This is a genomic window from Bathymodiolus japonicus methanotrophic gill symbiont (assembly GCF_019721995.1).
GTDB lineage: Bacteria > Pseudomonadota > Gammaproteobacteria > Methylococcales > Methylomonadaceae > Methyloprofundus.
Window position 1 is genome coordinate 1 of the sequence record NZ_BLYC01000020.1, and the last position, 55,842, is coordinate 55,842.

62 protein-coding genes, 1 tRNA gene and 10 pseudogenes (2 of these 73 cut by a window edge) are annotated in these 55,842 nt (G+C 43.0%); 34 read left to right on the forward strand and 39 right to left on the reverse strand.

The features are described from left to right. Positions 1–33: 33 nt before the first annotated feature. Entirely contained in the window at positions 34–1,356 is a 1,323-nt protein-coding gene (locus K6984_RS20035; protein WP_221897178.1) for an NAD(P)/FAD-dependent oxidoreductase, read from the forward strand. Positions 1,357–1,480: 124 nt separating this feature from the next. Here the strand turns inward: K6984_RS20035 and K6984_RS20040 are convergent, their stop codons facing one another. From K6984_RS20040 to K6984_RS20050, 3 genes are all read right to left on the reverse strand, one after another. After that, a complete protein-coding gene (locus tag K6984_RS20040) occupies positions 1,481–1,810 on the reverse strand; it encodes a DUF5615 family PIN-like protein (protein ID WP_230988210.1) in 330 nt (109 codons plus the stop codon). A gap of 12 nt (positions 1,811–1,822) precedes the next feature. After that, positions 1,823–2,071 carry a DUF433 domain-containing protein gene (locus K6984_RS20045; RefSeq protein ID WP_221897129.1) on the reverse strand — a complete coding sequence of 83 codons (249 nt, stop codon included), beginning with the start codon at positions 2,069–2,071 and terminating at the stop codon, positions 1,823–1,825. 65 nt (positions 2,072–2,136) lie between these two features. Continuing rightward, entirely contained in the window at positions 2,137–2,289 is a 153-nt protein-coding gene (locus tag K6984_RS20050; protein WP_221897130.1) for a hypothetical protein, read from the reverse strand. Positions 2,290–2,301: 12 nt separating this feature from the next. Here K6984_RS20050 and K6984_RS20055 point away from each other — a divergent pair, with 12 nt between their 5' ends. Beyond that, complete coding sequence (locus K6984_RS20055) at positions 2,302–2,499, forward strand: hypothetical protein (RefSeq protein ID WP_221897131.1); 198 nt, start codon at positions 2,302–2,304, stop codon at positions 2,497–2,499. A 438-nt stretch (positions 2,500–2,937) separates the two neighbouring features. Here the strand turns inward: K6984_RS20055 and K6984_RS34285 are convergent, their stop codons facing one another. Beyond that, complete coding sequence (locus K6984_RS34285) at positions 2,938–3,066, reverse strand: hypothetical protein (RefSeq protein ID WP_263458596.1); 129 nt, start codon at positions 3,064–3,066, stop codon at positions 2,938–2,940. A 470-nt stretch (positions 3,067–3,536) separates the two neighbouring features. Here K6984_RS34285 and K6984_RS20060 point away from each other — a divergent pair, with 470 nt between their 5' ends. Both K6984_RS20060 and K6984_RS20065 read left to right on the forward strand, forming a co-directional pair. Beyond that, positions 3,537–4,106: a DUF6444 domain-containing protein gene (locus tag K6984_RS20060; RefSeq protein ID WP_221897132.1), complete on the forward strand. Its 570-nt coding sequence runs from the start codon at positions 3,537–3,539 to the stop codon at positions 4,104–4,106. A gap of 183 nt (positions 4,107–4,289) precedes the next feature. Beyond that, on the forward strand, positions 4,290–5,588 hold the full coding sequence (locus K6984_RS20065) for a transposase (protein WP_221893851.1): 1,299 nt from the start codon (positions 4,290–4,292) through the stop codon (positions 5,586–5,588). Here the strand turns inward: K6984_RS20065 and K6984_RS20070 are convergent. Both K6984_RS20070 and K6984_RS34290 read right to left on the reverse strand, forming a co-directional pair. Beyond that, positions 5,559–5,708: a hypothetical protein gene (locus K6984_RS20070; protein WP_221897133.1), complete on the reverse strand. Its 150-nt coding sequence runs from the start codon at positions 5,706–5,708 to the stop codon at positions 5,559–5,561. The two genes, K6984_RS20065 and K6984_RS20070, sit on opposite strands and share 30 nt — an antisense overlap. 27 nt (positions 5,709–5,735) lie before the next feature. Further along, positions 5,736–5,864 (reverse strand): hypothetical protein, encoded by a 129-nt coding sequence (locus tag K6984_RS34290; RefSeq protein ID WP_263458596.1) that lies wholly within the window; start codon positions 5,862–5,864, stop codon positions 5,736–5,738. A 912-nt stretch (positions 5,865–6,776) separates the two neighbouring features. Here K6984_RS34290 and K6984_RS20075 point away from each other — a divergent pair. From K6984_RS20075 to K6984_RS20085, 4 genes and pseudogenes are all read left to right on the forward strand, one after another. Next, positions 6,777–8,075: a transposase gene (locus K6984_RS20075; protein ID WP_221893851.1), complete on the forward strand. Its 1,299-nt coding sequence runs from the start codon at positions 6,777–6,779 to the stop codon at positions 8,073–8,075. A gap of 8 nt (positions 8,076–8,083) precedes the next feature. Then, a pseudogene (locus K6984_RS20080) lies at positions 8,084–8,653 on the forward strand (IS66 family transposase); the annotation flags it as partial. Between the two features lie 19 nt (positions 8,654–8,672). Continuing rightward, the gene (locus tag K6984_RS34295; RefSeq protein ID WP_263458596.1) at positions 8,673–8,801 is read left to right on the forward strand and encodes a hypothetical protein; all 129 of its coding nucleotides are present in this window, start codon (positions 8,673–8,675) and stop codon (positions 8,799–8,801) included. A 144-nt stretch (positions 8,802–8,945) separates the two neighbouring features. Continuing rightward, positions 8,946–9,329 (forward strand): annotated as a pseudogene (locus K6984_RS20085) (IS66 family transposase); the annotation flags it as partial. A 14-nt stretch (positions 9,330–9,343) separates the two neighbouring features. Here K6984_RS20085 and K6984_RS34300 read toward each other — a convergent pair. The 5 genes and pseudogenes from K6984_RS34300 to K6984_RS20105 all read right to left on the reverse strand — a co-directional run. Further along, positions 9,344–9,472, reverse strand: a complete 129-nt coding sequence (locus tag K6984_RS34300) for a hypothetical protein (RefSeq protein ID WP_263458814.1) — start codon at positions 9,470–9,472, stop codon at positions 9,344–9,346. A 1-nt stretch (position 9,473) separates the two neighbouring features. Further along, positions 9,474–9,920, reverse strand: a pseudogene (locus K6984_RS20090) (SDR family NAD(P)-dependent oxidoreductase); the annotation flags it as partial. 34 nt (positions 9,921–9,954) lie between these two features. Continuing rightward, positions 9,955–11,298 carry an IS4 family transposase gene (locus tag K6984_RS20095; protein ID WP_420831625.1) on the reverse strand — a complete coding sequence of 448 codons (1,344 nt, stop codon included), beginning with the start codon at positions 11,296–11,298 and terminating at the stop codon, positions 9,955–9,957. A 34-nt stretch (positions 11,299–11,332) separates the two neighbouring features. After that, complete coding sequence (locus K6984_RS20100; protein ID WP_221897136.1) at positions 11,333–11,674, reverse strand: SDR family NAD(P)-dependent oxidoreductase; 342 nt, start codon at positions 11,672–11,674, stop codon at positions 11,333–11,335. Position 11,675: 1 nt separating this feature from the next. Next, a pseudogene (locus tag K6984_RS20105) lies at positions 11,676–12,371 on the reverse strand (3-oxoacyl-[acyl-carrier-protein] synthase III C-terminal domain-containing protein); the annotation flags it as partial. A 64-nt stretch (positions 12,372–12,435) separates the two neighbouring features. On the opposite strand from K6984_RS20105, the gene K6984_RS34305 reads away from it, so the two are divergent. After that, positions 12,436–12,561, forward strand: coding sequence for a hypothetical protein (locus K6984_RS34305; protein ID WP_263458815.1), 126 nt, complete (start codon positions 12,436–12,438; stop codon positions 12,559–12,561). A 163-nt stretch (positions 12,562–12,724) separates the two neighbouring features. Here K6984_RS34305 and K6984_RS20110 read toward each other — a convergent pair whose 3' ends face one another. Further along, positions 12,725–13,033, reverse strand: coding sequence for a hypothetical protein (locus K6984_RS20110; protein WP_221894087.1), 309 nt, complete (start codon positions 13,031–13,033; stop codon positions 12,725–12,727). A gap of 145 nt (positions 13,034–13,178) precedes the next feature. Between K6984_RS20110 and K6984_RS20115 the strand changes: the two genes are divergently transcribed. The 3 genes from K6984_RS20115 (at position 13,179) to K6984_RS20125 (ending at position 14,448) form a co-directional block, all read left to right on the forward strand. Then, positions 13,179–13,583, forward strand: coding sequence for a hypothetical protein (locus K6984_RS20115; RefSeq protein WP_221897138.1), 405 nt, complete (start codon positions 13,179–13,181; stop codon positions 13,581–13,583). Positions 13,584–13,588: 5 nt separating this feature from the next. Further along, positions 13,589–13,792 carry a hypothetical protein gene (locus tag K6984_RS20120; protein ID WP_221897139.1) on the forward strand — a complete coding sequence of 68 codons (204 nt, stop codon included), beginning with the start codon at positions 13,589–13,591 and terminating at the stop codon, positions 13,790–13,792. 68 nt (positions 13,793–13,860) lie between these two features. Next, a complete protein-coding gene (locus K6984_RS20125) occupies positions 13,861–14,448 on the forward strand; it encodes a hypothetical protein (RefSeq protein ID WP_221897180.1) in 588 nt (195 codons plus the stop codon). A gap of 361 nt (positions 14,449–14,809) precedes the next feature. Here the strand turns inward: K6984_RS20125 and K6984_RS20130 are convergent, their stop codons facing one another. Beyond that, on the reverse strand, positions 14,810–15,370 hold the full coding sequence (locus tag K6984_RS20130) for a hypothetical protein (protein ID WP_221897140.1): 561 nt from the start codon (positions 15,368–15,370) through the stop codon (positions 14,810–14,812). A 168-nt stretch (positions 15,371–15,538) separates the two neighbouring features. Between K6984_RS20130 and K6984_RS20135 the strand changes: the two genes are divergently transcribed. Continuing rightward, positions 15,539–16,027, forward strand: coding sequence for a hypothetical protein (locus tag K6984_RS20135; RefSeq protein WP_221897141.1), 489 nt, complete (start codon positions 15,539–15,541; stop codon positions 16,025–16,027). A 92-nt stretch (positions 16,028–16,119) separates the two neighbouring features. On the opposite strand, the pseudogene K6984_RS20140 reads toward K6984_RS20135, so the two are convergent. After that, positions 16,120–16,825 (reverse strand): annotated as a pseudogene (locus K6984_RS20140) (SIMPL domain-containing protein). Continuing rightward, a complete protein-coding gene (locus K6984_RS20145) occupies positions 16,825–17,751 on the reverse strand; it encodes a transposase (protein ID WP_338024554.1) in 927 nt (308 codons plus the stop codon). The pseudogene K6984_RS20140 and the gene K6984_RS20145 overlap by 1 nt, the downstream one beginning before the upstream one ends. Before the next feature lie 263 nt (positions 17,752–18,014). Between K6984_RS20145 and K6984_RS20150 the strand changes: the two genes are divergently transcribed. Next, positions 18,015–18,218 carry a hypothetical protein gene (locus K6984_RS20150; protein ID WP_221896876.1) on the forward strand — a complete coding sequence of 68 codons (204 nt, stop codon included), beginning with the start codon at positions 18,015–18,017 and terminating at the stop codon, positions 18,216–18,218. Positions 18,219–18,334: 116 nt separating this feature from the next. Here the strand turns inward: K6984_RS20150 and K6984_RS20155 are convergent, their stop codons facing one another. Further along, complete coding sequence (locus tag K6984_RS20155) at positions 18,335–18,706, reverse strand: hypothetical protein (protein ID WP_221896877.1); 372 nt, start codon at positions 18,704–18,706, stop codon at positions 18,335–18,337. Between the two features lie 655 nt (positions 18,707–19,361). Here K6984_RS20155 and K6984_RS20160 point away from each other — a divergent pair. Together K6984_RS20160 and K6984_RS20165 are read left to right on the forward strand one after the other, a co-directional pair. Further along, positions 19,362–20,444 carry a transposase gene (locus tag K6984_RS20160; RefSeq protein ID WP_221897142.1) on the forward strand — a complete coding sequence of 361 codons (1,083 nt, stop codon included), beginning with the start codon at positions 19,362–19,364 and terminating at the stop codon, positions 20,442–20,444. Further along, a complete protein-coding gene (locus K6984_RS20165) occupies positions 20,392–20,661 on the forward strand; it encodes a hypothetical protein (RefSeq protein WP_221897143.1) in 270 nt (89 codons plus the stop codon). Before K6984_RS20160 ends, K6984_RS20165 begins: the two co-directional genes overlap by 53 nt. A 90-nt stretch (positions 20,662–20,751) precedes the next feature. On the opposite strand, the gene tadA is transcribed toward K6984_RS20165, so the two are convergent. The 3 genes from tadA to guaB all read right to left on the reverse strand — a co-directional run bounded on the left by tadA (position 20,752) and on the right by guaB (position 24,471). After that, positions 20,752–21,222: a tRNA adenosine(34) deaminase TadA gene (gene tadA, locus K6984_RS20170; protein WP_221897144.1), complete on the reverse strand. Its 471-nt coding sequence runs from the start codon at positions 21,220–21,222 to the stop codon at positions 20,752–20,754. After that, complete coding sequence (gene guaA, locus K6984_RS20175; RefSeq protein ID WP_221897145.1) at positions 21,213–22,799, reverse strand: glutamine-hydrolyzing GMP synthase; 1,587 nt, start codon at positions 22,797–22,799, stop codon at positions 21,213–21,215. The genes tadA and guaA overlap by 10 nt, the downstream gene beginning before the upstream one ends. A gap of 205 nt (positions 22,800–23,004) precedes the next feature. Then, positions 23,005–24,471: an IMP dehydrogenase gene (gene guaB, locus K6984_RS20180; RefSeq protein WP_221897146.1), complete on the reverse strand. Its 1,467-nt coding sequence runs from the start codon at positions 24,469–24,471 to the stop codon at positions 23,005–23,007. 798 nt (positions 24,472–25,269) lie between these two features. Between guaB and K6984_RS34310 the strand changes: the two genes are divergently transcribed. Both K6984_RS34310 and K6984_RS20185 read left to right on the forward strand, forming a co-directional pair. Then, positions 25,270–25,398, forward strand: a complete 129-nt coding sequence (locus K6984_RS34310) for a hypothetical protein (protein ID WP_263458596.1) — start codon at positions 25,270–25,272, stop codon at positions 25,396–25,398. A gap of 27 nt (positions 25,399–25,425) precedes the next feature. After that, the gene (locus K6984_RS20185; protein ID WP_221897147.1) at positions 25,426–25,572 is read left to right on the forward strand and encodes a hypothetical protein; all 147 of its coding nucleotides are present in this window, start codon (positions 25,426–25,428) and stop codon (positions 25,570–25,572) included. On the opposite strand, the gene K6984_RS20190 is transcribed toward K6984_RS20185, so the two are convergent. From K6984_RS20190 to K6984_RS20200, 3 genes are all read right to left on the reverse strand, one after another. Further along, positions 25,556–25,726: a rubredoxin gene (locus tag K6984_RS20190; RefSeq protein ID WP_221897148.1), complete on the reverse strand. Its 171-nt coding sequence runs from the start codon at positions 25,724–25,726 to the stop codon at positions 25,556–25,558. The two genes, K6984_RS20185 and K6984_RS20190, sit on opposite strands and share 17 nt — an antisense overlap. A 10-nt stretch (positions 25,727–25,736) precedes the next feature. Continuing rightward, positions 25,737–26,537: a sulfite exporter TauE/SafE family protein gene (locus K6984_RS20195; RefSeq protein WP_221897149.1), complete on the reverse strand. Its 801-nt coding sequence runs from the start codon at positions 26,535–26,537 to the stop codon at positions 25,737–25,739. 111 nt (positions 26,538–26,648) lie between these two features. Further along, positions 26,649–28,931: a Tex family protein gene (locus K6984_RS20200; protein ID WP_221897150.1), complete on the reverse strand. Its 2,283-nt coding sequence runs from the start codon at positions 28,929–28,931 to the stop codon at positions 26,649–26,651. Positions 28,932–29,114: 183 nt separating this feature from the next. Between K6984_RS20200 and K6984_RS20205 the strand changes: the two genes are divergently transcribed. The 9 genes from K6984_RS20205 (at position 29,115) to K6984_RS31460 (ending at position 36,238) form a co-directional block, all read left to right on the forward strand. Then, positions 29,115–29,528: a tellurite resistance TerB family protein gene (locus tag K6984_RS20205; RefSeq protein ID WP_221897151.1), complete on the forward strand. Its 414-nt coding sequence runs from the start codon at positions 29,115–29,117 to the stop codon at positions 29,526–29,528. Positions 29,529–29,822: 294 nt separating this feature from the next. After that, positions 29,823–30,383, forward strand: a complete 561-nt coding sequence (locus K6984_RS20210; protein WP_221897152.1) for a cyclic nucleotide-binding domain-containing protein — start codon at positions 29,823–29,825, stop codon at positions 30,381–30,383. 435 nt (positions 30,384–30,818) lie between these two features. Beyond that, complete coding sequence (locus tag K6984_RS20215; RefSeq protein WP_221897153.1) at positions 30,819–31,751, forward strand: NfeD family protein; 933 nt, start codon at positions 30,819–30,821, stop codon at positions 31,749–31,751. Beyond that, positions 31,700–31,828, forward strand: coding sequence for a hypothetical protein (locus K6984_RS34315; RefSeq protein ID WP_263458596.1), 129 nt, complete (start codon positions 31,700–31,702; stop codon positions 31,826–31,828). The genes K6984_RS20215 and K6984_RS34315 overlap by 52 nt, the downstream gene beginning before the upstream one ends. 347 nt (positions 31,829–32,175) lie before the next feature. After that, the gene (locus K6984_RS20220; RefSeq protein ID WP_221897154.1) at positions 32,176–32,910 is read left to right on the forward strand and encodes a slipin family protein; all 735 of its coding nucleotides are present in this window, start codon (positions 32,176–32,178) and stop codon (positions 32,908–32,910) included. Between the two features lie 81 nt (positions 32,911–32,991). Beyond that, positions 32,992–34,221 (forward strand): multifunctional CCA addition/repair protein, encoded by a 1,230-nt coding sequence (locus K6984_RS20225; RefSeq protein WP_221897155.1) that lies wholly within the window; start codon positions 32,992–32,994, stop codon positions 34,219–34,221. A gap of 24 nt (positions 34,222–34,245) precedes the next feature. Beyond that, positions 34,246–34,728 (forward strand): YajQ family cyclic di-GMP-binding protein, encoded by a 483-nt coding sequence (locus tag K6984_RS20230; protein WP_221897156.1) that lies wholly within the window; start codon positions 34,246–34,248, stop codon positions 34,726–34,728. Between the two features lie 102 nt (positions 34,729–34,830). After that, positions 34,831–35,883 (forward strand): transposase, encoded by a 1,053-nt coding sequence (locus K6984_RS20235; RefSeq protein WP_230988213.1) that lies wholly within the window; start codon positions 34,831–34,833, stop codon positions 35,881–35,883. Continuing rightward, on the forward strand, positions 35,864–36,238 hold the full coding sequence (locus K6984_RS31460) for a hypothetical protein (RefSeq protein WP_230988214.1): 375 nt from the start codon (positions 35,864–35,866) through the stop codon (positions 36,236–36,238). The genes K6984_RS20235 and K6984_RS31460 overlap by 20 nt, the downstream gene beginning before the upstream one ends. Before the next feature lie 145 nt (positions 36,239–36,383). On the opposite strand, the gene K6984_RS20240 is transcribed toward K6984_RS31460, so the two are convergent. The 10 genes from K6984_RS20240 to rpsU all read right to left on the reverse strand — a co-directional run bounded on the left by K6984_RS20240 (position 36,384) and on the right by rpsU (position 46,192). Then, entirely contained in the window at positions 36,384–37,268 is an 885-nt protein-coding gene (locus K6984_RS20240; protein ID WP_221897157.1) for a CPBP family glutamic-type intramembrane protease, read from the reverse strand. Further along, positions 37,258–38,001 carry a 16S rRNA (uracil(1498)-N(3))-methyltransferase gene (locus K6984_RS20245; protein WP_221897158.1) on the reverse strand — a complete coding sequence of 248 codons (744 nt, stop codon included), beginning with the start codon at positions 37,999–38,001 and terminating at the stop codon, positions 37,258–37,260. Before K6984_RS20245 ends, K6984_RS20240 begins: the two co-directional genes overlap by 11 nt. Before the next feature lie 119 nt (positions 38,002–38,120). Then, positions 38,121–38,966, reverse strand: a complete 846-nt coding sequence (gene metF / locus K6984_RS20250; RefSeq protein WP_221897159.1) for a methylenetetrahydrofolate reductase [NAD(P)H] — start codon at positions 38,964–38,966, stop codon at positions 38,121–38,123. Between the two features lie 110 nt (positions 38,967–39,076). Continuing rightward, positions 39,077–40,369, reverse strand: coding sequence for an adenosylhomocysteinase (ahcY, locus tag K6984_RS20255; protein WP_221897160.1), 1,293 nt, complete (start codon positions 40,367–40,369; stop codon positions 39,077–39,079). A 20-nt stretch (positions 40,370–40,389) separates the two neighbouring features. Then, positions 40,390–41,550, reverse strand: a complete 1,161-nt coding sequence (metK, locus tag K6984_RS20260; protein WP_221897181.1) for a methionine adenosyltransferase — start codon at positions 41,548–41,550, stop codon at positions 40,390–40,392. A gap of 97 nt (positions 41,551–41,647) precedes the next feature. Then, positions 41,648–41,724: transfer RNA gene (locus tag K6984_RS20265), tRNA-Ile, on the reverse strand. Between the two features lie 23 nt (positions 41,725–41,747). After that, positions 41,748–43,562 (reverse strand): RNA polymerase sigma factor RpoD, encoded by a 1,815-nt coding sequence (rpoD, locus tag K6984_RS20270; protein WP_221897161.1) that lies wholly within the window; start codon positions 43,560–43,562, stop codon positions 41,748–41,750. A gap of 207 nt (positions 43,563–43,769) precedes the next feature. Continuing rightward, positions 43,770–45,491: a DNA primase gene (gene dnaG, locus K6984_RS20275; protein WP_221897162.1), complete on the reverse strand. Its 1,722-nt coding sequence runs from the start codon at positions 45,489–45,491 to the stop codon at positions 43,770–43,772. Between the two features lie 11 nt (positions 45,492–45,502). Beyond that, positions 45,503–45,952 carry a GatB/YqeY domain-containing protein gene (locus K6984_RS20280; protein WP_221897163.1) on the reverse strand — a complete coding sequence of 150 codons (450 nt, stop codon included), beginning with the start codon at positions 45,950–45,952 and terminating at the stop codon, positions 45,503–45,505. 6 nt (positions 45,953–45,958) lie between these two features. Further along, positions 45,959–46,192, reverse strand: a complete 234-nt coding sequence (gene rpsU, locus K6984_RS20285) for a 30S ribosomal protein S21 (RefSeq protein WP_087868295.1) — start codon at positions 46,190–46,192, stop codon at positions 45,959–45,961. A 110-nt stretch (positions 46,193–46,302) separates the two neighbouring features. Here rpsU and tsaD point away from each other — a divergent pair, with 110 nt between their 5' ends. Next, positions 46,303–47,313, forward strand: a complete 1,011-nt coding sequence (tsaD, locus tag K6984_RS20290; protein WP_221897164.1) for a tRNA (adenosine(37)-N6)-threonylcarbamoyltransferase complex transferase subunit TsaD — start codon at positions 46,303–46,305, stop codon at positions 47,311–47,313. A gap of 237 nt (positions 47,314–47,550) precedes the next feature. On the opposite strand, the gene plsY is transcribed toward tsaD, so the two are convergent. The 3 genes and pseudogenes from plsY to K6984_RS20305 all read right to left on the reverse strand — a co-directional run. After that, entirely contained in the window at positions 47,551–48,123 is a 573-nt protein-coding gene (plsY, locus tag K6984_RS20295; protein WP_221897165.1) for a glycerol-3-phosphate 1-O-acyltransferase PlsY, read from the reverse strand. Between the two features lie 311 nt (positions 48,124–48,434). Beyond that, positions 48,435–49,568: pseudogene (locus K6984_RS36950) on the reverse strand (transposase). 280 nt (positions 49,569–49,848) lie between these two features. Further along, positions 49,849–50,082 (reverse strand): annotated as a pseudogene (locus K6984_RS20305) (IS66 family transposase); the annotation flags it as partial. An 18-nt stretch (positions 50,083–50,100) separates the two neighbouring features. Between K6984_RS20305 and K6984_RS36410 the strand changes: the two are divergent. The 3 genes and pseudogenes from K6984_RS36410 to K6984_RS20315 all read left to right on the forward strand — a co-directional run. After that, a pseudogene (locus K6984_RS36410) lies at positions 50,101–50,259 on the forward strand (addiction module toxin RelE); the annotation flags it as partial. A gap of 127 nt (positions 50,260–50,386) precedes the next feature. Then, positions 50,387–51,676: an IS630 family transposase gene (locus tag K6984_RS20310; protein WP_221894715.1), complete on the forward strand. Its 1,290-nt coding sequence runs from the start codon at positions 50,387–50,389 to the stop codon at positions 51,674–51,676. Between the two features lie 71 nt (positions 51,677–51,747). After that, a complete protein-coding gene (locus tag K6984_RS20315) occupies positions 51,748–52,560 on the forward strand; it encodes a ZIP family metal transporter (protein ID WP_221897182.1) in 813 nt (270 codons plus the stop codon). 180 nt (positions 52,561–52,740) lie between these two features. On the opposite strand, the gene K6984_RS20320 is transcribed toward K6984_RS20315, so the two are convergent. Genes K6984_RS20320 through K6984_RS34320 form a run of 3 tightly spaced genes read right to left on the reverse strand, consistent with a single transcriptional unit; the run spans position 52,741 to position 54,146 of the window. Beyond that, positions 52,741–53,832, reverse strand: coding sequence for a transposase (locus K6984_RS20320; RefSeq protein ID WP_221895641.1), 1,092 nt, complete (start codon positions 53,830–53,832; stop codon positions 52,741–52,743). A 17-nt stretch (positions 53,833–53,849) separates the two neighbouring features. Then, positions 53,850–53,990, reverse strand: a complete 141-nt coding sequence (locus K6984_RS20325) for a hypothetical protein (protein WP_221897166.1) — start codon at positions 53,988–53,990, stop codon at positions 53,850–53,852. A 27-nt stretch (positions 53,991–54,017) separates the two neighbouring features. Continuing rightward, a complete protein-coding gene (locus K6984_RS34320) occupies positions 54,018–54,146 on the reverse strand; it encodes a hypothetical protein (protein WP_263458596.1) in 129 nt (42 codons plus the stop codon). A 17-nt stretch (positions 54,147–54,163) separates the two neighbouring features. Between K6984_RS34320 and K6984_RS20335 the strand changes: the two are divergent. The 3 genes and pseudogenes from K6984_RS20335 to K6984_RS20345 all read left to right on the forward strand — a co-directional run. Further along, positions 54,164–54,879 (forward strand): annotated as a pseudogene (locus K6984_RS20335) (IS701 family transposase); the annotation flags it as partial. A gap of 372 nt (positions 54,880–55,251) precedes the next feature. Then, positions 55,252–55,402, forward strand: a pseudogene (locus K6984_RS31470) (IS1595 family transposase); the annotation flags it as partial. Between the two features lie 61 nt (positions 55,403–55,463). Beyond that, positions 55,464–55,842: the 5' portion of a hypothetical protein gene (locus K6984_RS20345; protein WP_221897170.1), read on the forward strand. Its footprint extends 14 nt past the window's final position; only the first 379 of its 393 coding nucleotides appear in the window; its start codon is at positions 55,464–55,466; its stop codon lies beyond the right edge, outside the window. Next, positions 55,837–55,842, reverse strand: partial view of a peptidoglycan editing factor PgeF gene (pgeF, locus tag K6984_RS20350; protein WP_221897171.1) — the 3' end only. The gene runs 720 nt beyond the window's last position; 6 of the gene's 726 nt are visible here — the last part of the coding sequence; its start codon lies beyond the right edge, outside the window — the gene reads right to left on this strand; the stop codon is at positions 55,837–55,839. The genes K6984_RS20345 and pgeF overlap by 20 nt on opposite strands.

The window sequence follows — 55,842 nt, forward strand, 5'->3', positions numbered from 1 at the left end:
GCTAAATATCCGCAAATCGCAGGCAAAGAATATATGAGCCTTAATATCCAGCCTACAGTCGCCATTATTGGTGGCGGCTTTACCGGTCTTGCTGCCGCCTACGAACTCACGAAACAAGGCATTGTGGTAACTGTACACGAAGGTGAAGCTGAAATCGGGGGGCTAGCCTCCGCATTTGATGTGCAAGGGGAAAAACTAGACCGCTTCTACCATCACTGGTTTACCAATGATCAGCATGTGATGCAACTTATTGATGAACTAGATCTAAACGACAAAGTCAGCATCAACCCTACAAATACCGGCGTTTATTATGCCAATAATTTTTTTCAATTATCCACCCCGTGGGATTTACTGAATTTTACCCCACTGCCTTTTCTGGATCGTATTCGGCTGGGCTTGCTTGCACTGCGTGCCAGGCGAGTAAAAAACTGGCAAGAACTGGAAGATAAAACAGCGGCTGAGTGGCTGAAAGAGCTCGGCGGCGAAACAGTATATCGAATAGTCTGGGAGCCACTACTTACAGGCAAATTTGGCCCTGTTGCCGAGCAGATTTCAGCCGTCTGGTTCTGGAATAAATTAAAATTAAGAGGTGGCAGTCGCGGTAAAGGCGGAGAAGAACGCCTGGCCTATTTCAGAGGCGGCTTTGTCGCGCTTGCCGAAGCATTGGTCAAGCGCATACAGGTTCAAGGGGGGGAGATAATTACAAGCTCCAAAGTTTCTGCGCTACGACCTATCGAAAATCGCTGGCAAATCAGTGCATCTACGGGCGAATCTACTGTAAATCATGTTATCGTTACCACCGCGCTACCCATAGTCGCCGATATGATTCAGGGCTGGGCAAGCACGGATTACCTGGCTAGTTTACGACGCATCACCTACCTGGCAAATGTCTGCCTGGTTCTGCAACTCAAGCAATCGCTATCAGACACCTATTGGCTTAATATTAATGATCCGGGATTTCCCTTTGTCGGCGTGATTGAGCATACTAATTTTGCAGGATCTGAAAACTATGCTGGACGGCATATCGTCTACCTATCAAAATACCTGCCACATACCGACGCACTATATCAAATGAATGCCGATGAAATGCTGGATTATGCATTACCTTATTTGCAAGAAATGTTTCCTGCGCTGCAGCGCGACTGGATATTAGCTCATCATCTCTGGAAAGCCCGCTGGTCACAGCCTGTAGTGGAAAAACATTACAGCCGCTTAATTCCTGCTGAGCAGGGACCAAAACCCGGCCTGCATTTATGTACCATGGCACAGATATATCCTGAAGATCGCGGCACTAATTATGCGATACGTGAAGGACGGAGTATAGGTAAGCGCCTGACTGAAAAAGCCATCTTATAGTTCCCACGGTCTCCGTGGGAATTTATGCAGGAACGCTCTGCGTTCCGTGACGCAGAGCGTCACAACAGGCATTCCCACGCAGAGCATGGGAACGATATATTTGTTATTCGATACGAAATAATATTTAATCAATACCTTCGATTTTAGTTGCATAAACTCTAATTAACTTAAATTCTTCACTCACTTTACAAGCATCATTCCAAATATTGGTTAATAGCTGGTGAAATTCTTTCATTTTCATATTACCAACCTTTATATGTATCACTCTTGGCGGAGGGTTATTCATCAAAATCAAATCAGAAAAATCGGTGTCTTTAGTAACTATCGTAAGGTCATGTTCTTTTGCATACGCCCAAATTTCACTATCTTTTAATTCATCATTAATATGAACCACATGCTCATATTCATCACCAGCCCACAAAGAGAACCGACTTGGAAGATTTACATCTATCAAGTATTTCTTCATTTATGCTATTTCTTGAAGAGTATATCTGTGCCCCATCATTTTACTAGCAAAAACTAAACAGGCATGAATATCATTGCTCTCCAGAGTAGGGTACTGCTTCAAGATTTCTTCTTCTGTCTCACCCATACTAAGAAACTCAACCACTGTTTGCACTGTTATTCTTTTTCCTCGAATTGTTGGTTTGCCATTACAGAGATCAGGATCTATTGTAATTATGCCATCTAAATAACTGATTTTTTTGGGTTTCATAATTTATTCTCGTTATATATCTGTTTATGCTTACATTCATCATAGCTGAGTTGCCCTATTTTTGCTCATTTGATTTCATCTATACCGCATTGACAACAAAAACAGGCGCGCCATGCTACCTCACGAAATTCCGGGACTCCTGTCGCCGTAATTCGTTCACCTACGCAGCGAATAGGAGATGCTCCAGCCGCCCTGCGTCCGCCACAGACTGAGCACAAAGCAGCTCAGTCATGGCTACCACAAATGGCTCTACGGCTATTCGGGATAAAATTTTAGCCTCCCTCGCGCGCTATCGCGCACTTCGGATTGGCAAATTTCCCTGCGCCTTCTGGAGACTATCAGCCCGTCCGGGGCTGACAGCGAAGGTAACTACTCAGCGTACGCTTAAAATCAGGGAAACGGAGCCTAAGCGGAGTGATGATTTTTAGTCTCTGGTAGGCGACAGGGCAATTCGCTGATCCGAAGTGCGCTAGTAGCGCGCGAGGGAGGCAAGAATTGCATTCCGAATAGCCGTCCAGCCATTTGAGGTAGACTTAACCCATCTTCGTCACTTTCATCTTTCTAAGCCATTGATTCATCGGTTTAAGCGATTTTTTGTCGATAAATTCATTGACTTTTGTCAAAAAAATCATCATTATTTGAGTGTAATTTACATGCGACAAAAATACTCTAAAAAATCCAACGTTTTATACAAAAACACAAAATCTGTAGTGCCAACGCTGAAAATCAGGGAAACGGAGCCTAAGCGAAGTGATGATTTTTAGTCCGCGATAGCCGTAGGGCCGTTATTTTGTCGGAGTCTGAGCGTTAGCGAAGGTGGAGACAAAATAAAAGGCCATCCGACACGGCGTCAAGTCATTTGGAGCCTATGTTCCGACCCCTTGTTGGGTCGGGACGAGGTGACGAGGACGAATCGGGGCCGCCGGAGGCATAAGTGGTCGCGTTAAGTTTTTGCTGCTTGCTTGGGCTGGGATGCCCAAAACAAGCTTTCGCAAAAATAGCGACTCCCCAACTGGCTACCTTTTAAAATTTCAACCAATTGATTTATAACAACTACATCATCAATAGTGACGAAGATGGGTTAACTGAGCAGGGTTTTGTGCGTAGTTGAGTAGTTGAGACGGACGCAGGGCGACCAGGGCATCTCCCATTCGCTGCGTAGGCGAATGAATGTTGGTGACAGGAGTCCCAGAATGTTGTGAGGTAGCATGGAGCGCCTGAATAATTAAAAAAGTTCTTGACAGGGTTTTAGTCTGGTTTTTGTGATTTTTAGTAAACTGCCCAACAGTCGATTAATCCACGCTTTATTGCTTCTATCGCTATAGTCATCACAAAATGTCCCCTTAAACATCTACGACCTCGAAGAACTTTTTTACTCGCCTTACAATCGCTTAAAACAAGGAAAATTCGGGATTTAAAACCCATGAGATAATAAGCCTGTCCTTAAAGCAATACAGGTTACCCTTTGAAAATAGACTTCATCGATGTTGATTCCGCAATCAGTCATGCCAAACAGTTACTTGAAACTGAGCGTGATATATCGCCTGCGCTAAAATCAGCACTGGAAGTGATTCTATTATTAGTCACGGTATTACTCAATCGAGTGACACTGAACAGCAAAAATAGCAGTAAACCACCTGCAAGTGATCCCAACCGTAAAAAAGGGAATCGAAAAAAATCAGATAAGCCTTCTGGCGGACAAAAATCGCATGTCGGCACGACACTTCAAAAAATAGATGACCCGGATGAAATCGAGATCATTACCATTGATCGCCGTACCTTGCCAAAAGGGCGATACACGGCAGATGGCTTTGAAACACGCCAGGTATTCGATATTGATATCTCAAGGGTAGTGACAGAATACCAGGCGCAACGGTTGATAAATGAAAAAGGGCAGTGTTTTATCGCTCCTTTTCCAGATGAGGTTACTAAGGCTGCGCAATATGGTAATGGGATAAAAGCCCACGTGGTTTATCTTTCGCAATCATCAGTGTTCCCATTGAAAGAAGAAGTACCTAAACAAAGCAGCCTATAACCTACCTGAAGGTAGCACCACTCGAATATTTCCATCTTTTTGATTTTAATCACTTATAACAGAAAATAGACACTCTGTAGGCACCGTAAAAAAACAACAAATAATTTCAAATAAAGCTTGCAATTGCCGAAAAAATTTTTCTAAAAATTTCCGTTTTAATCACCTCATAAACGGATATCACCCATGCTTAAAGACCTACCACTCTCTGAACATATTCACCAACACTGCAATGAAAGTATGGAACGTTCCCTGTTAGCAGAGCGTCATCCTTTGTGGGCTCGTTCATGCCCAGAGTTGAAGGATATCGACTTTATTCGCCTTGGGTTATTACGCTGTATCAGTGTAGTCGATAGTGGTCGCCATTTCCTCCAAACCAATGAACAGATTTATGGCCAGCTGCTTCCCCACTCAACGTATTTTAAATCACTGAAGTCGCATAGACGAACAAGTATGCTTGAGGCATTTGAACAGCAGAGCTATCATCTTCACGCTGAAACACTGCTGTCGCAAGGCATTGATTATCTTAAAGCATTCCCGGAACTTGACGAATACACCATAGAAGCAGCGGATGGACATTTTATTGATCATGCCTGCCATACTGAAAAAAACAGCAAGGGGAAAGTTTATGCGGCTGGGGGGATTTACGCGTTGAATCTCAGAAGTGGGTTGCTCAGATTTCTTTGTCTGGTGACAAACGGAACTCAGAGGCATCAAGAAATACCTGTGTTACGAGATCATATTGAAAAGCAAAACAAGGGAAATAACAGCTCTCAGAAACATCTCTATGTCTACGATAAAGCCGTCACCGACTTTGTCTGGTGGGATCGGCAGAAACGACATGCTAATTACATGATTTCAATGCTAAAAGAAAATTCAATTGCGACTCTGGTTGAGTCTATCCCTTTTGACTCCCGCCATGAGATCAATACAGGGGTTGAAGCATACAGTGTGTACGAAAACAAGGGCATCAAATTTAACGTGGTGGATTACCGTGATCCAGAAACCGGAAAACTTCACCGGTTTGTGACAACCTTGCCAATGACTATTAACCCTGGAACCATTGCCATGCTGTATTTCAAGCGATGGACGATTGAAAAGACATTCAATAACACTAAAAGTAATTTCAAGGAAACTAAAGCTTGGTCTTCCAATACCCGCTCACTTGAAAATCAAATGCGCCTGACTGCAATGAGCTATAATTTAATGCGCGTGTTTGAAGAGAGTTCAAAAACACAACAGCCAGAATTGATTCATCCATCGGATAAAAAATATAGCGAGGCTCTGGAGATAAGGCAGCAACAGGCTCAAAAACGAGATCGTTTTGTGAATCCATTATTTTTCCAGGCAAGAATATCTCGTATCAGCTCGTATACCATTCGGGCAGTTCAAAACGCAATAATAACAGGAATGTCTTTACAGTGCTTTATGAGCTCTCTTGTGGCGAGGTTAGTTTCACGGCATCAATTGATAGGGGAACACTGATGGAAAATCAGGGAAACGTAGCCTAAGCGAAGTGATGATTTTTAGTCCGCGATAGCCGTAGGGCCGTTGTTTTGTCGGAGTCTGAGCGTTAGCGAAGGTGGAGACAAAATAAAAGGCCATCCGACACGGCGTCAAGTCATTTGGAGCCTATGTTCCGACCCCTTGTTGGGTCGGAACGAGGTGACGAGGACGAATCGGGGCCGCCGGAGGCATAAGTGGTCGCGTTAAGTTTTTGCTGCTTGCTTGGGCTGGGATGCCCAAAACAAGCTTTCGCAAAAATAGCGACTCCCCGAAGTGATAATGGAGTCATCCAGTGCAACCAATATGCGCCCATCTGTTTCAGGAGACGGAATCAGCTCCCAGATAGTTTTCCACAGCCCAGCCCACGGAAAAGTTGAAGAAGCCATGAAAGTGTAAAAGCGCTTATTCTTGATCTCAAACCCAAACAACGTATCAAGGCAACGCCAAAGATTAGATGTCATCGACGACGTAAAGGGAACGATAATAGACAGGATCGTGTAAACAAACAGAGAGGCTCGTTCGCGGCCTAAAGTGGTTTTGGAAAAATGATCTTGAAGCGGAAGTAAAGTATCGCGTAAAATGAACATGAATGAGGCTGGTTTGTTTGTATAATCAATGTGTTAGAAACTTTCATTATACAGTAAAACTAGGCCTCATTCAAGATTAACCTGTTGTTTTTAAAAAGAATTCAAGGCTTTTAGTCAACGGAATGCCATTAATGTTAGTAATATCTAATATTTCAGAAAAATAAGCATTAGCTGATGTTCTTATGCTTTAAAAACTAGGAAACTTCAGTTATGTGTGATTGCGGGGACTTTATTTTCTTTAAGTGACGCAATTGCCTATGTGATGCTGGCAACCATGCTGGCTGCGGCAGTGATTCTTTATCTGGGGCGCTATGTTGCCAGAGAAAAAGCATAAAGGCTATTAGAGCCATCAGTGTTCCCATTGAAAGAAGAAGTACCTAAACAAAGCAGCCTATAACCTACCTGAAGGTAGCACCACTCGAATATTTCCATCTTTTTGATTTTAATCACTTATAACAGAAAATAGACACTCTGTAGGCACCGTAAAAAAACAACAAATAATTTCAAATAAAGCTTGCAATTGCCGAAAAAATTTTTCTAAAAATTTCCGTTTTAATCACCTCATAAACGGATATCACCCATGCTTAAAGACCTACCACTCTCTGAACATATTCACCAACACTGCAATGAAAGTATGGAACGTTCCCTGTTAGCAGAGCGTCATCCTTTGTGGGCTCGTTCATGCCCAGAGTTGAAGGATATCGACTTTATTCGCCTTGGGTTATTACGCTGTATCAGTGTAGTCGATAGTGGTCGCCATTTCCTCCAAACCAATGAACAGATTTATGGCCAGCTGCTTCCCCACTCAACGTATTTTAAATCACTGAAGTCGCATAGACGAACAAGTATGCTTGAGGCATTTGAACAGCAGAGCTATCATCTTCACGCTGAAACACTGCTGTCGCAAGGCATTGATTATCTTAAAGCATTCCCGGAACTTGACGAATACACCATAGAAGCAGCGGATGGACATTTTATTGATCATGCCTGCCATACTGAAAAAAACAGCAAGGGGAAAGTTTATGCGGCTGGGGGGATTTACGCGTTGAATCTCAGAAGTGGGTTGCTCAGATTTCTTTGTCTGGTGACAAACGGAACTCAGAGGCATCAAGAAATACCTGTGTTACGAGATCATATTGAAAAGCAAAACAAGGGAAATAACAGCTCTCAGAAACATCTCTATGTCTACGATAAAGCCGTCACCGACTTTGTCTGGTGGGATCGGCAGAAACGACATGCTAATTACATGATTTCAATGCTAAAAGAAAATTCAATTGCGACTCTGGTTGAGTCTATCCCTTTTGACTCCCGCCATGAGATCAATACAGGGGTTGAAGCATACAGTGTGTACGAAAACAAGGGCATCAAATTTAACGTGGTGGATTACCGTGATCCAGAAACCGGAAAACTTCACCGGTTTGTGACAACCTTGCCAATGACTATTAACCCTGGAACCATTGCCATGCTGTATTTCAAGCGATGGACGATTGAAAAGACATTCAATAACACTAAAAGTAATTTCAAGGAAACTAAAGCTTGGTCTTCCAATACCCGCTCACTTGAAAATCAAATGCGCCTGACTGCAATGAGCTATAATTTAATGCGCGTGTTTGAAGAGAGTTCAAAAACACAACAGCCAGAATTGATTCATCCATCGGATAAAAAATATAGCGAGGCTCTGGAGATAAGGCAGCAACAGGCTCAAAAACGAGATCGTTTTGTGAATCCATTATTTTTCCAGGCAAGAATATCTCGTATCAGCTCGTATACCATTCGGGCAGTTCAAAACGCAATAATAACAGGAATGTCTTTACAGTGCTTTATGAGCTCTCTTGTGGCGAGGTTAGTCTCACGGCATCAATTGATAGGGGAACACTGATGGATGAGGTTACTAAGGCTGCGCAATATGGTAATGGGATAAAAGCCCATGTGGTTTATCTTTCGCAATATCAGTTATTGCCCTACAACCGAATACAGGAGTATTTCGCTGATCAATTAGGTATGCCGATTAGTGAAGGCTCTATCTATAATTTCAATGAACTGGCCTATGAGAAGTTGGCTGGGTTTGAAACTATCAGTAAAGAACACTTAGTCGAATCAGCGTGCATTCATGCGGATGAAACAGGCATTAATATTAATGGTAAGCGCCATTGGCTACATGGGGCCTCCAATGTTCAGTGGACACACTTCTTTCCCCATGCCAAACGTGGCACAGAGGCAATGAATGACATTGGTATTTTACCCCATTTTCATGGGATTTTATGTCATGATCATTGGAAGCCCTACTATAAATATGATTGTACTCATTCGCTTTGTAATGCACATCATTTGAGGGAATTAACGCGCGCCTGGGAGCAGGATAAACAGGAGTGGGCGCTTGAAATGAAACGACTACTTGAAAAAATGAATGATGCCGTCAATGAAGCAGGTGGCATGCTACTACATAAAGAAGCAGAAAATCGGGGAGTCGCTATTTTTGCGAAAGCTTGTTTTGGGCATCCCAGCCCAAGCAAGCAGCAAAAACTTAACGCGACCACTTATGCCTCCGGCGGCCCCGATTCGTCCTCGTCACCTCGTCCCGACCCAACAAGGGGTCGGAACATAGGCTCCAAATGACTTGACGCCGTGTCGGATGGCCTTTTATTTTGTCTCCACCTTCGCTAACGCTCAGACTCCGACAAAACAACGGCCCTACGGCTATCGCGGACTAAAAATCATCACTTCGCTTAGGCTACGTTTCCCTGATTTTCAGCGATGGAAGGTACAATACAGAGAATTACTTGGCAAAGCGGAGATCGAATGCCCACCACCCGATAAGCCTAAAGAAGTAAAACGGGAGCGAATAAAACGCAGTAAAGCTAGAAACTTACTGGAAAGGCTGATTAATTATGAAGAGGATGTCTTGCGCTTCATGACAAATACCTGGGTGCCATTTACCAATAATGCCGCAGAAAATTCGATTCGGATGACCAAGGTTCAACAGAAAATATCCGGCTGCTTTCGTAGCACCAAGGGTGCAGAGATATTTTGTCGTGTCAGAGGGTATTTATCAACGTGCCGTAAACAAGGTCTAAGTGCAACTCAGGCAATGACCTTGGTCTTTGAGGGAAAGTTACCTGAATTTGCTTTATAATTTCATTGAACTACTCAGCTTCGCTGAGTAGTTACATTAATTCTAGCTATACTTTCAGTTTGAACATCATTAAATAGCGCTACATAATCAGTGATTTCTGCTGCATGGGCACCGGCGCCAATTAAAATTACATTTTTATTCATCTTATCTGGCTGTATAGCCTCCATCTACAATTAAATTACTTCCAGTCACCCATTTTGATGCATCTGAAAGCAAATAAGCACAGGCATTTACAACATCTTCAGGCTCTCCTAATCCTAAGGGGTGCAATGCTTTAATTTTATTAAATCTATGTTCATCATGACTATAAAAAGAAGCTGACGACATTGGCGTAACGACAACGCCCGGGGAGATAGCATTTACTCTGATTTTTTTCATCGCCAGCTCGAGTGATAATGATTTTACGCCGGCAATTATGGCTCCTTTAGTCATTGCATAAGCTGTTTTCCCAACCTCCCCGACCACACCCATAACGGAACTGATAAAAATGATACTCGCTCCTGCATTAACTAAAGCACTCTTCTTTGATAACAGGTGTCTGGTCAATATAAAGCCGGCATTTACATTAATATTAAAATGTGCATTTAACTTTGCTGCATTAAGCGCACCTCCTTACACACAAGTCCTAAAATACGCCTTTTAGCTTTCTGGCCATTTGAATACCATATACGCAGTCCTGAATCCTCTGAAAACCGATCCAAATACTTTTCGCACCAGGGTCACCATCTGATTTACGCCCTAAAAAACCACCCAATGTCGCTAAATTTCTTAACACGGCATTCAGTGTAGGCACTTTTTTGGGTATCTTTTTGTCCAATAAACCATAAGATGATTTCCATTCTAAAGGATCAAAGATTAATTCAGCAGGCAAGTCAGGACAGATGCGACCTAAGCGCATAAGATACATCACCCGCCAAGCAATAACCATGGCCATGACTAAGGCTTTTTCAATGCGCTCTTTACTGGATAATTGAAGCTTTTCAACCTTGCAGCCCACTTTCAAAATATCAAAAAACATTTCTATTTCCCAGCGACAGCGATACCAGTCAATCAACTCACAGGCTTGATCTTCACTTTCTACCCTTCGATTGCTTAATAAGCGCCATATGAGCGGTGACTTCCCTTTAGGCGGGTTGATTTCTTTTGCCTGAACCAAAGTTACTTCAATACCTTCTTTCCCTTTTACGGGGAAAGTGCAGCGTAACACTTTAATTTCTTGCTGAACTTGTCGCGATTTTTCGCCTTTTTTTCGTGGCTTAATAAAACTAACGCGACTCATAACCTCTTGCTTATCGACGCTATCCCACAGTGTTTCATCCGCTGATAATTTACGGTTATGCCTGGCTCTTACTAGCCAGTCAGCAGGCGTATTTAACGCCTTACTTCTCTGCATAAGACTTAAAATATCACCTTCTCTATCGGCCACATAAACGAGCCGACTTTTAGGGCAACGTTCGGCCATTTCAGCGACACGTTCATAACCTTCTATCCAGCGATCACTTTCTTTTATCGTGGGATTATTTTGATCTTCTGCTTTGCTTTTTCCTCTTGCCCACATCCACGCATCACTAACCCCTAAAGGGAGCCGGTCTGGTGTAATGCAGAGTGTCGGATGCAAGTACATGCCTCTTTGGGCATCGTAAGATAAGCGACCTAAATCCTCAGTTTCTTGTCCATTAAAATCTAATTCTGTCGTATCTTGTAAGCATAAAATAACGGGCTCTTCACTGACTATAATGCGCTGTTCAACTTGATCTGTATGGGCGACTAACAACTTTTCCCATGTCACATTTTCATTTGCATAAAATCGATAAGTCGCTTGTGTTTCAGCCCAGCCTTGGCAAGCCTGAGGAATGCTTAGTTTAGGCGCTTTTACAAAAGTTTCTATCAATTTAACTGCTCTTTTATTAAGCCGTGAATCACCTAAATCTAAATTACAAAATTCCATTTCTGCCCAAGTCTCAGTCATCGTTACTAAAATAATGAGATTTTACACTCTTATATCAGACTTGTGTGTAAGGAGATGCATTAAGCGACCGCAGTGCGAGAGTAGATGATATTCCGGCACAATGAACTATGCCATCAATTTTGTTGACAGATTGTTTAATCTCTTCAATCTTTGCATCAAATAAATCATATTCAGTCAGCTCTAAAGAAATAATTAAATGCTCCCCCGAATTTATTAAAGCGACTCTTGTTGCTTCTAGTCGCTGCAAGTCCCTAGCCACTAAGATGATTTTGGCACCAAGCTTACTTAAAGTGATAGCGGCCTGTCTACCTATTCCAGAAGAAGCGCCAGTCACTAAAATCGTTTTATTATTTAAACTAAAGGGTTTATAATCCATATTATATTTCTACAATATCAGAAATATGCGTACCCTTAAATTTTATGATACTCGTTGCCCAGGACAAACCAACGCCAAATCCACATAATAGCAATTCCTTTTCTTCTTTTAAGCTATCCTTTAATTCACTGATAATTGTTAAAGGTATAGAAACTGATGAAGTATTACCAAATTTACAAATAGTTGAAGGGATTTTATCTTTATCAAACTTCACCTTTTTTCCTAAGTATGAATTGATATAATTATTAGCCTGATGAAAAACATAATAATCTAACTCAGCCTTGTGTTTATCAGAATATTTCAACATTTCTTTAATATCTTTGGGTATTTCTCTAATAACAAAATTAAAGACATCAGCACCATTCATATACCCCTGTTCATCAGACCTGATATTACCATGTTCATCTACGACTTTTTCCTTAATCGTTTCCATTGAGCTTGGAGTTCTATAGCCACCGCCGTTTATTTTAATCAGTGCCTCTCTGGAGCCATCAGAATTTAATGAAAAATAACTTTCACCATATTTTTCATCCCTCTCAATTAATGCTGCGATACCAGCATCACCAAATATAAAGGCTGTCATTCTATCCTTTGCAGAATACACTTTGGAACGAGTTTCACCATTTAATAACAGGGCTTTTTTTAAGCCACTTTTTTCCATATAGGCATACACCACAGACAAACCATAAACACAGGCGCGCCATGCTACCTCACGAAATTCCGGGACTCCTGTCGCCATAATTCGTTCACCTACGCAGCGGATGGGAGATACCCTGAACGCCCTGCGTCCGCAACGACTACGCACAAAAAAGCCGCTTCGTCATTACTACCTCACTGGCTGGACGGCTATTCGGAATGCAATTCTTGCTCCTCTCGCGTGCTGCTAGCACACGTCGAATCAGCGAATTGCCCTGTCGCCTATCAGGGACTAGAAATCACCACTTCGCTAAGCTCCGCTTCCATGATTTTCAGCGAAGGCAGAGCAACCTAAGCTTAGATCAAACGCTAAGGTTTTAGTTGATAAGCCCAACCTATCTTGTAATATTACCATCAGTGTTCCCCTATCAATTGAGGCCGTGAAACTAACCTCGCCACAAGAGAGCTCATAAAGCACTGTAAAGACATTCCTGTTATTATTGCGTTTTGAACTGCCCGAATGGTATACGAGCTGATACGAGATATTCTTGCCTGGAAAAATAATGGATTCACAAAACGATCTCGTTTTTGAGCCTGTTGCTGCCTTATCTCCAGAGCCTCGCTATATTTTTTATCCGATGGATGAATCAATTCTGGCTGTTGTGTTTTTGAAATCTCTTCAAACACGCGCATTAAATTATAGCTCATTGCAGTCAGGCGCATTTGATTTTCAAGTGAGCGGGTATTGGAAGACCAAGCTTTAGTTTCCTTGAAATTACTTTTAGTGTTACTCGATGTTCAAGTTTTTGATATTGAGAAGGTAAAATCAGGTATTCTGAGGTTGTTGTAATTTTATCGGTGTAAGCCCATGTTAATGAATGCCCCAGCCACCTTTATCCAAAGCTATATTGACGATTTAAATGATGCGCTCAATCAGCTAAAACCCGGAGCCGCTTTGACACGGATTCAAGCCGCTTGGTTGGGCACTTGTTTAACGGGCATACTGCTAATGAACTCTGTTTGCTGGGCTAAGTTTGAGCGAGCAAGCCTTGGAGATTGCAAAGTAGCCGCATTATCCTGGGTGTTTCGTAAAGCAAGTATACCCTGGGACTGGTTGCTACGGGTGAGTGTGGTCTTAATTTTAAAACGTTATGGCATTACTGAAGGTGTGTTGGCCTTTGATGAATCAGACCGAGCACGATCTAAGGTATTTATAAGGTTTACAAGCAGAAACACAAAGGCTCCGGCGGGTATGTTAATGGACAAACGATAGTATTATTGCTGCTAGTTACCTCATCCATTACAGTGCCTGTCGGTTTTTTCTTTTATATGCCGGATCCAGCCTTAAAGCAGTGGGATAAAGAAGATAAACGGTTGAAAAAGAGCGGTATAGCAAAAAAAGATCGGCCTATTAAGCCTGAACGTGACAGTGCCTACCCGACCAAAACAGAGATTGCATTAGGCTTATTAAATAGAGTTTAAAGTTGCGCATAGCCTGATTAAAATTAAAGGCGTACTGGCTTGATGCGCTGTATGGTGAAAAAGCCTTTATGGACGAAGCCGCTAAAGAATCTGGAGGCTCGCAGGTGATTAGCCAATTACGTAAAAACCAAAATATTGAATATAGAGGTAAAATAAGGTCAGTCGAGAGCTACTTTAATTCGATTAACAAAGGCATTGATCAGATAATACGTGTACGTGGCGGCAAAGAGATTAAAGTGACTGTCAGCAGTGCACGATTGAAGGTGAGTTCTCACAGTAAAAAACGCTTTGTCATTGCCTTAAAATATGACGGTGAAAACGACTATCGCTATTTAGTGGCGACAGACCTGACTTGGCGCACACAAGATATTATTCAAGCCTATACGTTGAGATGGCTGATTGAGGTTTTCTTTGAGGACTGGAAGCTTTATGAAGGATGGGGGCGTGAGGCCAAACAATTAGATGAAGAGGGATCAAGCCGTGGCCTGATTCTGAGTCTTTTGTTTGACCATTGCCTTCTCCTTCACCCAGAGCAAATAGCCCGCATTGAAAGCAAACTACCTGCGTATACCGTAGGAAGCTTACAGCGCAAGTCTCAAATGGATGTACTGCTTGAGTTCATCACGTCATTGCTAGCCCATATTCGTCACTATTGATGATGTAGTTGTTATAAATCAATTGGTTGAAATTTTAAAAAGTAGCCAGTTGGCACTACAGATTTTGTGTTTTTGTATAAAACGTTGGATTTTTTAGAGTATTTTTGTCGCATGTAAATTACACTCAAATAATGATGATTTTTTTGACAAAAGTCAATGAATTTATCGACAAAAATAATATAAATGGCACTATAAAACTTTCAAAAAAAACACCATTGATTTTAAAGAGAATTTTTCGACAAAAAATCGCTTAAACCCATGAATCAATGGCTTAGAAAGATGAAAGTGACGAAGATGGGCTAGAGTTTCCAGATCCTGGTGATAAGCTGAAAGAGTTAGGTGAATTAATAAAGGATGTGTTTCAACTGATGCCATCAGGAAAACATATGATTGGCAGAGATTTAGGGCGCTTAGGGCCAACAGCATCATTAAAGTATTGTTCTGCTGGGTGAAGGTAAGAGTTTGATGGCAATGGGATGGAAAAACTTGAACATCGAGTGTTATTGAATGTCTTTTCAATCGTCCGTCGTTTGAAATATAGCATGGCAATGGCTCCAGGGTTAATAGTCATTGGCAAGGTTGTCACAAACCGGTGAAGTTTTCCGGTTTCTGGATCACGGTAATCCACCACGTTAAATTTGATGCCCTTGTTTTCGTACAGACTGTATGCTTCAACTCCTGTATTGATCTCATGCTGGGAGTCAAAAGGGATAGACTCAACCAGAGTCCCAATTGAATTTTCTTTTAGCATTGAAATCATGTAATTAGCATGTCGTTTCTGCCGATCCCACCAGACAAAGTCGGTGACGGCTTTATCGTAGACATAGAGATGTTTCTGAGAGCTGTTATTTCCCTTGTTTTGCTTTTCAATATGATCTCGTAACACAGGTATTTCTTGATGTCTCTGAGTTCCGTTTGTCACCAGACAAAGAAATCAGAGAGTGGTAGGTCTTTAAGCATGGGTGATATCCGTTTATGAGGTGATTAAAACGGAAATTTTTAGAAAAATTTTTTCGGCAATTGCAAGCTTTATTTGAAATTATTTGTTGTTTCTTTACGGTGCCTACAGAGTGTCTATTTGCTGTTATAAGTGATTAAAATCAAAAAGATGGAAATATTCGAGTGGTGCTACCTTCAGGTAGGTTATAGGCTGCTTTGTTTAGGTACTTCTTCTTTCAATGGGAACACTGATGGTCAGCATAGAAGATGGTGGGCAAGCCTGCATCTGACGGGTAACCGTTGGCAGCAGATCGCCTTAAACTATACGCTTACTGCTAATACCGTGATCGAGTTTGACTTTAGTAGCAATACTGAGGGAGAAATTCACGCATTTGGTTTTGACACTGACCTAAGGCAAGATAAAAACTTTGCTTTCCAGCTTTTTGGTACACAAAACTGGGGCATAGGGAGCTTCAATAATTACAGTAGCGCGAACGGAACACAGCATTATGTGACTCCTGTTGGGCAATTTTATATCGGGCAAATGCAGTACTTATTTTTTGTAAATGATCACGATGTAGTTCCTGCTACGGCAGAAAGCCTGTTTAGCAATATTATGGTTTATGAAAACACCCCGTAACACCATCACGAACCATTGATCCTAAGAAGCTGCAGTTGAGTGCGAACCTTGTGGAGCAACTGCAGTTTTCTTAGCTTGAAGTAAAATAGCCCTCAATCAGATAGGTAATACTCTACCGTCGAGACGACTCTGACCTTTTTTATATACGGGCTGTTTTTATCTCGGGCGTTGATACTAAATTGCCCCTGAGCAGCGCGTTTTATTTTACCCAGTTTACTATTAGAATCAGCAGCAAATTTCTCTGCCACTTCTCTGGCATTACGCGTTGCTTCTTCAATCATCTCTGGTTTAACTTCATTCAGCTGGGTAAAAATATAATCCGTCTGGCCTTGATAATCCCCCCCCTGTAAACGCTATTCCCGTTTTTCCTAGTTCCGGTAGTAATTTCATAACACTCCGAACAATCTGAATATTTTTAGAGTAAACAGTAACGACTTGCTGTGCAGTATAGCGAAATTCAGCCTTGGCATTACCATATTGCTGAGCGGATCTGTCAGTAATATGCGGTGCAGAAATGGATATTTCATTGCTGTTAATTTTGTTTTTTTCTAGGAAGCTCTTGATCTTTAGATTGCTGGTTTCAATTGAGCTATAGAGTTGCGCAAGGTCATTACTGGATTCAGTAAATTGTATAGGCCAGATGACAATATCGGCAGGATATTCGCGTTCTGACAGGCCTTTTTCCGTCACCGTGCGCTCGTACTCTTTATACTTTATAGCTGCATTAGCTAACGGGTAACCGACAGCGGCCAGGCCTAAAAATATAAAACCGCCTAGAATAAAGGCATTTAATTTCATCAGTGTTCCCCTATCAATTGAGGCTGTGAAACTAACCTCGCCACAAGAGAGCTCATAAAGCACTGTAAAGACATTCCTGTTATTATTGCGTTTTGAACTGCCCGAATGGTATACGAGCTGATACGAGATATTCTTGCCTGGAAAAATAATGGATTCACAAAACGATCTCGTTTTTGAGCCTGTTGCTGCCTAATCTCCAGAGCCTCGCTATATTTTTTATCCGATGGATGAATCAATTCTGGCTGTTGTGTTTTTGAAATCTCTTCAAACACGCGCATTAAATTATAGCTCATTGCAGTCAGGCGCATTTGATTTTCAAGTGAGCGGGTATTGGAAGACCAAGCTTTAGTTTCCTTGAAATTACTTTTAGTGTTATTGAATGTCTTTTCAATCGTCCATCGCTTGAAATACAGCATGGCAATGGTTCCAGGGTTAATAGTCATTGGCAAGGTTGTCACAAACCGGTGAAGTTTTCCGGTTTCTGGGTCACGGTAATCCACCACGTTAAATTTGATGCCCTTGTTTCCGTACACACTGTATGCTTCAACCCCTGTATTGATCTCATGGCGGGAGTCAAAAGGGATAGACTCAACCAGAGTCGCAATTGAATTCTCTTTTAGCATTGAAATCATGCAATTAGCATGTCGTTTCTGCCGATCCCACCAGACAAAGTCGGTGACGGCTTTATCGTAGACATAGAGATGTTTCTGAGAGCTGTTATTTCCCTTGTTTTGCTTTTCAATATGATCTCGTAACACAGGTATTTCTTGATGCCTCTGAGTTCCGTTTGTCACCAGACAAAGAAATCTGAGCAACCCACTTCTGAGATTCAACGCGTAAATCCCCCCGGCCGCATAAACTTTCCCCTTGCTGTTTTTTTCAGTATGGCAGGCATGATCAATAAAATGTCCATCCGCCGCTTCTATGGTGTATTCGTCAAGTTCCGGGAATGCTTTAACCCATCTTCGTCACTTTCATCTTTCTAAGCCATTGATTCATCGGTTTAAGCGATTTTTTGTCGAAAAATTCTCTTTAAAATCAATGGTGTTTTTTTTGAAAGTCAGGCGCGCCATGCTACCTCACGAAATTCCGGGACTCCTGTCGCCGTAATTCGTTCACCTACGCAGCGAATAGGAGATGCTCCAGCCGCCCTGCGTCCGCCACAGACTGAGCACAAAGCAGCTCAGTCATGGCTACCACAAATGGCTCTACGGCTATTCGGGATAAAATTTTAGCCTCCCTCGCGCGCTATCGCGCACTTCGGATTGGCAAATTTCCCTGCGCCTTCTGGAGACTATCAGCCCGTCCGGGGCTGACAGCGTTTGTAGTGCCATTTATATTATTTTTGTCGATAAATTCATTGACTTTTGTCAAAAAAATCATCATTATTTGAGTGTAATTTACATGCGACAAAAATACTCTAAAAAATCCAACGTTTTATACAAAAACACAAAATCTGTAGTGCCAACTGGCTACTTTTTAAAATTTCAACCAATTGATTTATAACAACTACATCATCAATAGTGACGAAGATGGGTTAAGATAATCAATGCCTTGCGATAGCAGTGTTTCAGAGTGAAGATGATAGCTCTGCTGTTCAAATGTCTCAAGCATACTTGTTCGTCTATGCGACTTCAGTGATTTAAAATACGTTGAGTGGGGAAGCAGCTGGCCATAAATCTGTTCATTGGTTTGGAGGAAATGGCGACCACTATCGACTACACTGATACAGCGTAATAACCCAAGGCGAATAAAGTCGATATCCTTCAACTCTGGGCATGAACGAGCCCACAAAGGATGACGCTCTGCTAACAGGGCACGTTCCATACTTTCATTGCAGTGTTGGTGAATATGTTCAGAGAGTGGTAGGTCTTTAAGCATGGGTGATATCCGTTTATGAAGTGATTAAAACGGAAATTTTTAGAAAATTTTTTTCGGCAATTGCAAGCTTTATTTGAAATTATTTGTTGTTTTTTTACGGTGCCTACAGAGTGTCTATTTGCTGTTATAAGTGATTAAAATCAAAAAGATGGAAATATTCGAGTGGTGCTACCTTCAGATAGGTTATAGGCTGCTTTGTTTAGGTACTTCTTCTTTCAATGGGAACACTGATGAGATATACTGCATACCGGCCTGAATGTATAACCTAACTCTAACAATTCTGCACATCGCACAGCAGCTTTTACTCTGAGCTATAAATAATTAATGAAACTTTCAATCGTACTTCCTGCAAAAAACGAAGCAAAAAATATCACCGCTGTATTACAGAACATACAAGCGCAGAAACTTAATGCGGAAATATTCATCAGTGTTCCCATTGAAAGAAGAAGTACCTAAACAAAGCAGCCTATAACCTACCTGAAGGTAGCACCACTCGAATATTTCCATCTTTTTGATTTTAATCACTTATAACAGCAAATAGACACTCTGTAGGCACCGTAAAAAAACAACAAATAATTTCAAATAAAGCTTGCAATTGCCGAAAAAATTTTTCTAAAAATTTCCGTTTTAATCACCTCATAAACGGATATCACCCATGCTTAAAGACCTACCACTCTCTGAACATATTCACCAACACTGCAATGAAAGTATGGAACGTGCCCTGTTAGCAGAGCGTCATCCTTTGTGGGCTCGTTCATGCCCAGAGTTGAAGGATATCGACTTTATTCGCCTTGGGTTATTACGCTGTATCAGTGTAGTCGATAGTGGTCGCCATTTCCTCCAAACCAATGAACAGATTTATGGCCAGCTGCTTCCCCACTCAACGTATTTTAAATCACTGAAGTCGCATAGACGAACAAGTATGCTTGAGGCATTTGAACAGCAGAGCTACCATCTTCACTCTGAAACACTGCTATCGCAAGGCATTGATTATCTTAAAGCATTCCCAGAACTTGACGAATACACCATAGAAGCAGCGGATGGACATTTTATTGATCATGCCTGCCATACTGAAAAAAACAGCAAGGGGAAAGTTTATGCGGCCGGGGGGATTTACGCGTTGAATCTCAGAAGTGGGTTGCTCAGATTTCTTTGTCTGGTGACAAACGGAACTCAGAGGCATCAAGAAATACCTGTGTTACGAGATCATATTGAAAAGCAAAACAAGGGAAATAACAGCTCTCAGAAACATCTCTATGTCTACGATAAAGCCGTCACCGACTTTGTCTGGTGGGATCGGCAGAAACGACATGCTAATTACATGATTTCAATGCTAAAAGAAAATTCAATTGCGACTCTGGTTGAGTCTATCCCTTTTGACTCCCGCCATGAGATCAATACAGGGGTTGAAGCATACAGTGTGTACGAAAACAAGGGCATCAAATTTAACGTGGTGGATTACCGTGATCCAGAAACCGGAAAACTTCACCGGTTTGTGACAACCTTGCCAATGACTATTAACCCTGGAACCATTGCCATGCTGTATTTCAAGCGATGGACGATTGAAAAGACATTCAATAACACTAAAAGTAATTTCAAGGAAACTAAAGCTTGGTCTTCCAATACCCGCTCACTTGAAAATCAAATGCGCCTGACTGCAATGAGCTATAATTTAATGCGCGTGTTTGAAGAGATTTCCAAAAACACAACAGCCAGAATTGATTCATCCATCGGATAAAAAATATAGCGAGGCTCTGGAGATAAGGCAGCAACAGGCTCAAAAACGAGATCGTTTTGTGAATCCATTATTTTTCCAGGCAAGAATATCTCGTATCAGCTCGTATACCATTCGGGCAGTTCAAAACGCAATAATAACAGGAATGTCTTTACAGTGCTTTATGAGCTCTCTTGTGGCGAGGTTAGTTTCACGGCCTCAATTGATAGGGGAACACTGATGTTTAATTTACTATTTTCCTGCATCTGTCCCTCCTATAAATTTATGGTCAATACTAGTGCTGCTCTAGCTTTGCGGACTGAAGTCCGCTCTACGGCCTGTTTCGCCTAGCCTTAAAAAAATCACGTAATAAATTACCACAGCTTTGTGCAAGCACTTCACCCTGCCATTCTATCTGATGATTCAAAAAATCGGCATTAGCCAGGTGCAATACACTACAGACTGCGCCACGCTTTGCATCTATGGCACCAAATACCAGTCGCTTTACACGCGCATGTGCAATTGCTCCCATGCACATTACGCAGGGTTCCAGGGTGACATACAACGTAGTGTCAATTAAACGATAATTCTCTATGCTTTGCCCAGCCTTACGTATGGCTGCTATTTCCGCGTGCGCGCTAGGGTCATGGTCTGCAATCGGTGTATTCCAGCCTTCGGCAATGCACTGGTTATCCCGCACCAGTACCGCACCTACCGGAACTTCTCCTTGCGCTTCAGCTCCTTGCGCTAACCTAATTGCATGGCGCATCCAGGCTTCGTCTTGTGCTGCATCTACTCCCACTCTATAGTTGCGGGTGGTTTTCCAGAGATATCATAAGTCACACGCGAGATACCATCGACTTCATTAATAATGCGGGTAGAGACATGGCCTAAAAAGTCGTATGGCAGGTGCGCCCAACGTGCGGTCATAAAGTCTATAGTTTCCACCGCACGTAAGGCAATCACATAATCATAACGGCGCCCATCGCCCATCACTCCAACGGATTTAATTGGTAAGAATACGGCAAAGGCCTGACTTACTGTTTGATATAGGTCCTGCTTATATAATTCATCCATAAAAATAGCATCAGCCTGACGCAATAAATTCGCATATTGTTTTTTGACTTCGCCTAAAATGCGTACACCTAGCCCAGGCCCCGGGAAAGGGTGGCGGTAAACCATATCGTAAGGCAAGCCCAACTCGGTGCCCAGTTTACGTACTTCATCTTTAAATAACTCACGCAAGGGTTCTAGCAGCTTTAAGGTCATATCTTCCGGCAACCCACCGACATTATGATGCGACTTAATTAAGTGCGCTTTGCCACTTGCAGCGCCTGCTGATTCAATCACATCAGGATAAATCGTTCCTTGCGCGAGCCATTTGGCGTCAGTTAATTTACCTGCCTCTTCATCAAATATCTCTACAAACAGATTACCGATAATTTTGCGCTTCTGTTCCGGGTCGGTTATTCCTGCCAGAGCCGATAAATACCGCTGCTCGGCATCCACCCGAATCACTCTTACGCCCATATGTTGCGCAAAAGTTGCCATGACCTGATCGCCTTCATGCAAGCGCAATAAGCCTGTATCGACAAACACGCAAGTGAGTTGCGTGCCTATCGCTTTATGCAATAAGGCTGCAACCACGGATGAGTCCACGCCCCCTGAAAGCCCAAGAATCACCTGATCATTACCCACTTTTTTCTTAATGCTTTGTAGGTTTTCGCTGATAATATGCGCCGAATCCCATAACGCTTCACATGCACAAATATCCAGTACAAAGCGGCTTAATATGCGTCCACCCTGTTTTGTATGTGTGACTTCTGGATGGAATTGCAGCCCATAAAAGTGCTTGTCTTCATTCGCTATTCCTGCGATTGGTGCGCCATCCGAGCTAGCAATCAGTTTGAAGCCCTCAGGCAACTCAACCACCCGGTCGCCATGGCTCATCCAGACATCCAGCAAGCCATACCCCTCGGGTGAGGTATGATCTTCTATATCGGTTAATAACTGTGAATGTCCACGCGCACGGATTTGCGCATAGCCAAACTCTCTATGATCTGAAGATTCTACTTTGCCATTCAGTTGCTCGGTCATGGCCTGCATGCCGTAGCAGATACCTAAGACAGGCACTCCCGCATTAAACACTGCTTGCGGTGCGCGTGGCGTATCACCCGTTGTAACAGACTCAGGTCCTCCGGATAAAATAATCCCCTTTGCACCAAATGCGCTAATTTCTTTGTCTGTACAGTCACAAGAATAGATTTCGCAATATACGCCTATTTCACGTATGCGCCGCGCTATAAGCTGGGTATATTGTGAGCCAAAATCTAAAATCAGGATTTTGTGTGCATGAATATCAGTTGTTTGCTGGGTCACGGTATTCTCTTAGTATAAAAATCAGGGCTATAAATAAGTCGAGGCTCCCTAGTGCTGCACTAGGGAGCCTCGACTTAGGAACGCGCACGGAATAAGTTGAGCATCTGGCGTAGAAACTGGCGCATAGCCGGCTACGTTACAGTTTCTACACCGCTGAAGACGGATAAAAAGGCAAGCAAGTTGCTTAATATGAACAAAGCACCGTTTACGAAATCCGGTAATTCGGTGCCTCTTTAGTAATGGTTACATCATGTACATGGCTTTCGCGCATACCCGCGCTACTTACCCTGACAAATTGTGCGTTTTCATGCAGTTTTTCTATGCTGGCACAACCGGTATACCCCATACTGGCACGAATTCCACCCAGCGCCTGATGGATAATGGCGACCAGACTACCTTTATACGGAACCCGTCCCTCAATGCCTTCGGGAACCAGTTTATCTGATGAATCTGCATCTTCCTGAAAATAACGATCACTAGAGCCTTGCTGTTGTGCCATCGCGCCAATAGACCCCATGCCGCGATAAGATTTATATGAGCGTCCCTGGAATAACTCAACATCACCAGGCGCTTCTTCCGTTCCTGCAAAAAGCCCACCGAGCATTACTGAATAGGCACCTGCGGAAAGGGCTTTTGCCATGTCGCCTGAGTAGCGTATACCCCCATCAGCAATTAGAGGTACTCCGGTTCCTTTTAAAGCCTTTGCGACATTATCCACTGCAGAAATCTGTGGCACTCCAACACCGGCAACAATACGCGTAGTGCATATAGAGCCAGGGCCTATGCCCACTTTCACACCATCAGCCCCCGCTGCAACTAAGGCTAATGCCCCCTCTGCTGTTGCGATATTACCGCCAATAACCTGTAAATCAGGAAAATTTTTCTTTACCCAGCGCACGCGATCCAGCACGCCTTGCGAATGTCCATGCGCGGTGTCTACTACGATCACGTCAACACCCGCTTCAACCAGGGCAGTGACGCGATCTTCTGTCCCTTCGCCAGTACCAACTGCAGCACCCACTCTTAAGCGCTCCAGTTCGTCTTTACAGGCACTCGGGTAATCTTTCGCTTTTTGAATATCTTTAACGGTAATCATGCCCCGCAAGTGAAAATCATCATTAATGATGAGTACTTTTTCGATCCGATGTTCGTGTAATAATTTTAAAGCCTCGGCTTGGGTAAAGTTTTCCTTAACTGTGATCAGCCGCTCTTTTGGGGTCATTACCTTAGCGATTGACTCATCCAGGCGTGTTTCAAAACGCAAGTCGCGGCTCGTCACGATACCAACTAACTCAATGCCATCGACAACAGGTACGCCGGAAATATTATGTTCCTTAGTGATCGCCATAACATCACGCACTGTCGCTGTTGAAGCAACTGTGATAGGTTCTCTGATAACGCCGCTTTCAAATTTTTTAACACTACGAACTTGTTGCGCTTGCTCCTCTGCGGTCATATTCTTATGAATAATTCCGATACCGCCTTCCTGAGCAATCGCAATTGCCAGTCTCGCCTCTGTAACGGTGTCCATTGCAGCAGAAACCAGTGGGATATTGAGGGCGATCTTGCGCGTCAACTGTGTTTTCATTGACACTTCACGTGGCATCACAGTTGAGTGCGCTGGTACTAATAGCACATCATCAAAAGTTAAGGCTTCCTGTATAATTTGCATAACACCTTCCGTCCAACCAATAAAAATTAACCGTGCATTATACTATGATTTCATCATTACTTTATAGTACAAATCAGGCGCGCCATGCTACCTCACGAAATTCCGGGACTCCTGTCGCCATAATTCGTTCACCTACGCAGCGGATGGGAGATGCCCTGAACGCCCTGCGTCCGCAACGACTACGCATAAAAGCCGCGTAGTCATTACTACCTCACTGGCTGGACGGCTATTCGGAATGCAATTCTTGCTCCTCTCGCGTGCTGCTAGCACACGTCGAATCAGCGAATTGCCCTGTCCCCTATCAGTGACTAAAAATCACCACTTCGCTAACCCATCTTCGTCACTTTCATCTTTCTAAGCCATTGATTCATCGGTTTAAGCGATTTTTTGTCGAAAAATTCTCTTTAAAATCAATGGTGTTTTTTTTGAAAGTTTTGTAGTGCCATTTATATTATTTTTGTCGATAAATTCATTGACTTTTGTCAAAAAAATCATCATTATTTGAGTGTAATTTACATGCGACAAAAATACTCTAAAAAATCCAACGTTTTATACAAAAACACAAAATCTGTAGTGCCAACTGGCTACTTTTTAAAATTTCAACCAATTGATTTATAACAACTACATCATCAATAGTGACGAAGATGGGCTAAGCTCCGTTTCCATGATTTTCAGCGAAAGATACATGCAAAAACACGTGTAGAGCGTGGCTTCAGCCCGCCTTTTAAAAACGTGTGAAGATTCGCGGACTAAGGACCTGCTCTACCCCCCCCCCTAAGTCTTGGGGAGTCGCTATTTTTGCGAAAGCTTGTTTTGGGCATCCCAGCCCAAGCAAGCAGCAAAAACTTAACGCGACCACTTATGCCTCCGGCGGCCCCGATTCGTCCTCGTCACCTCGTCCCGACCCAACAAGGGGTCGGAACATAGGCTCCAAATGACTTGACGCCGTGTCGGATGGCCTTTTATTTTGTCTCCACCTTCGCTAACGCTCAGACTCCGACAAAACAACGGCCCTACGGCTATCGCGGACTAAAAATCTTCACTTCGCTAAAGCTCCGTTTCCCTGATTTTCAGCGAGTGAGTTTTATTCCATTAGTTTGAAAAAACTTTTCGGCGCTCCACATACAGGACAGGCCCAGTCTTCCGGAATATCTTCCCATAAGGTTCCCGGCGCAAGGCCGCTATCTGGGTCGCCCTTTTCTTCATCATAGATATGCTCACATTCGAGACAATGATATTTTTTATATTCCGCCATATTCCACCTCTTATTTAAAAATAGCCCACAATAATTTAACTGCCACAATGAATAAAAGCAGAGAAAAATACCGCTTTAATTGCGCGGTAGGCAGCTTATTTGCCAATTTGGCACCTATAGGTGCAGTTAACATACTACTCATTACCACGCCCAAAAAAGCTGGAAAATAAATATAGCCAACACTGCCTTCAGGTAATCCAGTTTTATGCCAGCCCAGCATTGCATAGCTTAACGTGCCAGCAATCGCAATAGGCAAGCCGCAGGCACTGGAAATAGCGACTGCATTACGCATCGGCACTTGATGTCGAGCCAGCAAAGGCACGGTTAGTGTTCCCCCACCTATACCCAGTATGGCGGAGACAAAGCCAATGACAGTACCTGCCATGGTCATCGCCAATGTGCTTAATGACTTAAACCGGGCTTTTATCTTGCTGGACACTGCCATCTCGATAGCCACATACAACATATAGATAGCAAAGATCAGGCGTAAATTATCTGATGAAATTGCATCCGCTGCCAGAGCGCCGGCAACTACGCCAAATATAATGCCGGTGGATAAACCAAACACACTCATCCAGATAACCGCAGATAAACGCTGCTGCATAATCGTAGCCGCAATAGAAGTGATAATAATAGTAGCCAATGAAGTTGCTACTGCCATAAGCATTAGCAGTTCATTAGCGATGCCACGTGACTCCAGTAAAAACAGGAAAAATGGCACGAGCACTAGGCCACCGCCAATGCCAAAAAGGCCGGCTAATATACCCGAAAAGCAGCCGAAAGCTAGACTAATAAGCAGTATTTCTAACATTATATGCCTATAACTATAGTTATAAAAAATCACTTGCGAACACTATACACTAAGCTGCGTTTTTAAAAGTGCCGATTCTGGTTAAGAGGCCAAGGAAATGAAAATAAAGGATTATTTATTTAACGCCTTGTCAAATGCATCGGCCATAGATCCTTGTGCTGAAGTAGGCGTACTGAGTTTGTTGGCTTTTCTAGTGTGCGCCTTATCAGATTTTCCGCTTTTACTTTCAGCTGTCGCCTGTTTCTTCATTGATAAGGCAATACGCTTACGCGCGACATCGATCTCAATTACTTTAACTTTAACCATCTGCCCGGTTTTTACTACATCACGCGGGTCTTTCACAAACACATCAGCTAAATGCGAGATATGCACCAGGCCATCCTGATGTACGCCGATATCGATAAACGCGCCAAAATTGGCAACATTAGTCACAACGCCTTCTAAGCTCATACCTTCTTTCAGGTCGGTGATTTTTTCTATGCCGTCTTTAAAGGTGACGCTTTTAAATTCAGGGCGTGGGTCACGGCCTGGTTTTTCAAGTTCTTGCAAAATATCAGTAACCGTGGGTAAACCAAAATGTTCATTGGTGTAATCCGCTGCTTTTAAGCTACGCAGAAAACTTTGCTTGCCTATAAGCTGGCCTACCGGTGTGCCAGTTTTTTTGACGATATCTTCAATGACTGGATAGGCTTCTGGGTGGACGGATGAGGCATCGAGAGGGTTATCACCATGCATAATACGTAAAAATCCCGCCGCTTGTTCATAGGCTTTATCACCTAAGCGCGGTACCTTTTTGAGTTGCTTGCGGTTGGTAAATGCACCTTGCGCATCGCGAAAAGCGACAATATTCTGGCTGATAGTATTGGAAATACCGGAAACCTGTTTAAGTAATGCGGCAGAAGCGGTATTTATATCCACGCCTACTGCATTCACACAATCTTCAACTACGGCATCCAGGCCCCGGGCAAGTTGAAGCTGATTAACATCATGCTGATACTGTCCAACGCCAATGGATTTTGGCTCGATTTTAACCAGTTCCGCGAGTGGGTCTTGCAGGCGACGGGCAATAGACGCCGCGCCCCGCAAGGAAACATCAATATCCGGGAATTCTTTAGAGGCAAGTTCCGAGGCGGAATAAACCGAAGCACCTGCCTCTGAAACTGTGATTTTGCTAAATTTCAGATCTTTATGTTGCTTCATTAAGTCAGCAACGAGCTGATCGGTTTCTCGCGAGCCTGTACCATTACCGATGCTGACTAGCTCAACCTGATGTTGAGCAATCAGCTTAGCCAATGTATCAATTGAAGCCTCCCATTGATTTCTAGGCGCGTGAGGATAAATAGTCTCTGTCGCAATTAATTTCCCTGTTACATCGACTACGGCTACTTTTACCCCGGTACGGATGCCAGGGTCTAAACCCAGAGTAGCTTTTGGCCCAGCGGGCGCTGCGAGTAATAGGTCTTTTAGGTTATTGGCAAAAACACGAATAGCTTCTAATTCAGCGGCTTCGCGTAATTTCTGCTTTAAATCCAGGTCGATACGGGTGAATAATTTAACTTTCCAGGTAAAGCGCGCGGTTTCTGCTAACCAGGCATCAGCCGCTTTGCTGGTATCGGTAACTTGAATATGTCGCGCAACGATTTGCGCACAGAACTGGTGCTCATTTTTTTCATCAACCCCCGGTAATAAAGTCAGGTTAAGCAGACCTTCATTACGCCCGCGAAATAAGGCTAGCGCCCTATGTGATGGAATTTTATTAATCGCTTCCTGAAAATCAAAATAGTCCTTGAATTTTGTAGCCTCTGCTTCTTTATTCTTGGCAACAACTGAATGCAGGATACCTTTTTGCCAGATGCGCTCACGCAGAGTGCTGACCAGTTCGGCATCTTCAGCAATACGTTCCATAATAATCTGGCGTGCGCCGTCGAGAGCAGCAGCAACATCGGGTACTATTTTTTCGGTATTGATATAAGCAGCGGCTAGATTCTCCGGTATGCAGCTTCTATCCTCTATAATAGCATCAGCCAAAGGCTCCAGACCGGCTTCACGCGCTATTTGCGCTTTGGTACGGCGCTTTGGCTTGTAAGGTAAATACAAATCTTCCAGGCGGGTTTTGGTCTCGGCTGCTTTAATGGATTGTTCTAAGGCAGGCGTGAGTTTTCCCTGTGCTTCGATACTTTCTAAAATGGTTTCGCGCCGTGCGTTCAGTTCGCGTAAATAGATTAAGCGCTCATCTAATAAACGCAACTGGATATCATCTAGCCCACCGGTTACTTCTTTACGGTAACGTGCGATAAATGGCACTGTCGCGCCTTCATCTAAGAGGGTAACTGCGGCATTGACTTTTTGCTGGCTGACGGATAATTCTTCAGCGATTTTCAGGATGACGTCCATTGAATATTAATCTGGGTAATAGCTTAAAAGCTGTGTATTGTAGCAAAAGTATACGTTGCATAAATAGAGCCTGCCTTTTCCAATACGAAATGAGTTTAAATCAGCTTAATAATAAAGTCGTGAAATAGAGAAAATAACATTAGAATTAAGTGCTCCTACAGTAACTCTTGTCTTTATTGCATTATGCTCAATCAAATTAGACTGTTCTTCGATGAACATATAAAACTTCCAGCACCAGAAGAAACTTCAGCAGAACAACTGCAAATTGCTAGTGCCGCTCTGTTATTAGAAATGGTGACTATGGACGATAAAATTGAAGCGATAGAGCAGGAAGCTGTTTCATCATTGGTGCAACAACGCTTTTCTTTAACGCCAGAGCAAGCCTCCACATTATCTGAGATGGCCGAACAGCAAAGAAAAGAGTCGGTTGATTATTATCAGTTTACCTCGCTGATTAATAAGTCATACAATCTTGATCAGAAAATTGAATTAATTGAGTCACTGAGGGAGATTGCTTTTGTTGATGGTGATCTGGATATGCATGAAGAATACTTGGTACGCAAAATTGCAGACCTTTTATATGTTCCGCATGCTTAGCTAATGAAGACAAAGCATCGAGTGAAAACTGCATTAAAGTCTTAGGCTTATTGTTTGCAGCTTACTATGATTGGCAGAACATTAAGGAGCATGCACCGAATAACATAAACAACTGGCTTGTCTTTTTATCCGCCTTCTGCGTTATAGAAACACTTACGTAGCAGGCTATGCGCCTGTTTCTACGCCTTGAATACGAATAAAAAATCCTGCGCCAGATGCGCAACTTATTCCGCGCGCACTCCTAACGAGTTGTGTGAGCAAATAAGTTCTTTCTTAAAATTAGGAGTCATTAACATGCCTTTATTAAGTCCGCTAACACTGATTGACCGGGAAATCCTTGAGCAATCGATTGTATTCAGAGGGATTTCAGCAACTGAGATGGATCCCTTCTTTAATACTTGTCAGGCTAAAACTTATCATCCGGGAAAAGCCATTATATCGGCGGGTGAAGAGGGTGACGGGCTATATGTAATTTTAGAGGGAAAAGTTGGAGTCTCCATTCCGCAGCGAGGCAGTGATGGAGAAGCTGAGGCCAATGGCGTTTTTAACTTACGGATTGATACGCTTGAATCCGGGATATGTTTTGGCGAATATTCGCTATTTGATAAAAAAAAGGTTTCAGCCACAGTGAGCGCATTAGTTGAAACCAGGCTGTTCTATCTAGCAACTGAAGACTTTTACCGGATTATTGGCACTGACTTGCGCATAGAAAATATTATTTATAAAAATATTCTGCAGCTCTTAACCCATCTTCGTCACTTTCATCTTTCTAAGCCATTGATTCATCGGTTTAAGCGATTTTTTGTCGAAAAATTCTCTTTAAAATCAATGGTGTTTTTTTTGAAAGTTTTGTAGTGCCATTTATATTATTTTTGTCGATAAATTCATTGACTTTTGTCAAAAAAATCATCATTATTTGAGTGTAATTTACATGCGACAAAAATACTCTAAAAAATCCAACGTTTTATACAAAAACACAAAATCTGTAGTCCAACTGGCTACTTTTTAAAATTTCAACCAATTGATTTATAACAACTACATCATCAATAGTGACGAAGATGGGTTAATTACGCGTTGCCGAGATGTCAATAAAGAGCTGGAAAATGATGCCTTTTTGATTTATTAGCATACCTGATATTTATATGGATATTGGAGATAACTAGAGCACACAAGCTTTATCAGTCATAAAAAAGCGACAGATTAAGCTGTGACCAACAAAGACTTAACTTGTTGCCGCATATTTTGATCAAGAGTACACTAATATCACCATTTTAAGCTGGGTTTAGTAATATGTGCTTACTGCAAAATATTCGCCTTGTGCTACTAATTATGCTGTTATTCAATACAGCAGCGGTTTATGCTGAAGAAGAGACAGAGCATTCCTCGCGCGCAACATCAATTATTCTACAACTGGAAATTGAAGAAGATGCTGATAATGAGACAGCGCCTGTACCATTAAGCAACCCTATGGCTCATAAAGTGGTGAATGATGCTGCAGCCTATATTCGTGGATTAGCAAAAATACATGACAGAAACGAGCACTGGGCCGAACAAGCTGTTCGTGCTGCGGCCAGTCTTTCTGCGGCAGAAGCATTAGAACTAAACGTGATTGACATTGTTGCTCGTGATGTCGAGGATTTATTCAGCCAGCTTCAGGGGCGGAAGCTTAATGTCGCGGGTAAAGAACTGATATTCAGCACTGCCTCACTTGAGATTCAAAATATACAGCCCGATTGGCGCAGTGAGTTCCTGGCGGTTATTACCAACCCTAGTATTGCCTATATTTTGCTAATGGTAGGCATGTACGGACTGGTACTGGAATTCAGTAATCCAGGCAGCATTATCCCAGGAACTGTTGTTGCAATTTGCTTGTTGCTGGCTTTATACGCATTACAGTTATTGCCGGTTAATTATGCAGGCATGGGCTTGATTGTTCTAGGGATTGCGCTGATGACCGCAGAAGCCTTTGCGCCTAGTTTCGGTATATTGGGCCTGGGTGGGATCGTCTCTTTTGTGATTGGGTCGGTGATCTTGATAGACACCCATGTTCCTGGCTTTGGCATAAATTCAGGTCTGGTGGCTGGCTTTGCTTTAAGTAGTGCTGCATTTTTTATTATCGCTATAAGTTTGTTATTAAAGTCAAGACACAGCCCGTCGGGGAGTCGCTATTTTTGCGAAAGCTTGTTTTGGGCATCCCAGCCCAAGCAAGCAGCAAAAACTTAACGCGACCACTTATGCCTCCGGCGGCCCCGATTCGTCCTCGTCACCTCGTCCCGACCCAACAAGGGGTCGGAACATAGGCTCCAAATGACTTGACGCCGTGTCGGATGGCCTTTTATTTTGTCTCCACCTTCGCTAACGCTCAGACTCCGACAAAATAACGGCCCTACGGCTATCGCGGACTAAAAATCATCACTTCGCTTAGGCTCCGTTTCCCTGATTTTCAGCGAATGCAATTCTTGCTCCTCTCGCGTGCTGCTAGCACACGTCGAATCAGCGAATTGCCCTGTCGCCTATCAGGGACTAAAAATCACCACTTCGCTAAGCTACGTTTCCATGATTTTCAGCGAAGGATGAAAAAGTAAGAGTGACAGCAATGGAAGGTTTGCTATTACAGGTTATACCAATTAAATTAAGAGGGTGAGAGATGATCTTTAATTTTAGTTATATTTTTATTGGTACTTTATTATTATTGCTGATTAGTGCGTTCAGAATTCTTCGCGAGTATGAGCGCGGTGTTATTTTTATGCTGGGCCGGTTTTATAAGGTTAAAGGCCCCGGCTTTATAATTGTTATCCCATTGATTCAGCAAATGGAGCTAGTTGATTTACGTACTATCGTAATGGATGTGCCCACCCAGGATGTAATTTCCCGAGATAATGTTTCTGTAAAGGTTAATGCAGTAGTGTATTTTCGTGTACTGGAACCAGACAAGGCGATTATACAAGTGGAAAATTTTTATGATGCGACCAGCCAGTTAGCACAAACAACTTTGCGTTCGGTGCTGGGGCAACATGAACTGGATGAAATGCTGGCCGAACGCGATCGCTTAAATATTGATATTCAAACCAGCCTGGATAAACAAACTGATGCCTGGGGAATCAAGGTATCGAATGTAGAGATCAAGCATGTTGATCTGGATGAAAGCATGATTCGAGCCATTGCCAAGCAGGCAGAAGCCGAGCGTACCCGGCGTGCTAAAGTGATTCATCCCGAAGGGGAAATGCAGGCCTCTGAAAAATTATTGCAAGCGGCAAAGACACTCTCGCAACAGCCAGAAGCCATTCAGCTAAGATATTTACAGACCCTGACTGAAATTGCAGGAGATAAATCTTCCACCATTGTCTTTCCAGTCGAGTTATTGAAAAACCTAGGCCGATAATAGTCGTCGCCAGAAGTATTTTCCAATAGCCTGCGAATCATTTATCATATTGCTTGTATTCAATAAAATATTCTTTACATAATGAAAGCCTATTTAGTCGGCGGTGCAGTCCGCGACACACTGCTAAAACTTCCGGTTCGCGAGCGAGACTGGGTGGTGATTGGCGAGACACCAGCGGCCATGATTGCGCGTGGCTTTACCGAGGTTGGTAAGGACTTTCCCGTATTTCTACATCCTGAAACTAAAGATGAGTATGCGCTGGCACGCATAGAAAGGAAAACCAGCCACGGTTACAAAGGTTTTGCAGTGCATGCCACACCTGACGTCAATCTGGAAGACGACCTTATCCGCAGAGACCTGACCATTAACGCCATGGCCATTATGGACAATGGCGACATATTCGACCCCTACGGTGGTCAAGAAGACCTTAAAAACAAAGTGTTTCGCCATATCTCACCTGCTTTTTGTGAAGACCCTGTGCGGGTTTTACGTATCGCAAGATTTTGCGCCCGCTATCAACACCTGGGCTTCAGCATCGCACCCGAAACCCGGGAACTGATGCAGGAAATGGTTGTCCAGGGCGAAATTGACCACCTGGTACCAGAACGTGTCTGGGCAGAAACAGCCAAGGCTCTGGGCGAACAGTCTCCTGCCGCTTACTTTCAGGCATTACGCGATGATTGTGGCGCCTTAGCACGAATTTTTCCTGAGCTAGACGTACTATTCGGTATTCCCCAGCCTGCGCAACATCATCCTGAAATTGATACCGGTGTACATATATTAATGGTGTTGGAACAAGCCGCCTTATTAAGCACTAACCCCACGGTGCGCTTTGCAGCTTTGATGCACGATTTGGGTAAAGCACTGACACCGGCTGAAAAGTGGCCCAGCCATCACGGACATGAAACCCTTGGTATCAATACATTAAAAACTCTATGTCAGCGCCTGCGCGTGCCTAATAATTATCAAAAACTGGCCTTACAAGTGATGCAATATCATACCCATTGCCACCGGGCTTTTGAGCTGCGACCAGGCACAGTATGTGACATGTTTGCCAGTATCGGCGCCTATAAAGCGGAAAATCAACTCGATAATTTCTTATTCGCCTGCGAAGCAGACGCCAGAGGTCGCTTAGGACTGGAAGACAAGCCCTACCCCCAGGCTGATTACCTTCGAGCGGCGCAAAAAGCAGCGAAGCGCATAGACAGTTCAGCTATTACCGATGAAAGTATTCAAGGCAAAGAAATTGGCCTGGCTATCCATAGATTACGCACCCAGGAAATTAGTAAAATAAAAAAATATTTCACTTAACACTTTTACATAACAGGATTGAACATGCCCTCATTTGATATTGTTTCAGAATTTGATATGCACGAAGCTCAAAATGCCCTGGCTCAGGCTAATAAAGAAGTAGGCGCACGCTTTGACTTTAAGGGATCAAATGCTGAATTTGAGCTTAACGGTAATTCGATACTAATGAAAGCCGAATCACCTTTCCAGCTACAGCAAATGCTGCCTATTCTGTTTTCCAAATTAACCAAGCGCGGCATTGATATTGCTTGCCTGGAAACTGGCGAAGTGAAAGAAGCCGCAAAGACAGCACAACAGCCGATAGAATTGAAAGAGGGAATCGATAAACCTTTGGCGAAAAAAATTGTCAAGCTGATTAAAGATAAGAAATTAAAGGTTCAAGCGGCTATTGAAGGCGAGAAAATTCGCGTGTTCAGAAAAAAGCGCGATGATCTGCAGCAAACCATGCTAATGTTGCGTGCTGAAGATTCAGAACAGCCTTTACAATTTAATAATTTTAGAGATTAAAAACCCGTTCGTATTTCTCTTTTACTCGATGTTCAAGTTTTTGATATTGAGAAGGTAAAATCAGGTATTCTGAGGTTGTTGTAATTTTATCGGTGTAAGCCCATGTTAATGAATGCCCCAGCCACCTTTATCCAAAGCTATATTGACGATTTAAATGATGCGCTCAATCAGCTAAAACCCGGAGCCGCTTTGACACGGATTCAAGCCGCTTGGTTGGGCACTTGTTTAACGTGCATACTGCTAATGAACTCTGTTTGCTGGGCTAAGTTTGAGCGAGCAAGCCTTGGAGATTGCAAAGTAGCCGCATTATCCTGGGTGTTTCGTAAAGCAAGTATACCCTGGGACTGGTTGCTACGGGTGAGTGTGGTCTTAATTTTAAAACGTTATGGCATTACTGAAGGTGTGTTGGCCTTTGATGAATCAGACCGAGCACGATCTAAGTCTACAAAACGTATTTATAAGGTTTACAAGCAGAAACACAAAGGCTCCGGCGGGTATGTTAATGGACAAACGATAGTATTATTGCTGCTAGTTACCTCATCCATTACAGTGCCTGTCGGTTTTTTCTTTTATATGCCGGATCCAGCCTTAAAGCAGTGGGATAAAGAAGATAAAGGGTTGAAAAAGAGCGGTATAGCAAAAAAAGATCGGCCTATTAAGCCTGAACGTGACAGTGCCTACCCGACCAAAACAGAGATTGCATTAGGCTTATTAAAAGAGTTTAAAGTTGCGCATAGCCTGATTAAAATTAAAGGCGTACTGGCTGATGCGCTGTATGGTGAAAAAGCCTTTATGGACGAAGCCGCTAAAGAATCTGGAGGCTCGCAGGTGATTAGCCAATTACGTAAAAACCAAAATATTGAATATAGAGGTAGAATAAGGTCAGTCGAGAGCTACTTTAATTCGATTAACAAAGGCATTGATCAGATAATACGTGTACGTGGCGGAAAAGAGATTAAAGTGACTGTCAGCAGTGCACGATTAAAGGTGAGTTCTCACAGTAAAAAACGCTTTGTCATTGCCTTAAAATATGACGGTGAAAACGACTATCGCTATTTAGTGGCGACAGACCTGACTTGGCGCACACAAGATATTATTCAAGCCTATACGTTGAGATGGCTGATTGAGGTTTTCTTTGAGGACTGGAAGCTTTAATGAAGGATGGGGGCGTGAGGCCAAACAATCAGATGAAGAGGGATCAAGCCGTGGCCTGATTCTGAGTCTTTTGTTTGACCATTGCCTTCTCCTTCACCCAGAGCAAATAGCCCGCATTGAAAGCAAACTACCTGCGTATACCGTAGGAAGCTTACAGCGCAAGTCTCAAATGGATGTACTGCTTGAGTTCATCACGTCATTGCTAGAGTTTCCAGATCCTGGTGATAAGCTGAAAGAGTTAGGTGAATTAATAAAGGATGTGTTTCAACTGATGCCATCAGGAAAACATATGATTGGCAGAGATTTAGGGCGCTTAAAGCCAACACCATCATTAAAGTATTGTTCTGCTGGGTGAAGGTAAGAGTTTGATGGCAATGGGATGGAAAAACTTGAACATCGAGTTTTGGCCTCTCCCTTTTGAAGAAAAAAAAAGGGGGGGGGTCGAATCTACTGAATACTTTGACAGTCTGTTTTAAGCTATATATACCGCAACATGTAGGCTAAAGCTTATGTTTAACAATCCGCTGATAGCCAAAATAAACACATAAAACCAGCATCAACCATAGCGCAACCATCGGCCCTATTACCCCATCATAAGGACTGATTAAATACAGTAAATCCGAGTCCCAGTTTATGTCTGTGATTTTATGCGCCATTTTAATCTGCCATACCCATGCAGCATGGCAGCCAATCACCCAGGCCAGACTGGGTTTTAAATGCGTGCGCATCACCGCCAGGAAAATACCTACCATCAACAAGGCCCAAAAAGCTCCTAAGTGTTCCGGGTTTAGTAAATTTTCAAATGCCTCCAGTAAAAGTACGAAGCTATCTGAAAACTCAGCCTGCTCAACAGGTATCGAGGTTTTTGTTTTAATAAAATGTAGCAGTGCATAGTAAAAAGAACTGACAAAAATAGTCGCTGTTATGCCTAGGCGCTTTGCATAAGCAGAAATCAAAATTCCGCGAAACATCGGCTCTTCTAATAAGGAAATTAACACAGCCAGTAAAAAAGCTACTAATAAACTGACTAGCAGCTTATCTAAAGTCCAGACTTTACCCACATCCAGCTCGGTAATTCCCAGCGTATAACTCAGTAAAAACACCGGTAGCAAGGTAAACAAACCCAACACCATGCCGCCTGCCATTTGCTTAATAAATGCTTTAAAGGGCACAAAGCCTATGCCTGCTGCACTAATATCTAGCCAGCGCATAATCGGGTAAATACTTAAAACCAACAGAATCTGGGTTACTCTACTGATTATCTTGCTTAATTCTGCCGCGCCATCAAGCAGGATAAATATCCCGTAACCCAAAAAACAGGCAACGATAGAAAAGAGCAACAACATTAGCAATGGGATCAAGCTTATCAGTATTTTACTTAGCATCGACGACTCCTAAATCCCCCCATAAAACCTGTACTGCTGTTAACGCGGCTAACGCAGCAGTCTCGGTACGTAACACCCGAGGGCCTAATTTTACGGGAATAAATCCCGCCTGCTTTGCCAGTCCCCGTTCCTGTATAGAAAAGCCTCCCTCAGGCCCAGCTAATAAGGTGACTCGATTATCTTCAGGCTGCAATTGTTTTAAAGTTTGCGTTGCAAAAGGGTCTAAAAAAATCTTCAGCCCTGCTTGCTGCTTTAGCCATGATTCTAGGTGTTCAGCATTGTCAACATCAGGCCTGATGGTACGACCACTTTGTTCTGCAGCATGTTGTGCAATTTTTTGCCAGTGGCGCACTTTATTCTGAGATTTTTCTGCTTTTAACTGCACCACACAGCGTTCTGTCATAAGAGGCGTAAGTTGTGTTACTCCTAATTCTACTGACTTTTGTATAGCAAAATCCATGCGCTCACCGCGCGATACACCCAAGCCCATAATTACTCGCAAATCAGACTCAACACTACGGTCTAAGTATGAGTGCAACTCAATTACTATTCTTTTTCGTGACACCTCGGTAGTCTGCCCCAGAAACTCCCCACCTTCACCATTAAATAAACTAATTGCCTGCCCTTTCTTCATCCTTAAAACAGCCCGCATATAATGCGCACTATCTTCATCCAGTTCAACTTTCTCGTGCAATCTCAAAGGCATTGCAACATAGAGCCTTGATATTCTCATGACTTTTACCTGTTAGAATTAAGAGTAGGGCTTTTAATCTTGCAATAAAAAAGGCAGGCAAAACACTAATGCCTTGCCTGCCTTTTTAGTATAACCAGAGCCCAGCCTAGCTGAATCTCTTATGCAAAATTCAAATTATTCCAGACCGCCAAAGTCGGCTTTGATTGGTTCATGGTATAAAAATGTAGTCCTGGTACGCCATTATCCAGCAATTCCTGACATAATTTAGAGACGATATCTTCACCAAAAGCCAGAATCGAAGCTTTATCATCGCCAAAACATTCCAGTGTTTTACGCATCCAGCGAGGAATATCGGCACCGCACATATCTGAAAAGCGGAATAATTGCGCATAATTAGTGATCGGCATTATTCCGGGCACGATAGGGATATCGATACCACTTTTCTCACATTTATCCATAAAATAAAAATACGCTTCAGCATTATAAAAATACTGAGTAATCACGGCATCAGCACCGGCATCCACTTTACGCTTAAAATTATTAAAGTCCTCAGTGGCATTATTTGCTTGCGGGTGAATTTCCGGGTAGCCAGCCACATGAATTTGAAAATGTTCCCCCGTTTCGGCGCGAATAAATTCCACCAGTTCATTGGCAAAACTAAACTCACCTGCGGACATCATGCCTGATGGCAGGTCACCGCGCAAAGCAACAATTCTAGACACGCCATGCTCACGATAATTAGCTAAAATCTCGCGAATATTTTTTTTTGTAGAAGCAACACAGGATAAGTGCGGAGCGGCCGATACGCCATTTTTCTGGATTTTAACTACAGTATCATAGGTCTTATCTCGTGTTGAACCACCCGCACCAAATGTAACCGAGAAAAAATCAGGATTCAATTTTGCCAGGTCACGGTGAACTTGTTCTAAATTTAACTCCCCCTGTTCCGTTTTAGGAGGATAAAATTCAAAACTAAATAAATCAGCTTTATTTTTATTAGTCATGATAATACGTTTAATAATCTGTTTTTTTGTAGAGCGGCCTTCAGTCCGCTATAAACATCATAATCAATCATGCGGCGGGGCATTGCGGACTAAAGCCCGCTCTACATCTATTAATAACGGTAATGATCGGGCTTATAAGGGCCATCAACTGGCACATTAATATAATCAGCTTGTTCAGCTGTTAATTGCGTCAATTGCACACCTAGCTGAGCCAGGTGTGAGCGGGCTACTTTTTCGTCCAGCTTTTTCGGCAAGATATACACTTCATTATTATAGTCAGCAGCGTTTGCCCATAATTCCATCTGAGCGAGAACCTGGTTACAGAACGAGTTGGACATAACGAAACTTGGATGCCCGGTAGCACAACCCAGATTCACTAGACGGCCTTCTGCCAGAACAATGATTTTTTTACCATCAGGAAAAGTCACATGATCTACTTGCGGCTTGATAGTATCCCACTGATATTGACGTAACGCAGCAATTTCAATTTCCGAATCAAAATGGCCTATATTACACACAATGGCATTGTTCTTCATCGCCAGCATATGTCCATGATTGATAATATGGTAATTACCTGTTGCAGTAACAAAGATATTTGCCTGGGGAGCAGCTTCTTCCATAGTCACCACACGGAAGCCTTCCATAGAAGCCTGTAATGCACAAATTGGATCAATTTCAGTAATCCATACTGTCGCGCCTAAGCCACGTAATGATTGTGCACAACCTTTACCCACGTCCCCGTAACCACAAACAACTGCTATCTTACCGGCAATCATCACGTCTGTCGCACGTTTGATACCATCAACCAATGACTCACGACAACCATACAGGTTATCAAATTTTGACTTAGTCACCGAATCGTTGACATTAAACGCAGGCACTTTAAGCGCACCTTTCTCCATCATTTCATACAGACGCAATACACCCGTCGTTGTTTCTTCAGACAGACCTTTGACATCAGCCATTAATTCCGGGAATTTCTCGTGCATCATCACGGTTAAATCACCGCCATCATCCAGAATCATATTTGGGCGCCAGCCATTAGGCCCGATAATGGTTTGCTCTATACACCACTCTGCCTCTTCCTCAGTTTCACCTTTCCAGGCAAATACTGGAATACCCGCCGCTGCCATTGCTGCTGCCGCGTGATCCTGGGTAGAGAAAATATTGCAAGAAGACCAGCGCACGTCAGCGCCTAAAGCGGTCAAAGTTTCTATTAATACCGCCGTTTGAATAGTCATATGCAAACAACCTGCAATGCGCGCTCCTGCTAGGGGCTGTGCTGAGCCAAATTCTTCACGCAGTGCCATCAATCCCGGCATTTCAGTTTCTGCAATAGATGTTTCTTTACGACCCCATTCGGCCAAAGCCATATCTGCTACTTTATAATCTTGTTCACTCATGTGTAATATCCAGTTTTTTGTTAAAGACCAGCCGCGCTTTTTAAAGCATCAACTTTATCTGTTTTTTCCCAGCTAAAGGTGGCTTCGGTACGTCCAAAATGACCATACGCTGCAGTCGCCTGATAAATAGGTTTTAATAAATCCAGCATGGCGATCAGCCCTTTAGGTCTTAAATCAAACACATCCCGAATGATTTTCACCAACCGCTCTTCGCTAATGGTGCCCGTGCCAAAAGTTTCCACGCTGATCGATGTAGGCTCAGCCACTCCGATCGCGTATGAAACCTGAATTTCACAGCGCTCTGCCAGTCCTGCGGCAACTAAATTTTTAGCAACATAACGACACATGTACGCGGCTGAACGATCAACTTTTGATGGATCTTTACCTGAAAACGCGCCACCGCCATGTCGCGCCATACCACCATAGGTATCCACAATAATCTTGCGTCCGGTTAAGCCACAGTCGCCGACAGGGCCGCCAATAATAAACTGACCTGTAGGATTGATAAAATATTTTGTACCCGCATGTAGCCATTCTTTCGGCAGAGTGGGCAGAATAATTTCATCCATCACCGCTTCTTCCAGCTGCTTACCGCCCATATCAGGCGAGTGCTGAGTCGACAACACCACCGCATCAATAGCGACTGGCTTGTTATTTTCATAGCGGAAAGTAATCTGGCTCTTTGCATCCGGGCGCAACCACGGCAAAGTGCCATTTTTACGTACTTCTGCCTGGCGCTTTACTAGTAAATGAGAATAAGTAATGGGCGCTGGCATTAGCACATCCGTTTCATTACTCGCATAACCAAACATCAAGCCCTGATCACCCGCTCCTTGTTCATGATCTTCACTATCATCCACACCTTGTGAAATATCAGCAGATTGCTTGCCGATTGCATTAAGTACCGCACAGCTTTCATAATCAAAGCCAATCTCTGAACTGTTATAACCAATTCCCTTAATCACCCCGCGCACTACCTCTTCGGTATCTACCCAGGCATCGGTGGTTATTTCACCGGCAATAATGACCATCCCGGTCTTAACCAGAGTTTCACATGCCACTCGGGACTTTGGATCCTGGGCAAGCAGAGAATCTAAAATTGCATCAGAGATCTGATCTGCAACTTTATCTGGATGGCCTTCCGAGACCGACTCGGAAGTGAAAATATAGTTATTGCTCATTTTATGGTCCTTCTTTAACAAGGGATAAATACGATCCTGAACTCCACACAATAAGTTCAGGTATAAAAAAAGGCCGCAAATGCAGCCTTTCTATGGATGGTGGGCCCTCCCAGACTCGAACTGGGGACCTGCCGATTATGAGTCGGATGCTCTAACCAACTGAGCTAAGGGCCCTAAACTACTAAACTGGAAGAGCCTTATTCTGCATCCAGAAAGCATCTAAGCTGATCTGAACGCGAGGGATGGCGCAACTTACGCAGTGCTTTTGCCTCAATCTGTCTAATGCGCTCACGCGTTACATCAAACTGCTTGCCTACTTCTTCCAGCGTATGATCGGTATTCATATTGATACCAAAGCGCATACACAATACTTTCGACTCACGCGCCGTTAGTCCTGCCAAAACACCTTGTGTCGATTCTTTCAAGCCCTGTATTGTAGCAGACTCTACTGGTGAAAGCATCTTTGAATCTTCAATAAAATCCCCTAAATGCGAGTCTTCATCGTCACCTATCGGCGTTTCCATCGAAATTGGCTCTTTGGCGATTTTTAGCACTTTACGTACCTTATCTTCCGGCATTTCCATTTGCACAGCTAACTCTTCTGGCGTTGCTTCGCGGCCTTTTTCCTGCATAATCTGCCTGGAGATACGATTTAACTTATTAATCGTTTCTATCATATGCACTGGAATACGGATTGTTCTAGCCTGATCCGCTATAGAGCGGGTAATTGCCTGACGTATCCACCAGGTAGCATAGGTGGAAAATTTATAACCTCGGCGGTACTCAAATTTATCTACTGCTTTCATTAAGCCAATATTGCCTTCCTGAATCAAATCCAGAAACTGCAGACCACGATTGGTATATTTTTTTGCAATTGAAATCACCAGCCTTAAGTTGGCTTCAATCATATCTTTTTTGGCACGTCGCGCCTTAGCCTCTCCTATTGACACCCGACGACTAATATCTTTAAGCTCGGTAATGACCATACCGTTGCTATTTTGTATTGCAGTAAAATGCGCCTCAACTCTTTTAATTTCCTTTTCTTTTTCCTTTAATACTCGCGCTATATCTTCATTCTTCTCGGCAAAACGGGAAAGCCATTTTAAATTAGCTTCATTACCAATAAAGTTATCAATAAACTCTTTACGGTTTATTTTTGCCTGCTTAACGCAAAGATCCAGAATATTTCTTTCTTGCTCACGAATATTTTTGGTAATACCCGCAACCATTGCAAGCTGTTTTTTAAAGTAATGAGGAGACCATTTGATTTCTAGAAAGCGCTCTGCTAGCTTATCAAATGCCTGATTGGTTTTTTCATGCTGGTAACCATTCTTTTTCAATGACGCTTCCACTCGCTTATAGGCCAGTTTAATTTCGTCAACTTTTTCCTGCGCTTCTTCTAAAGTCGCACCGGCAGGCTCAGGAACTTCGTCTTCTTTATCGTCTGCTTTTGCATCGGCAGGCGTTGGGGCGACTCTTGAGTCATCATAATCTGGCTCATTCAGGTCGATAAAATCGCTTAATATACCTGTTAAGCGCAAGCCATTTTCTTCGCCTATTGTTGCAAAATCAGCAAACAAGGATTCAACAACAAACCTGGAGCGCGATATAGCACGTATAATCTGGCGCTGACCTTCTTCAATTCTGCGCGCAATTTTTAGCTCTTCAGGCCGGGTTAATAGACCAACCGAGCCCATTTCGCGCATATACATTCTCACTGGATCAGTCGTACGTCCGAATTCACTATCAACAGATGCGAGTGCTGCAACCTCCTCTGCATCATCATCATCGTCATCAGCGGCCACTTCCTCGGATAAATCTTCATCGTCTGGCGCAGACTCATGCACCTTAATGCCCAGGCCATTAATCATGCCGATAATGTCTTCTATTTGCTCTGGATCAACAATTTCACTAGGCAAGTGATCATTAACCTCAGAATAAGTTAAATACCCTTGTGCTTTTCCTTTGGCAATTAATTGTTTAAGTTGGGACTGTTGCTGTTCTTGATTCATTTTTTACTCTTAAAATGCTATATCAAGCTAATGATAATAGAAAATTACTTAGGAGCGTGCACAAAATAACTTCGACAACTTGCTCGTCTTTATGCTCGTCTTCTGCGCTGTAAAAACAGTAGCGTAGCTGGCTATGCGCCTTTTTCTACGCCTTGAATACGAACATAAATCCTGTGCTAATTAGCAAACTTATTCAATGAGCGCTCCTTATTTACGGCTAGCCAACATGTTTAACAACTCCTTTTGCTCATACTCTGCCAATCCTCTTGCCCTCTCCTTTGCGATCAACTCATCTAGGCGATGCTCTCTACCCTGATCAATCAATCGATCGATTGCACCTGAAAACTCGTCATTTATTTCTTCCCCTGAAATAAAAAAATCATGGTTCATCATAATATGTATATACTTCTCTTCGTCCTTCCCTCTAAAGAGCTCCATTAGCCTAGGCAAATTAATATCGGGGTGCTGCTCGATTATTTCAACTATTTTTTTTAGCAAAGCGATACCAGGAAAATTCAGCGCCTGCCAATGTATCTCTTTTTGCTCAACGACTTCAATTAAACCGGGGTTTTGCAGCAATAGTGAAATAGCAATTCGTACCGGAGATAAATTTGTATCTTCCTGTTTTTGCTTATGACTTGCTTGCTTAAGTGTAGTAGGATTTTGAAAAAAATCTAGCTTATCTGTCCTAGATAATGCTTTTAATTTTTCCAGCATCAACTCTTGGAACACGCCATTAGGCAAAATTTGCAAATACGCTTCGGCCTTGTTCACTAGACTTGCCCGACCTTCCATATCATCCAGGCTTAAGCCACGCGCCAAACGCTCAAAAAAGAAATCAGATAAGGCCTGCGCCTCAATCACATCACACTCAAAATCCTCCAGCCCAGATTCTCTGATTAGCGTATCAGGGTCGTTGCCCAAAGGTAATTGCATTATTTTTACCTGCCTACCATCTCTCAGGCAGGGAAATGCAGCTAAAACAGCACGCCAGCTAGCTTCTCTCCCAGCTTTATCGCCATCAAAACAAAACACAATTTCTGAGCTAAAGCGAAATAATAATTCCAGATGTTCTTTTGATGTTGCCGTACCCAGAGTTGCCACCGCAAAACTAATACCAAACTGGCTTAGCGCGATCACATCCATATAGCCTTCAACCACAATAATCCGCTCTGGCTTTGAGTTTCTTGCCAGCAACTCATACAAACCATAAACTTCACGACCTTTATGAAAAACGGCTGTCTCGGGCGAGTTAAGATACTTCGGCAAGGAGTCACCCAGAACCCTGCCACCAAAAGCTATCACACGCCCCCGCCTATCACGAATAGGGAAAACTACGCGTCCGCGAAAACGATCATAAACACCGCCACCGTCTTTGCGTATCACCAGCCCCGCATCAACTAATAGCTGTTCTTTAAACTGCTTTATCAAGGCATCCCAGCTATCCGGCGCAAAGCCTAACTGAAATTCACGTGCCACCTCACCACTTAAACCCCGTGACTTTAGGTAGTCTACCGCCGCTTTAGCTGACTCATTTTCACGTAATTGCTGCATATAAAAACCTGCAACCTGCTCAAGCAGTAGATAAATTTCACCGAGGTTATTTTTCTTTACCAGCGTGCTATGCGACTCTCTCGGCACTTGCACGCCGACAAAATCAGCTAGATCTTCCACAGCCTCAACAAAATCAAGGTGACTGTAATCCATCAAAAAACTGATGGCATTACCACCTGCGCCACAGCCAAAGCAATGATAAAGCTGCTTATTACGGGTTACCGCAAAGCTAGGCGTTTTTTCAGTATGAAAAGGACAACGAGCAACATAACTGCTACCCGATTTTTTCAGCGGCACATAACTATCAATCAGGTCAACAATATCAGTCCTGACCAAAAGGTCATCTATAAAAGATCGAGGAATTCTGCCTGCCATTTAGCTAAGCGCTATGTTGCAAGCATCGCCTTTATTTTAACGCTGACCATAGCCATATCCGCACGACCCTGCATTGCTGGTTTTAAAATCCCCATAACCTTGCCCATATCCTTAATAGAGCTGGCAGAGCTCTCTGCTATAGCTGACTTAATCATATCGCCAATTTCTGCTTCGCTCAAAGCCTGCGGCAAGAACTCCTGTATAATTAGTATTTCTGTTTCTTCCACCTCAGCTAGCTCTTCCCTGCCTGCATCGCGATATTGTCTGATTGACTCGCGGCGCTGCTTAAGCATTTTATCGAGCACCGCAATCACTTGCGGGTCGTCTAAAACAATACGCTCATCCACTTGCTTTTGTTTGATCGCCGCCTGCATCAAACGGATAGTGGCCAGGCGAACTTTCTCCCGGCTTCTCATCGCTTGCTTCATTTCGTCTTTAAGACGATCCTGCATAGTCGTCATCTGCGTTTACAGCTGTGGACGGCCGCGACGTAGGTTTTTCAACGCATAACGCTCGCGCGACAATTTTTTAAGGTGACGCTTTACCGCTGCTGCAGCTTTACGTTTGCGCTCTGCGGTTGGTTTTTCATAAAACTCACGACGACGCACTTCAGACAGAACGCCTGCTTTTTCACAAGAACGCTTAAAACGACGTAGCGCGATATCAAATGGTTCGTTTTCTTTAACTTTAATTGCGGGCATAAATTATTCCAGTTTGCTAAAATTCTTAAGTCATTGGGCTAATGGACGCTTACACATGTCAACTAGCGAACCGTCAATTATAGCAGTAATTTTTTTAAAATCAAAAATCAATGTATATTTTAGGGATTGAAACCTCTTGCGATGAAACCGGCGTAGCACTATACCATAGTGATAAAGGCCTGATACAGCACAGCTTATATAGTCAGATAGCGATGCATAATGAATATGGCGGCATAGTCCCAGAACTTGCATCACGCGATCATATTCTTAAATTGATCCCACTGATCGACGAATGTCTGCAACGTAGCCAGCTAACTAAATCCGCCATTCATGGCGTTGCCTACACCGCAGGTCCTGGGTTAATCGGTGCGCTGCTGGTCGGAGCAGCGACCGCCAAGAGTCTCGCCTGGTCACTGGGCATCCCGGCGATAGGTGTACATCACATGGAAGGCCATTTGCTTGCGCCTATGCTAGAAGCGCAACCACCAGAATTCCCCTTTGTTGCCCTGCTGGTCTCAGGCGGACATACGCTGCTGGTGGAAGTCAAAGATATTGGCCACTATCAACTGCTAGGCGAGTCGCTTGATGACGCAGCAGGCGAAGCCTTTGATAAGGCTGCCAAAATGCTCGGCCTTGCCTATCCTGGTGGTCCACTACTCGCAAAGCTTGCCGAGCAAGGCCAGGCAGCCCGATTTAAATTCCCCCGCCCGATGACCGATCGCCCCGGACTGGATTTCAGCTTTAGCGGACTAAAAACCTATACCATGAATACGCTAAATCAAACCGAAAAGACACCGCAAGACAAAGCTGATGTTGCGTATGCCTTTCAACAAGCAACAGCTGAAACACTGGCTATTAAATGCAAACGTGCGCTAAAACAAACTGGACTAAAGCGCCTCGTGGTCGCGGGAGGTGTTAGCGCCAATACCCGAATTAGACAGACGTTAACCACAATGACTGACAAAGAAGGAGCTGAAATATTTTTCCCCAGAGCTGAATTCTGCACTGATAATGGCGCCATGATTGCTTATGCTGGCTGTCAGCACTTACTTGCCGGACAACAAGAATCTTTAAGTATTAGCGCCCGGCCACGCTGGCCAATTGATGAGCTCTATGCCTAACTGGCTTTCCGGACAAGACCCCAGCGTAATGAAACAACACCTTTAAGGCAGCTTGACGGAATAAAGCTACCAAGATTGCGAAGAATTTTTGATTCTGGCCAAACTATCTCAAGAGGAGCATAGTCATTCTACGTAACGATTGAGATCGTTTGCTCAGGAGCAAAAAGGCAAGTAAGGTTGGTCGTTGTTTTTCGTTAGACTACCTAAGACTTTCATAGCGAGGATACCTGGCAAGCACTAACTCTCCTCACCTGCCAATAGACGCTGAATATTAGTTTTATGTCGCCAGATTAAAATAATAGCTATTAATGCTGCAACATATACCAATGCTTGCATACCCATAATTAAATACACATACAGAGGCGCCAGAACTGCAGCAACTAAAGCAGATAATGACGAAATCTTAAATAGCTTATAAACCGTGATCCAGGTAAAAAACACGGCAAGACCAACCATCCAGTTTGCACCCAACAGCACACCAAAAGAAGTCGCAACCCCTTTACCACCAGCAAAACCAAAAAAAACCGGATATAAATGTCCCAAAAAAGCAGCCAGGACCACTGCGGATAAAATAACTGAGCCTACACCCAAAATCTGTGCGCATAAAACCGGGATTAGACCCTTAAGCATATCGCCTAACAAGGTAATGGCTGCCGCTTTTTTGCCGCCTAAGCGCATGACATTAGTTGCCCCAGGATTTCCAGAGCCTTCCGCACGCGGGTCAGGCAAGCCCAAAACCTGGCATACGATAATCGCACTGGATATAGAGCCTAATAAATACGCAGCAGGAACTAAAAGCCATTCAATCATTTTTCTATCCTATTTTTAAAATCATCTGAAGTTTCCCAATTATTGAGTAGCTGAAATACACAATGCTGGTGTATCGAGGTTTATTTTAGGAGGTTTTGCCATGTTTATAGCAAACCCCTACTTAATTCCCCTTAGGCAATAGCATTTGAAACGAATGAAAAGACTGTTTTTTTCATATAGTTGTAGCATAGTTTCAATTTTACCATAAATAATTATTGGGAAACTTCAGTAAAATCATCAGTTCACTACACTATATAACAGGGCTATTTCCCTACGACAATTATCTCTAGCTGAAGTTTCTTAGAAATTCATCAAGCAACCATTCGCAATAAAACGGCTACCACCGAATTTACAGGGGAGCTGCTGTATTTGGGGCAAACCCTCTCAAAATCCGGATCCAAAGCCGCTTCGGCAATGATGCGGCGGATATCTGAAAAGGCGAAACTGGCTCGCCCCTCCACTTTCTGCCGACGTTCCGGATCGGTTTTTAAACGATCCGCGTAAATCCACGTCAGCGTTGTTGCCATCATACAGAAGTTCAAATGGCTGGTCACTGCCTGCGCATTTCGACACTGACTTTTCTGACTCCCTATGTCTTGCTTGAGCGCTTTGAACCCGGATTCGATTTTCCACCGCGCACCATAATACTCAATAATCTGTGTGACGGATAAACTTAGATCGGTCGTAAACAAAGCAATCCACTGTGTGCGACGAAACCCCCAGACAACCTGAACGGGTCGTTTCAATGTTTTCAGCATGACAACGCGACTATAAGCCCTGACTTCACGCTGTTTTCCATAGAGATTCACGGTATACGATCGGGCCTTTTGTTGTACTGTTTTTGCCATGTCTGTGGCTGACCCCAGACGCTGCCCGTACTTTTTATTCCGCCCCCTCTTGGTCTGGAAAGGAACGACATCACCTCTTATCGTGGCGGTTTCTTTTTTTGCCTGAATTGTTTTTAAGGGGAGATAAAATCGGAAATCTAAAAATAAGCACGCCCAGCGACCTTTGACCTATTTCATCAACCCTACCGATACAATGTTTTGTGCCCATGGATATTTGCTTTGATTCGATTTGGCCGCGTGGTCAAAAATGGCTTCACAGCCGAAGATATTTTTGCCCACTTTAGTGATAATGGAGTCATCCAGTGCAACCAATATGCGCCCATCTGTTTCAGGAGACGGAATCAGCTCCCAGATAGTTTTCCACAGCCCAGCCCACGGCAAAGTTGAAGAAGCCATGAAAGTGTAAAAGCGCTTATTCTTGATCTCAAACCCAAACAACGTATCAAGGCAACGCCAAAGATTAGATGTCATCGACGACGTAAAGGGAACGATAATAAACAGGATCGTGTAAACAAACAGAGAGGCTCGTTCGCGGCCTAAAGTGGTTTTGGAAAAATGATCTTGAAGCGGAAGTAAAGTATCGCGTAAAATGAACATGAATGAGGCCGGTTTGTTTGTATAATCAATGTGTTAGAAACTTTCATTATACAGTAAAACTAGGCCTAATTCACGATTAACCTGTTGTTTTTAAAAAGAATTCAAGGCTTTTAGTCAACGGAACGCTATTAATATTAGCAATATCTAATATTCCAGAAAAATAAGCATTAGCTGATATTCTTATACTTTAAAAACTAGGAAACTTCAGTACAATTATTACTACGCCTTGAATACCAACAAAAATCGTAACTACTCAGCGAAACTGAGTAGTTCAATGAAACTATAAAGCAAACTCAGGCAACTTTCCTTCAAAAACCAGCGTCATTGCCTGAGTTGCACTTAGACCTTGTTTACGGCACGTTGATAAATACCCTCGGACACGACAAAATATCTCGGCGCCCTTGGTACTACGAAAACAGCCCGATATTTTCTGATGAACCTTGGTCATCCGAATCGAATTTTCTGCGGCATTATTGGTAAACGGTACGCAGGCCTGTGTCATGAAGCGTAACACAGGTTCTGTCGCAATAATTATCAAAATAGATATACAGAAAGGAATGAAGCAATGGCAAGAGCCTATCTATCTGGGGCTTATACTATGATTGAAGTAGGCTTAAATTTTAAAGTTCACTATATGACAGTCAGCAGAGCAGTAAAAAATATGAAAAATTCATATCGTAGGAAGGTTTGAATTCCTTCATAAGCCGACCACCCCCTGAGCTATAGACTTTCAGAAAGTTAATTTCCGAACAAACAAAAACGACAGAGGGGAAACTGGCTTATAATTTTCGTCCCAACACTAACGGAAACAGTCAAAAATGGTATCCCTCACTTTTTCAAAGTCAATTGTAGACCGACTAAAAAAAAATATGGCGACAGCTCTCAAGCTAAGTAATATTTGTTTATATCGATTAACTCAAGCTCTACTCTGGTTCAGTGAATGCATGGGAATCAAAGAAATAGCACGCCTAATGGGAGTCTGTGAAAAAACCATTATAAATTGGCTGAAAACATTCATGCATAAAGGTGTCGGTTGGTTAATAGGGCAACACTATCAAGGACGTGGTCGGAAGTCAAAGTTAACTAAAGACCAGAAAAATAAATTGGTTGAGTTGATAAAGAAAGGCCCAGAAGACAATGGATTTCATTGTGGAATATGGAATACTGCGATGATTGCCGAGCTTATTTGGTTAAAATTTGAAGTTCGTTATAACTTGAACTATTTATCAAGCCTAATGAAAAAACTGGGCTTCAGTTATCAAAAAGCTCGTTTTGTGACTGATCGCCAAGAAGAAGAAAAGTACGAGCTTGAAAGAAAAACGTGGCTGGAAGAAACATTGCCTGCCATTATGGAAAAGGCGGTAGAAGAAAAGAGTGTCGTTTTATTCGGTGATGAGGTGTCATTTGCTATGTGGGGTTCATTGGCACGAACCTGGGCTCCAATAGGAGAGCAACCCACAGTGAAAACATCAGGGATTCGAAAAGGGTTGAAAATGTTTGGTACGATCGAACTCGAAGGAGGGAGTTTTCAATACCGAGAATCATTGGCTTATGAGATAAAACCAAAGTCACTTAGACTTTTAAAAGAAGCTGGGCTGCCTCAAGAATTTTTAGCTATTCTTAAAAGCTTAAAAAATGAGAAATATCCAACACAGAAGCTTTTTATGGAAGCGATATATTCTATTGCCGACAACGTCTTAATCGAGAGTTATAAGCCAATGATATTACAACACGCTGAAACATCTGGGCGTTTTAATGGTGAAAGCTATGTTGAGTTTTTAACACAATTGCTGGCTTATTATAAAGGCAAGATTATTCTAATTGAAGATGGTGCCCCGTATCATGGAAGCGGTGTTATTAAGGAATTTAAGTTAGCTAATGTAGATCGTTTGACAGTAGAACGTCTCCCTGCGTTCTCGCCGGATTTTAATCCGATTGAGAAATTATGGAAAAATACGAAACGCGATTCGACTCATATGAAGTATTTTAAAACTTTTGAAGATCTTCATGATTCAGTTGTGCAAACTTTTAACACTTATATGCATGATGCCAGTAAAGTGATTTGTGTTATGCAAAAATTGCGGGAAGATTTCGTTGTTACCGCCTAAGTTTAAGCGCTCCAAATTTGGAAATTATTTATCTGAGAAACTATATACTAGATTTCTTTAATCCTAAAAACATGAACTTACTATTTTTAATTATTATTTTTACTGCCTTAGGTGGTGTCTTAAGCGTCTTGGCAGCCTCTGTATTTTTATTATTATCTGATAATATGCGCGCTAAAGTATTACCCCACGGCGTGAGCTTTGCCACCGGTGCCTTGCTAGCTGTTGCCTTTTGGGGCTTGATCCCTCATGCCTTTGAAGAAGTCGGTGCTGAGCAGATACAGTCCTTATCAGGCTTTATTATGCTGGGTTTGTTAATGTTTTTTATTCTGGAAAAACTACTCATTTGGCGACATTGCCATTCAGGCAACTGTGAAGTACATGGAGAGTTTGATGAACACGATCATGGACATGCGCATAGCTCACACAAGTCAGCCGGCACGATGATTATTATCGGTGATGGCATCCATAACTTTGTTGACGGAGTGCTGATTGCTGCTGCATTTTTAACCGATGTACAATTGGGCATTGTTACCAGTCTAGCGGTAGCTGCTCATGAGATACCGCAGGAAGTCGGTGATTTTGCTATTTTATTACATAGCGGATACTCTAAAGCTAAAGCCCTACTTTACAATATTCTGGCTAGCTTAACTACCATCATCGGAGGTGTTTTAGCCTATTACAGCCTGGATGGTTTGCAGGATAGCCTACCTTATTTTCTTGCACTGGCATCTTCAAGCTTCATATATATTGCAGTCGCCGACCTGATTCCAACCCTGCATAAAAAAACCGACATTAAGTCTTCCCTCCAACAAATTACTTTAATTCTCTCTGGCGTAGGATTGATTATGTTGTTGCATGGTGTTGCCCACGATATTCATCTCTGAGGAATATTGAACCTAAAAACATCAGTTAAGATTCAAGGGGGACAGAGTTCAATACCGCTACCAGTGAGGAATCAAGCAAATGAATAATAAGGACTTATAGTAAATCAAAGTTAAGCTTTAACTCCATAATGGATATATAGTTTCTCAGATAAATAATTTCCAAATTTGGAGCGCTTAAACTTAGGCGGTAACAACGAAATCTTCCCGCAATTTTTGCATAACACAAATCACTTTACTGGCATCATGCATATAAGTGTTAAAAGTTTGCACAACTGAATCATGAAGATCTTCAAAAGTTTTAAAATACTTCATATGAGTCGAATCGCGTTTCGTATTTTTCCATAATTTCTCAATCGGATTAAAATCCGGCGAGAACGCAGGGAGACGTTCTACTGTCAAACGATCTACATTAGCTAACTTAAATTCCTTAATAACACCGCTTCCATGATACGGGGCACCATCTTCAATTAGAATAATCTTGCCTTTATAATAAGCCAGCAATTGTGTTAAAAACTCAACATAGCTTTCACCATTAAAACGCCCAGATGTTTCAGCGTGTTGTAATATCATTGGCTTATAACTCTCGATTAAGACGTTGTCGGCAATAGAATATATCGCTTCCATAAAAAGCTTCTGTGTTGGATATTTCTCATTTTTTAAGCTTTTAAGAATAGCTAAAAATTCTTGAGGCAGCCCAGCTTCTTTTAAAAGTCTAAGTGACTTTGGTTTTATCTCATAAGCCAATGATTCTCGGTATTGAAAACTCCCTCCTTCGAGTTCGATCGTACCAAACATTTTCAACCCTTTTCGAATCCCTGATGTTTTCACTGTGGGTTGCTCTCCTATTGGAGCCCAGGTTCGTGCCAATGAACCCCACATAGCAAATGACACCTCATCACCGAATAAAACGACACTCTTTTCTTCTACCGCCTTTTCCATAATGGCAGGCAATGTTTCTTCCAGCCACGTTTTTCTTTCAAGCTCGTACTTTTCTTCTTCTTGGCGATCAGTCACAAAACGAGCTTTTTGATAACTGAAGCCCAGTTTTTTCATTAGGCTTGATAAATAGTTCAAGTTATAACGAACTTCAAATTTTAACCAAATAAGCTCGGCAATCATCGCAGTATTCCATATTCCACAATGAAATCCATTGTCTTCTGGGCCTTTCTTTATCAACTCAACCAATCTATTTTTCTGGTCTTTAGTTAACTTTGACTTCCGACCACGTCCTTGATAGTGTTGCCCTATTAACCAACCGACACCTTTATGCATGAATGTTTTCAGCCAATTTATAATGGTTTTTTCACACGCTGAAAATCAGGGAAACGTAGCCTAAGCGAAGTGATGATTTTTAGTCCGCGATAGCCGTAGGGCCGTTGTTTTGTCGGAGTCTGAGCGTTAGCGAAGGTGGAGACAAAATAAAAGGCCATTCGACACGGCGTCAAGTCATTTGGAGCCTATGTTCCGACCCCTTGTTGGGTCGGGACGAGGTGACGAGGACGAATCGGGGCCGCCGGAGGCATAAGTGGTCGCGTTAAGTTTTTGCTGCTTGCTTGGGCTGGGATGCCCAAAACAAGCTTTCGCAAAAATAGCGACTCCCCGAGATAGCTGGTTTGGCAACAATGGCCCATGGAAGCCTGTTTACAAAGCTATCGGAAGCCGGTTTAATATTCTCTCTAGGTTAAGGTGCAATAATGTACTGTACGATCGTCCAGAAAAAAGAAAACCCAAGCAGAGGGGGCGGAATAAAAAGTACGGGCAGCGTCTGAGGTCAGCCACAGACATGGCAAAAACAGTACAACAAAAGGCCGATCGTATACCGTGAATCTCTATGGAAAACAGCGTGAAGTCAGGGCTTATAGTCGCGTTGTCATGCTGAAAACATTGAAACGACCCGTTCAGGTTGTCTGGGTGTTTCGTCGCACACAGTGGATTGCTTTGTTTACGACCGATCTAAGTTTATCCGTCACACAGATTATTGAGTATTATGGTGCGCGATGGAAAATCGAATCCGGGCTCAAAGAGCTCAAGCAAGACATAGGGAGTCAGAAAAGTCAGTGTCGAAATGCGCAGGCAGTGACCAACCATTTGAACTTCTGTATGATGGCAACAACGCTGACGTGGATTTACGCGGATCGTTTAAAAACCGATCCGGAACGTCGGCACAAAGTGAAGGGGCGAGCCAGTTTCGCCTTTTCAGATATCCGCCGCATCATTGCCGAAGCGGCTTTGGATCCGGATTTTGAAAGGGTTTGCCCCAAATACAGCAGCTCCCCTGTAAATTCGGTGGTAGCCGTTTTATTGCGAATGGTTCCTTGATGAATTTCTAAGAAACTTCAGTTAAAAAATTTTTAGACGATTAAGCCTCCGTTTACAAATTAGATCTTTTAAAAATACCTTTTTTCAACTCAATGACCTTCCTTTTAAAGGGCTATTACCTGATAGATTAATTGAGGCTATTCATCATTCCGGGGATGTTCTTAGCACAGTTTTCACTCCCTTAGTGACACTGAGAGCCTTTTTGTTTCAGGTGCTATGCTCTCAGAGGGCTTGTAAAGAAGCGGTTGCACATATATTGATAGAACGAATCATGCCTATCCGGCTGACACAGGTTAAGGGTTTAAAGTATAGCCAGACAAATGCCAGGTTACCCTCAAACTTTGCTAGAGTTTCAACATCTTTTTCCTGATGAGGCAGCTTGGTATCAAACGTTACGACACCGCGTTCCTTATGCTACACAAGCTACGTCCAGCGATGGTTCGAGGTGGACGAAACCTTCATTGGTGGTGCAACACAGGGAGAGGGGCGTGGGAAACACCACAAAACGCTTGTTGCAGGCGCGCCATGCTACCTCACGAAATTCCGGGACTCCTGTCGCCATAATTCGTTCACCTACGCAGCGGATGGGAGATGCCCTGAGCGCCCTGCGTCCGCAACGACTACGCACAAAAGCCGCTTCGTCATTACTTCCTCACTGGCTGGACGGCTATTCGGAATGCAATTCTTGCTCCTCTCGCGTGCTGCTAGCACACGTCGAATCAGCGAATTGCCCTGTCGCCTATCAGGGACTAAAAATCACCACTTCGCTAAGCTCCGTTTCCATGATTTTCAGCGTCGGCATGGTAGAAATCCTTCTACGTAAAAAGCACTTGGCTCTGACCCTAATTTACCGTCTGGTCAGCGTCCACAACACCGCGGAGGACATGGGCGCAGTTTTATTGAAGGCAGTATATGTTTTTTTAACTAAAAAGCCAACAACAAGTGAGTTCAAACTAGCTAGGC

What these genes read in the sequence shown, in the direction of transcription:
- K6984_RS20220 (WP_221897154.1), top strand. Translation starts at nt 32,176, where the DNA reads ATGATCTTTAATTTTAGTTATATTTTTATTGGTACTTTATTATTATTG.
- ahcY (WP_221897160.1), bottom strand. Translation starts at nt 40,369, where the DNA reads ATGAGTGAACAAGATTATAAAGTAGCAGATATGGCTTTGGCCGAATGG.
- K6984_RS34305 (WP_263458815.1), top strand. Translation starts at nt 12,436, where the DNA reads ATGGGAGATACCCTGAACGCCCTGCGTCCGCAACGACTACGCACAAAA.
- K6984_RS20045 (WP_221897129.1), bottom strand. Translation starts at nt 2,071, where the DNA reads ATGAAACCCAAAAAAATCAGTTATTTAGATGGCATAATTACAATAGAT.
- K6984_RS20095 (WP_420831625.1), bottom strand. Translation starts at nt 11,298, where the DNA reads ATGACTGAGACTTGGGCAGAAATGGAATTTTGTAATTTAGATTTAGGT.
- K6984_RS34300 (WP_263458814.1), bottom strand. Translation starts at nt 9,472, where the DNA reads ATGAATAAAAATGTAATTTTAATTGGCGCCGGTGCCCATGCAGCAGAA.
- guaB (WP_221897146.1), bottom strand. Translation starts at nt 24,471, where the DNA reads ATGCAAATTATACAGGAAGCCTTAACTTTTGATGATGTGCTATTAGTA.
- K6984_RS20110 (WP_221894087.1), bottom strand. Translation starts at nt 13,033, where the DNA reads ATGCGCCTGACTGCAATGAGCTATAATTTAATGCGCGTGTTTGAAGAG.
- metK (WP_221897181.1), bottom strand. Translation starts at nt 41,550, where the DNA reads ATGAGCAATAACTATATTTTCACTTCCGAGTCGGTCTCGGAAGGCCAT.
- K6984_RS20320 (WP_221895641.1), bottom strand. Translation starts at nt 53,832, where the DNA reads ATGCATAAAGGTGTCGGTTGGTTAATAGGGCAACACTATCAAGGACGT.
- rpsU (WP_087868295.1), bottom strand. Translation starts at nt 46,192, where the DNA reads ATGCCCGCAATTAAAGTTAAAGAAAACGAACCATTTGATATCGCGCTA.
- K6984_RS20205 (WP_221897151.1), top strand. Translation starts at nt 29,115, where the DNA reads ATGCTCAATCAAATTAGACTGTTCTTCGATGAACATATAAAACTTCCA.
- K6984_RS20100 (WP_221897136.1), bottom strand. Translation starts at nt 11,674, where the DNA reads ATGGATTATAAACCCTTTAGTTTAAATAATAAAACGATTTTAGTGACT.
- K6984_RS20070 (WP_221897133.1), bottom strand. Translation starts at nt 5,708, where the DNA reads ATGGCCTTTTATTTTGTCTCCACCTTCGCTAACGCTCAGACTCCGACA.
- K6984_RS20280 (WP_221897163.1), bottom strand. Translation starts at nt 45,952, where the DNA reads ATGACGACTATGCAGGATCGTCTTAAAGACGAAATGAAGCAAGCGATG.
- K6984_RS20310 (WP_221894715.1), top strand. Translation starts at nt 50,387, where the DNA reads ATGGTATCCCTCACTTTTTCAAAGTCAATTGTAGACCGACTAAAAAAA.
- K6984_RS20235 (WP_230988213.1), top strand. Translation starts at nt 34,831, where the DNA reads ATGTTAATGAATGCCCCAGCCACCTTTATCCAAAGCTATATTGACGAT.
- K6984_RS20245 (WP_221897158.1), bottom strand. Translation starts at nt 38,001, where the DNA reads ATGAGAATATCAAGGCTCTATGTTGCAATGCCTTTGAGATTGCACGAG.
- metF (WP_221897159.1), bottom strand. Translation starts at nt 38,966, where the DNA reads ATGACTAATAAAAATAAAGCTGATTTATTTAGTTTTGAATTTTATCCT.
- K6984_RS20210 (WP_221897152.1), top strand. Translation starts at nt 29,823, where the DNA reads ATGCCTTTATTAAGTCCGCTAACACTGATTGACCGGGAAATCCTTGAG.
- K6984_RS20200 (WP_221897150.1), bottom strand. Translation starts at nt 28,931, where the DNA reads ATGGACGTCATCCTGAAAATCGCTGAAGAATTATCCGTCAGCCAGCAA.
- K6984_RS20035 (WP_221897178.1), top strand. Translation starts at nt 34, where the DNA reads ATGAGCCTTAATATCCAGCCTACAGTCGCCATTATTGGTGGCGGCTTT.
- K6984_RS20325 (WP_221897166.1), bottom strand. Translation starts at nt 53,990, where the DNA reads ATGGCCTTTTATTTTGTCTCCACCTTCGCTAACGCTCAGACTCCGACA.
- K6984_RS20150 (WP_221896876.1), top strand. Translation starts at nt 18,015, where the DNA reads ATGGCTACCACAAATGGCTCTACGGCTATTCGGGATAAAATTTTAGCC.
- K6984_RS20215 (WP_221897153.1), top strand. Translation starts at nt 30,819, where the DNA reads ATGTGCTTACTGCAAAATATTCGCCTTGTGCTACTAATTATGCTGTTA.
- dnaG (WP_221897162.1), bottom strand. Translation starts at nt 45,491, where the DNA reads ATGGCAGGCAGAATTCCTCGATCTTTTATAGATGACCTTTTGGTCAGG.
- K6984_RS20315 (WP_221897182.1), top strand. Translation starts at nt 51,748, where the DNA reads ATGAACTTACTATTTTTAATTATTATTTTTACTGCCTTAGGTGGTGTC.
- K6984_RS20125 (WP_221897180.1), top strand. Translation starts at nt 13,861, where the DNA reads ATGGACGAAGCCGCTAAAGAATCTGGAGGCTCGCAGGTGATTAGCCAA.
- K6984_RS20190 (WP_221897148.1), bottom strand. Translation starts at nt 25,726, where the DNA reads ATGGCGGAATATAAAAAATATCATTGTCTCGAATGTGAGCATATCTAT.
- K6984_RS20055 (WP_221897131.1), top strand. Translation starts at nt 2,302, where the DNA reads ATGGCTACCACAAATGGCTCTACGGCTATTCGGGATAAAATTTTAGCC.
- K6984_RS20225 (WP_221897155.1), top strand. Translation starts at nt 32,992, where the DNA reads ATGAAAGCCTATTTAGTCGGCGGTGCAGTCCGCGACACACTGCTAAAA.
- K6984_RS20195 (WP_221897149.1), bottom strand. Translation starts at nt 26,537, where the DNA reads ATGTTAGAAATACTGCTTATTAGTCTAGCTTTCGGCTGCTTTTCGGGT.
- K6984_RS20230 (WP_221897156.1), top strand. Translation starts at nt 34,246, where the DNA reads ATGCCCTCATTTGATATTGTTTCAGAATTTGATATGCACGAAGCTCAA.
- K6984_RS20240 (WP_221897157.1), bottom strand. Translation starts at nt 37,268, where the DNA reads ATGCTAAGTAAAATACTGATAAGCTTGATCCCATTGCTAATGTTGTTG.
- K6984_RS20155 (WP_221896877.1), bottom strand. Translation starts at nt 18,706, where the DNA reads ATGCTTAAAGACCTACCACTCTCTGAACATATTCACCAACACTGCAAT.
- K6984_RS20115 (WP_221897138.1), top strand. Translation starts at nt 13,179, where the DNA reads ATGTTAATGAATGCCCCAGCCACCTTTATCCAAAGCTATATTGACGAT.
- rpoD (WP_221897161.1), bottom strand. Translation starts at nt 43,562, where the DNA reads ATGAATCAAGAACAGCAACAGTCCCAACTTAAACAATTAATTGCCAAA.
- K6984_RS20065 (WP_221893851.1), top strand. Translation starts at nt 4,290, where the DNA reads ATGCTTAAAGACCTACCACTCTCTGAACATATTCACCAACACTGCAAT.
- K6984_RS20075 (WP_221893851.1), top strand. Translation starts at nt 6,777, where the DNA reads ATGCTTAAAGACCTACCACTCTCTGAACATATTCACCAACACTGCAAT.
- plsY (WP_221897165.1), bottom strand. Translation starts at nt 48,123, where the DNA reads ATGATTGAATGGCTTTTAGTTCCTGCTGCGTATTTATTAGGCTCTATA.
- tsaD (WP_221897164.1), top strand. Translation starts at nt 46,303, where the DNA reads ATGTATATTTTAGGGATTGAAACCTCTTGCGATGAAACCGGCGTAGCA.
- K6984_RS20185 (WP_221897147.1), top strand. Translation starts at nt 25,426, where the DNA reads ATGGCCTTTTATTTTGTCTCCACCTTCGCTAACGCTCAGACTCCGACA.
- K6984_RS20160 (WP_221897142.1), top strand. Translation starts at nt 19,362, where the DNA reads ATGCTTAAAGACCTACCACTCTCTGAACATATTCACCAACACTGCAAT.